This is a genomic window from Micromonospora sp. A3M-1-15 (assembly GCF_024213425.1).
GTDB lineage: Bacteria > Actinomycetota > Actinomycetes > Mycobacteriales > Micromonosporaceae > Micromonospora > Micromonospora chersina.
Genome location: NZ_JANAVK010000004.1, coordinates 111,513 through 168,346, shown reverse-complemented (window position 1 = coordinate 168,346; position 56,834 = coordinate 111,513). Strand labels below are relative to the sequence as shown.

General features: G+C 73.8%; 49 protein-coding genes, 2 tRNA genes and 1 pseudogene (2 of these 52 cut by a window edge). 13 read left to right on the top strand and 39 right to left on the bottom strand.

The window, feature by feature from the left end; translation table 11 throughout:
- Nucleotides 1–154, bottom strand: the beginning of a protein-coding gene (locus tag NLX85_RS21220) for a hypothetical protein (protein WP_254337780.1). Its footprint begins 251 nt before the window's first position; 154 of the gene's 405 nt are visible here — the first part of the coding sequence; it begins with the start codon at nt 152–154; its stop codon lies beyond the left edge, outside the window.
- A gap of 1 nt (nt 155) precedes the next feature.
- Here NLX85_RS21220 and NLX85_RS21215 point away from each other — a divergent pair, with 1 nt between their 5' ends.
- Nucleotides 156–425, top strand: a complete 270-nt coding sequence (locus NLX85_RS21215) for a hypothetical protein (RefSeq protein WP_254337778.1) — start codon at nt 156–158, stop codon at nt 423–425.
- 147 nt (nt 426–572) lie between these two features.
- Here the strand turns inward: NLX85_RS21215 and NLX85_RS21210 are convergent.
- The 4 genes and pseudogenes from NLX85_RS21210 to NLX85_RS21195 all read right to left on the bottom strand — a co-directional run bounded on the left by NLX85_RS21210 (nt 573) and on the right by NLX85_RS21195 (nt 4,376).
- Nucleotides 573–649: transfer RNA gene (locus NLX85_RS21210), tRNA-Ile, on the bottom strand.
- A 133-nt stretch (nt 650–782) separates the two neighbouring features.
- Nucleotides 783–2,019, bottom strand: a pseudogene (locus tag NLX85_RS21205) (FAD-dependent oxidoreductase).
- On the bottom strand, nt 2,009–4,129 hold the full coding sequence (locus NLX85_RS21200) for an MMPL family transporter (RefSeq protein WP_254337776.1): 2,121 nt from the start codon (nt 4,127–4,129) through the stop codon (nt 2,009–2,011). Before NLX85_RS21200 ends, NLX85_RS21205 begins: the two are co-directional and overlap by 11 nt.
- A gap of 174 nt (nt 4,130–4,303) precedes the next feature.
- A tRNA-Asn gene (locus NLX85_RS21195) sits at nt 4,304–4,376 on the bottom strand.
- A gap of 286 nt (nt 4,377–4,662) precedes the next feature.
- Between NLX85_RS21195 and NLX85_RS21190 the strand changes: the two genes are divergently transcribed.
- The 4 genes from NLX85_RS21190 (at nt 4,663) to NLX85_RS21175 (ending at nt 11,101) form a co-directional block, all read left to right on the top strand.
- Nucleotides 4,663–5,052 (top strand): hypothetical protein, encoded by a 390-nt coding sequence (locus tag NLX85_RS21190; RefSeq protein WP_254337774.1) that lies wholly within the window; start codon nt 4,663–4,665, stop codon nt 5,050–5,052.
- Between the two features lie 262 nt (nt 5,053–5,314).
- Entirely contained in the window at nt 5,315–8,653 is a 3,339-nt protein-coding gene (locus NLX85_RS21185) for a ThuA domain-containing protein (RefSeq protein WP_254337772.1), read from the top strand.
- An 84-nt stretch (nt 8,654–8,737) separates the two neighbouring features.
- Nucleotides 8,738–9,808 carry a sugar phosphate isomerase/epimerase gene (locus NLX85_RS21180; protein WP_254337770.1) on the top strand — a complete coding sequence of 357 codons (1,071 nt, stop codon included), beginning with the start codon at nt 8,738–8,740 and terminating at the stop codon, nt 9,806–9,808.
- Between the two features lie 108 nt (nt 9,809–9,916).
- A complete protein-coding gene (locus NLX85_RS21175) occupies nt 9,917–11,101 on the top strand; it encodes an ROK family transcriptional regulator (RefSeq protein ID WP_254337768.1) in 1,185 nt (394 codons plus the stop codon).
- A 103-nt stretch (nt 11,102–11,204) separates the two neighbouring features.
- Here the strand turns inward: NLX85_RS21175 and NLX85_RS21170 are convergent, their stop codons facing one another.
- The 22 genes from NLX85_RS21170 to NLX85_RS21065 all read right to left on the bottom strand — a co-directional run bounded on the left by NLX85_RS21170 (nt 11,205) and on the right by NLX85_RS21065 (nt 37,129).
- Nucleotides 11,205–12,215, bottom strand: coding sequence for a sugar phosphate isomerase/epimerase (locus NLX85_RS21170; protein WP_254337766.1), 1,011 nt, complete (start codon nt 12,213–12,215; stop codon nt 11,205–11,207).
- Between the two features lie 191 nt (nt 12,216–12,406).
- Nucleotides 12,407–12,892: a sensor histidine kinase gene (locus NLX85_RS21165; protein ID WP_254337764.1), complete on the bottom strand. Its 486-nt coding sequence runs from the start codon at nt 12,890–12,892 to the stop codon at nt 12,407–12,409.
- 78 nt (nt 12,893–12,970) lie between these two features.
- Complete coding sequence (locus NLX85_RS21160) at nt 12,971–15,076, bottom strand: ThuA domain-containing protein (RefSeq protein ID WP_254337762.1); 2,106 nt, start codon at nt 15,074–15,076, stop codon at nt 12,971–12,973.
- A 58-nt stretch (nt 15,077–15,134) separates the two neighbouring features.
- A complete protein-coding gene (locus NLX85_RS21155) occupies nt 15,135–17,969 on the bottom strand; it encodes an RICIN domain-containing protein (protein ID WP_254337761.1) in 2,835 nt (944 codons plus the stop codon).
- Nucleotides 17,970–18,254: 285 nt separating this feature from the next.
- Nucleotides 18,255–19,322 carry a polyprenyl synthetase family protein gene (locus NLX85_RS21150; RefSeq protein WP_254337759.1) on the bottom strand — a complete coding sequence of 356 codons (1,068 nt, stop codon included), beginning with the start codon at nt 19,320–19,322 and terminating at the stop codon, nt 18,255–18,257.
- Nucleotides 19,319–20,713, bottom strand: coding sequence for an alkaline phosphatase family protein (locus tag NLX85_RS21145; RefSeq protein ID WP_254337757.1), 1,395 nt, complete (start codon nt 20,711–20,713; stop codon nt 19,319–19,321). Before NLX85_RS21145 ends, NLX85_RS21150 begins: the two co-directional genes overlap by 4 nt.
- Entirely contained in the window at nt 20,710–21,897 is a 1,188-nt protein-coding gene (gene eboE, locus NLX85_RS21140; protein WP_254337755.1) for a metabolite traffic protein EboE, read from the bottom strand. Before eboE ends, NLX85_RS21145 begins: the two co-directional genes overlap by 4 nt.
- Complete coding sequence (locus NLX85_RS21135; RefSeq protein ID WP_254337753.1) at nt 21,897–22,748, bottom strand: TatD family hydrolase; 852 nt, start codon at nt 22,746–22,748, stop codon at nt 21,897–21,899. The genes eboE and NLX85_RS21135 overlap by 1 nt, the downstream gene beginning before the upstream one ends.
- Entirely contained in the window at nt 22,748–23,368 is a 621-nt protein-coding gene (locus NLX85_RS21130; RefSeq protein ID WP_254337751.1) for an EboA domain-containing protein, read from the bottom strand. The genes NLX85_RS21135 and NLX85_RS21130 overlap by 1 nt, the downstream gene beginning before the upstream one ends.
- 33 nt (nt 23,369–23,401) lie before the next feature.
- Nucleotides 23,402–24,538 (bottom strand): sugar phosphate isomerase/epimerase, encoded by a 1,137-nt coding sequence (locus tag NLX85_RS21125; RefSeq protein WP_254337749.1) that lies wholly within the window; start codon nt 24,536–24,538, stop codon nt 23,402–23,404.
- The gene (locus NLX85_RS21120; protein ID WP_254337747.1) at nt 24,535–25,443 is read right to left on the bottom strand and encodes an SCO3242 family prenyltransferase; all 909 of its coding nucleotides are present in this window, start codon (nt 25,441–25,443) and stop codon (nt 24,535–24,537) included. Before NLX85_RS21120 ends, NLX85_RS21125 begins: the two co-directional genes overlap by 4 nt.
- Entirely contained in the window at nt 25,440–26,588 is a 1,149-nt protein-coding gene (locus tag NLX85_RS21115) for an inositol-3-phosphate synthase (protein WP_254337745.1), read from the bottom strand. The genes NLX85_RS21120 and NLX85_RS21115 overlap by 4 nt, the downstream gene beginning before the upstream one ends.
- Nucleotides 26,589–26,845: 257 nt before the next feature.
- Complete coding sequence (locus NLX85_RS21110) at nt 26,846–28,051, bottom strand: Gfo/Idh/MocA family protein (RefSeq protein WP_254337743.1); 1,206 nt, start codon at nt 28,049–28,051, stop codon at nt 26,846–26,848.
- A gap of 20 nt (nt 28,052–28,071) precedes the next feature.
- Entirely contained in the window at nt 28,072–29,115 is a 1,044-nt protein-coding gene (locus NLX85_RS21105) for a substrate-binding domain-containing protein (protein ID WP_254337741.1), read from the bottom strand.
- A gap of 91 nt (nt 29,116–29,206) precedes the next feature.
- Nucleotides 29,207–30,316, bottom strand: coding sequence for an ABC transporter permease (locus NLX85_RS21100; RefSeq protein WP_254337739.1), 1,110 nt, complete (start codon nt 30,314–30,316; stop codon nt 29,207–29,209).
- Nucleotides 30,313–31,875: a sugar ABC transporter ATP-binding protein gene (locus tag NLX85_RS21095; RefSeq protein ID WP_254337737.1), complete on the bottom strand. Its 1,563-nt coding sequence runs from the start codon at nt 31,873–31,875 to the stop codon at nt 30,313–30,315. Before NLX85_RS21095 ends, NLX85_RS21100 begins: the two co-directional genes overlap by 4 nt.
- Before the next feature lie 20 nt (nt 31,876–31,895).
- Entirely contained in the window at nt 31,896–33,074 is a 1,179-nt protein-coding gene (locus tag NLX85_RS21090; RefSeq protein WP_254337735.1) for an ROK family transcriptional regulator, read from the bottom strand.
- A 242-nt stretch (nt 33,075–33,316) separates the two neighbouring features.
- Entirely contained in the window at nt 33,317–34,333 is a 1,017-nt protein-coding gene (locus tag NLX85_RS21085; RefSeq protein WP_254337733.1) for a YihY/virulence factor BrkB family protein, read from the bottom strand.
- Nucleotides 34,334–34,396: 63 nt separating this feature from the next.
- Complete coding sequence (locus NLX85_RS21080) at nt 34,397–35,206, bottom strand: ABC transporter permease (RefSeq protein WP_254337732.1); 810 nt, start codon at nt 35,204–35,206, stop codon at nt 34,397–34,399.
- 12 nt (nt 35,207–35,218) lie between these two features.
- Nucleotides 35,219–36,013, bottom strand: a complete 795-nt coding sequence (locus NLX85_RS21075; RefSeq protein WP_374628311.1) for an ABC transporter permease — start codon at nt 36,011–36,013, stop codon at nt 35,219–35,221.
- Between the two features lie 130 nt (nt 36,014–36,143).
- Nucleotides 36,144–36,335 (bottom strand): DUF397 domain-containing protein, encoded by a 192-nt coding sequence (locus NLX85_RS21070; RefSeq protein ID WP_254337728.1) that lies wholly within the window; start codon nt 36,333–36,335, stop codon nt 36,144–36,146.
- On the bottom strand, nt 36,326–37,129 hold the full coding sequence (locus NLX85_RS21065; RefSeq protein WP_254337726.1) for a helix-turn-helix transcriptional regulator: 804 nt from the start codon (nt 37,127–37,129) through the stop codon (nt 36,326–36,328). The genes NLX85_RS21070 and NLX85_RS21065 overlap by 10 nt, the downstream gene beginning before the upstream one ends.
- A gap of 271 nt (nt 37,130–37,400) precedes the next feature.
- Between NLX85_RS21065 and NLX85_RS21060 the strand changes: the two genes are divergently transcribed.
- Nucleotides 37,401–37,646 carry a flavin reductase gene (locus tag NLX85_RS21060; protein WP_254337724.1) on the top strand — a complete coding sequence of 82 codons (246 nt, stop codon included), beginning with the start codon at nt 37,401–37,403 and terminating at the stop codon, nt 37,644–37,646.
- 135 nt (nt 37,647–37,781) lie between these two features.
- On the opposite strand, the gene NLX85_RS21055 is transcribed toward NLX85_RS21060, so the two are convergent.
- From NLX85_RS21055 to NLX85_RS21045, 3 genes are all read right to left on the bottom strand, one after another.
- Nucleotides 37,782–38,195, bottom strand: coding sequence for a carboxymuconolactone decarboxylase family protein (locus tag NLX85_RS21055; RefSeq protein WP_254337722.1), 414 nt, complete (start codon nt 38,193–38,195; stop codon nt 37,782–37,784).
- Between the two features lie 87 nt (nt 38,196–38,282).
- Complete coding sequence (locus NLX85_RS21050; protein WP_254337720.1) at nt 38,283–38,816, bottom strand: hypothetical protein; 534 nt, start codon at nt 38,814–38,816, stop codon at nt 38,283–38,285.
- A gap of 42 nt (nt 38,817–38,858) precedes the next feature.
- A complete protein-coding gene (locus NLX85_RS21045) occupies nt 38,859–39,791 on the bottom strand; it encodes an ABC transporter ATP-binding protein (RefSeq protein WP_254337719.1) in 933 nt (310 codons plus the stop codon).
- A gap of 421 nt (nt 39,792–40,212) precedes the next feature.
- Between NLX85_RS21045 and NLX85_RS21040 the strand changes: the two genes are divergently transcribed.
- From NLX85_RS21040 to NLX85_RS21020, 5 genes are all read left to right on the top strand, one after another.
- Nucleotides 40,213–42,348 carry a TRAP transporter permease gene (locus NLX85_RS21040; RefSeq protein WP_374628151.1) on the top strand — a complete coding sequence of 712 codons (2,136 nt, stop codon included), beginning with the start codon at nt 40,213–40,215 and terminating at the stop codon, nt 42,346–42,348.
- The gene (locus NLX85_RS21035; protein ID WP_254337717.1) at nt 42,345–43,364 is read left to right on the top strand and encodes a TAXI family TRAP transporter solute-binding subunit; all 1,020 of its coding nucleotides are present in this window, start codon (nt 42,345–42,347) and stop codon (nt 43,362–43,364) included. Before NLX85_RS21040 ends, NLX85_RS21035 begins: the two co-directional genes overlap by 4 nt.
- A 64-nt stretch (nt 43,365–43,428) precedes the next feature.
- Nucleotides 43,429–45,909: a nitrate- and nitrite sensing domain-containing protein gene (locus tag NLX85_RS21030; protein ID WP_254337715.1), complete on the top strand. Its 2,481-nt coding sequence runs from the start codon at nt 43,429–43,431 to the stop codon at nt 45,907–45,909.
- On the top strand, nt 45,906–46,298 hold the full coding sequence (locus NLX85_RS21025; RefSeq protein WP_254337713.1) for a roadblock/LC7 domain-containing protein: 393 nt from the start codon (nt 45,906–45,908) through the stop codon (nt 46,296–46,298). The genes NLX85_RS21030 and NLX85_RS21025 overlap by 4 nt, the downstream gene beginning before the upstream one ends.
- Nucleotides 46,295–47,263, top strand: a complete 969-nt coding sequence (locus NLX85_RS21020) for a TAXI family TRAP transporter solute-binding subunit (RefSeq protein WP_254337711.1) — start codon at nt 46,295–46,297, stop codon at nt 47,261–47,263. The genes NLX85_RS21025 and NLX85_RS21020 overlap by 4 nt, the downstream gene beginning before the upstream one ends.
- Before the next feature lie 4 nt (nt 47,264–47,267).
- Here NLX85_RS21020 and NLX85_RS21015 read toward each other — a convergent pair whose 3' ends face one another.
- Nucleotides 47,268–47,804, bottom strand: a complete 537-nt coding sequence (locus tag NLX85_RS21015; RefSeq protein WP_254337709.1) for a hypothetical protein — start codon at nt 47,802–47,804, stop codon at nt 47,268–47,270.
- A complete protein-coding gene (dnaG, locus tag NLX85_RS21010) occupies nt 47,805–49,697 on the bottom strand; it encodes a DNA primase (protein WP_254337707.1) in 1,893 nt (630 codons plus the stop codon).
- Nucleotides 49,698–49,849: 152 nt separating this feature from the next.
- On the opposite strand from dnaG, the gene NLX85_RS21005 reads away from it, so the two are divergent.
- Entirely contained in the window at nt 49,850–51,019 is a 1,170-nt protein-coding gene (locus tag NLX85_RS21005) for a low temperature requirement protein A (RefSeq protein WP_254337705.1), read from the top strand.
- Nucleotides 51,020–51,045: 26 nt separating this feature from the next.
- On the opposite strand, the gene NLX85_RS21000 is transcribed toward NLX85_RS21005, so the two are convergent.
- Genes NLX85_RS21000 through NLX85_RS20990 form a run of 3 tightly spaced genes read right to left on the bottom strand, consistent with a single transcriptional unit; the run spans nt 51,046 to nt 53,130 of the window.
- A complete protein-coding gene (locus tag NLX85_RS21000) occupies nt 51,046–51,297 on the bottom strand; it encodes a helix-turn-helix transcriptional regulator (protein WP_189194803.1) in 252 nt (83 codons plus the stop codon).
- A 10-nt stretch (nt 51,298–51,307) separates the two neighbouring features.
- Complete coding sequence (locus NLX85_RS20995; protein ID WP_254337703.1) at nt 51,308–52,159, bottom strand: ABC transporter permease; 852 nt, start codon at nt 52,157–52,159, stop codon at nt 51,308–51,310.
- The gene (locus NLX85_RS20990; protein ID WP_254337701.1) at nt 52,156–53,130 is read right to left on the bottom strand and encodes an ABC transporter ATP-binding protein; all 975 of its coding nucleotides are present in this window, start codon (nt 53,128–53,130) and stop codon (nt 52,156–52,158) included. Before NLX85_RS20990 ends, NLX85_RS20995 begins: the two co-directional genes overlap by 4 nt.
- A gap of 83 nt (nt 53,131–53,213) precedes the next feature.
- Here NLX85_RS20990 and NLX85_RS20985 point away from each other — a divergent pair, with 83 nt between their 5' ends.
- Nucleotides 53,214–53,864: a hypothetical protein gene (locus NLX85_RS20985; RefSeq protein WP_254337699.1), complete on the top strand. Its 651-nt coding sequence runs from the start codon at nt 53,214–53,216 to the stop codon at nt 53,862–53,864.
- A gap of 63 nt (nt 53,865–53,927) precedes the next feature.
- Here the strand turns inward: NLX85_RS20985 and NLX85_RS20980 are convergent, their stop codons facing one another.
- The 4 genes from NLX85_RS20980 to ppdK form a co-directional block, all read right to left on the bottom strand.
- Nucleotides 53,928–54,767 (bottom strand): siderophore-interacting protein, encoded by an 840-nt coding sequence (locus NLX85_RS20980; RefSeq protein ID WP_254337697.1) that lies wholly within the window; start codon nt 54,765–54,767, stop codon nt 53,928–53,930.
- A 64-nt stretch (nt 54,768–54,831) separates the two neighbouring features.
- The gene (locus tag NLX85_RS20975; protein WP_254337695.1) at nt 54,832–56,067 is read right to left on the bottom strand and encodes a deoxyguanosinetriphosphate triphosphohydrolase; all 1,236 of its coding nucleotides are present in this window, start codon (nt 56,065–56,067) and stop codon (nt 54,832–54,834) included.
- A 55-nt stretch (nt 56,068–56,122) separates the two neighbouring features.
- On the bottom strand, nt 56,123–56,476 hold the full coding sequence (locus tag NLX85_RS20970; protein ID WP_254337694.1) for a VOC family protein: 354 nt from the start codon (nt 56,474–56,476) through the stop codon (nt 56,123–56,125).
- Nucleotides 56,477–56,602: 126 nt separating this feature from the next.
- Nucleotides 56,603–56,834 carry the final stretch of a pyruvate, phosphate dikinase gene (gene ppdK, locus NLX85_RS20965; protein WP_254337692.1) on the bottom strand. It continues 2,477 nt past the right edge of the window, so 232 of the gene's 2,709 nt are visible here — the last part of the coding sequence; its start codon lies off the right edge, out of view — the gene reads right to left on this strand; the stop codon is at nt 56,603–56,605.

The following is a 56,834-nucleotide window of genomic DNA, read 5'->3' as shown; positions in this document are numbered from 1 at the left end:
GGTCCTCGGCGACCCCCGCGGCGGCGCCCACGACCAGGAAGGCCACGCAAGCGGCCACCACGAGCAACAAGGCGGCCTGCACCGCCGTCAAAGGTCCGCTTGAGAAGGCCATCGCCGGCCTGATCACCTTGGGCGGGGTCGCCGCCAGTGCCACCGTGGAGGCCGAGATCGTCAACGCTCGGGCGGAGGCGATCACCCGGCTGGTCAACCTCGAGGCGGCGGCGAACCGAGTGGCCGCCGAGCAGACCGACCGCACGTTGCGGAGCAACTTCAGGGCGCTCGCCGTGGCCGCCGGCCTGAAGTACACCAAGATCCGCTCGATCGACCCTGCCAATGTGGAAGGGCTCCTGAACGTGGCGAGCGACACCGCCGCCCTGGAGGGCGCGGTCAACAAGCTCGAGCCGGCCTGCGGCAGATACTGGTAGTCCGCCGGCCGCCCCCGCGCGCCCCGGGGACTGGCTGACGGACAACCGACCGACGTTGCTCCGCGGACTCGGTGTGGACTGACGGCGTCGGTCCGGATCTCGGCGCCGCTCGTCCGGGTGCCAGCATGGCTGACCAGGAGTTTTGTGTGGTGGGGCGGGCGGGACTCGAACCCGCGACCGAGGGATTATGAGTCCCCTGCTCTAACCCGCTGAGCTACCGCCCCGCTACCGCGCCGGATCGTAACCCGCTCAACGGATCACCGGCCATCACCCGTCGGGCCGGGTTGATGATCTGCCCGGCACGATGGGCAACGCGAGGATAACAGCGCGCAGCGGACCGGTCGGTCGCGCCGGTGGTCACATCGGGCCTGTGCCGCGCAGCTCCGCGAGCACCGCGCCGGCGGCCCGCCATCCGCTGGCGAGGGCGCCCTGGATGGACGGGCTGTCGCGGTGGTCGCCGGCCACGAAGAACCCTTCGCCGAGCGCGACCGGCTTGCGGAGCCGGCCCTGGGGCGGCGGCGCGGCGGGCAGCGCTTCGGGCACCGACACGGTGGCGAGGTGGGTCCAGTCGGCGGTGGAGCGGCCGTAGAGGCGGTCCAGCTCGCGGCGGATCAGCGGCTCGGGCGGGGCCTGCGGGCCGACGACGGAGGTGGCCACGAGGTGCCTGCCGGCCGGCGCGTACGTGGGTGCCGCGTTGCTGACCACCACCGTGTTGGCGACGAGTTCCCGCCGTTCGCCGTCGAGGAGCAGGATCGGCTCGGCCAGCGGTGGGGTGTCGGTGCTGTGGTAGTAGGTCGTGTAGCTGTGCATGCGTACCGGCTGGAGCCGCGGCAGCAGGGTGGCCGCCCACGGCGACCACGACGGCGCGGCAGGTGAGGTCGCCGGCGGGGGTGCGGACCCGGCCTGGCGCGACCTCGGCGACCGGGGTGTCCAGGTCGATGAGTTCGGCGGGCAGCGGGCCGGCGACGGCGGCGGGCAGCGCCGCCATGCCGCCGGCGGGCAGGCCGATCCGGCCGCGGGCGAACGCGCGCAGGAGGACGGCCAGCACGTGGCTGGAGGTGGCCAGCTCGCGGTCGATCAGGACGCCGGAGAGGAACGGCCGGAGCAGTTCCTCGATGAACGCGGCGGAGAGCCCGGCCCGGCCCAGCGCCGCCTCGGTGGTGGTTTCCGGCGCGTTGAGCAGCCGGCCCACGGGCAGGGTGGCGCAGCCGGCGGCGAGCGCGGCGAAGCGGAGCCGGTCGACCAGCGACCCGACGCTCGCGGTGAGCGTGCCGGGCGCGCCGGCGGGGTCGCGCAGCGGGTTGACGAGGCGGTCCAGCCGGTCGCCGCGGCGGACCAGCACGCCGGACGTGAACCAGCCGAGGTCGAGGGCGCCGAGGTCGACCAGGCCGCCGAGCCGCGGGTAGGCCGTGTTGAGCACCTGGAAGCCGCGGTCGAGCAGGTGACCGTCGACCTCGTCGGTGGCGACGCGGCCACCGAGCCGGTCGGCGGCCTCGACGAGCCGCCAGGGCACGCCGGCCCGGTGGAGCCGGCGGGCGGCGGCGAGGCCGGCCAGGCCGCCGCCGACGATGACCACGTCGGTGTCAGCGGGCATCGGCCACCTCCGCCCCGGCCCGGTCGCCCTCCCGGTTGGTCCGGGACAGCCGGCCGGGCCACCAGACTTTCGGCCCGATGTCGTACGCGAGCGCGGGCACCAGGAGCGAGCGGACCACGATGGTGTCGAGCAGCACGCCGGCGGCGACCGCCACGCCCAGTTCGACGAGTACCACGAGGGGCAGCACGGCGAGCGCGGAGAAGGTGGCAGCGAGCACGATGCCGGCGGAGGTGATCACACCGCCGGTAACCGCCAGGCCGGTGAGCACTCCGGCCCGGGTGCCGCGCCGGACGGATTCCTCGCGGACCCGGCTCATCAGGAAGATGTTGTAGTCGATGCCGAGGGCGACCAGGAAGACGAACGCGAACAGCGGGAACGACTGGTCGACCCCGGGGAAGCCGAGGAGGTACTTGAAGATCAGGGCGCAGAGGCCGAGCGTCGCCAGGAACGACAGCACCACGGTGGCGATCAGCAGCACGGGAGCGAGCAGGGCTCGCAGCAGCACGGCCAGGATGACCGCGATGACCAGCAGCACCACCGGGATGATGACGTTGCGGTCCCGGGTGGAGGCGTCGGCGGTGTCCACGTTGATGGCGGTGAAGCCGCCGACCACCGCGTCCGCGCCGGGCACCCGGTGGACCGCCACGCGCAGCTCGCGGATGGTGCGTTCGGCGCCGTTGCTGTCCGGCGGGTCGGCGAGGGTGGCCTGCAACTGCACCCGCCCGTCGACTACCTCGGGCGGCCCGGCCGGTCCCTGACGGCTGAACGGGCGGACCGAGGACACCCCGCGTACGCCCTGCGCCACCTGGGCGACCTGCTGGGCGGTGGCCTGGTTGGTGAAGATGGTGGCCGGGCTGCCGGTGCCGGCCGGGTAGTGGCGGGCGATCACCTCCTGCCCGGCCACCGAGTCGGTGCGCTGGGTGAACAGGTCGGACTGGCCGAGGGTGGTGGCGCCGAGCTGGGTCACCCCGAGGGCGAGCGCGGCCAGGGCCACCGCCGTGACGATCCAGACGGCGCGGGCGCGGCGGGCCACGAAGCCGGCGATCCGCCCCCAGATGCCGTGTTCGGTCCGCGGGTCGGCGTGGTCGTACCGGGGCCGCCGGGGCCAGAACGCCCACCGGCCGCCGAGCAGCAGCAGGGCGGGGAGGAAGGTGAGCATCACGAGCAGGGTGGCGGCGATGCCGACGGCGCTCACCGGGCCGAGCGCCCGGTTGGAGTTGAGGCTGGACAGCAGCAGGCAGAGCAGGCTGACGATGACGGTGGCGCCGGAGGCGACGATCGCCGGGGCGGCGCCCTTCCAGGCGGTCCGCATGGCGTCCCAGGGCCGCTCGTGCCGGTGCAGTTCCTCCCGGTAGCGGGCGATGAGCAGCAGCGCGTAGTCGGTGCCGGCGCCGAAGACGAGGACGGTGAGGATGCCCTGGGCCTGCCCGTTGAGCTTGATGACGTCGTTCTTCGCGAGGAGGTAGACGAAGAGCGCGGCCAGCGAGTACGACATGCCGGCGGCGAGGAGCGGGAAGACCCAGAGGACCGGGCTGCGGTAGACGATCAGCAGGATGACCAGCACCACGACGAGGGTGACCAGCAGCAGCGGCCCGTCGATGGCGGTGAACACCTCGATGAGGTCGGCGAGCAGGCCGGCCGGGCCGGCCACGTCCACGGTCAGCCCGTCCCGGTCGGCGCCGGCGATCTCCCGCAGCCGGTCGACCACCGCGCCGACCTGTTCGCCCTCGGCTGCGTCGATGGGGACGACCACCTGCACGGCCTGCCGGTCCTGGCTGACGATCGGCGGTGGCAGCGGGCCGACCACGCCCGGCAGCTCCGCGAAGCGGGCCGCGTCGGCCTGGACCCGCTGCTGGTCGGCGGGGGTGATGCCGGAGGTGCGCTCGTACACGACGAGTGCGGGGGTGGTCTCCCGGTCCACGAAGCCGGCGGCGAGGTCCTGCGCGCGGGTGGCCTCGGCGTCGGCGGGCAGGAAGGAGGCGTTGTCGTTGGTGGCGACGTCGCCGAGCTTGCCGGAGTAGGGACCGGCGAGGCCGCCGACGACCAGCCAGCCCAGCACCACGACCACCGCGATCACCGTCGCGGTCCAGCGGCCCCGCCCTCCAGCCATGTCCGTCCACCCTTGAATCGACGCAGTAATCGACGCAGCGGGAGTCTAAGTCGACATCGACCATCCTGCCGGGCGAAGCGGCGTCGCGGGCGGAAACCGGCTGCGGACGGGCGCGGGTCCCGGCAACGCGAAACGCCCGCCGGCCTGGGCCGACGGGCGTCGTGTGGAGCGGAGCTCCCCCGTTTGGACTCGAACCAAAAACCTGCCGGTTAACAGCCGGCTGCTCTGCCAATTGAGCTACGGGGGACCGTAGATCACCCGGCTGCGGATCTCTCCGCGCCGTGCGACGGGGACAAGAGTACAGGACATCGGGGGGTGGTGCGCCAGGGGGTTACCCCGCCTCCCCCACCCGGTGGCGGGCCACGGGACGCAGTGAGAATACCGGACAAATCGCCATCTCGGCACAGGGAGGTATGAGCGGAGAGCAGGATGGGTAGTTAGCCGACGACAGAGGACGCAGGCGCGAGAAGGTCGTTCCCGCCCGGGGCCACCGGGCCGGGATCGGCGGCGCGTCAGGTACGGAAGGAGCCGCCATGCGCGGAAAGATCATGTTTCTTGGCGGGCTGGCTGCGGGATTCGTCCTGGGCGCCCGTGCCGGCCGGGAGAAGTACGAGGAGCTGGTGGTCCGGGGCCGCAAGGTGCTCGACCACCCGACCGTCCAGGAGGCGGCGGGAGTCGCGCAGGCCCAGGCGACCCGGCTCTACTCGGAGGGCAAGGACAAGCTGGGGCAGACCAAGCTCGGCGAGAAGCTGGGCACCGCCACCGGCAACGGAAGCAAGCCGGGGCTGACCGACGCCGACAAGCCGTTCGCCGGCACGCCGGCCGCCGTCGGCGCCAAGTCCGGCTCGACCGGCACGGGCTCGACCAGCACGTCGACCACCGGCACGAGCACCAGGTCGTCCGGCACGAGCAACAACCTCTGACGCCAACCGGGCAGCGGGCCGGTCGCCTTCGGGCGACCGGCCCGCTCTCGTCTGTCCGAACGAGACTCCACTCCCACTTTTGATGATCCTGAACAAAAGTGGGAGTGGTTCATCAAAAACTTTTGGCTTCAACCTCTTCTCTTTGGTCTCGGTCGCAAATATCGTCTCGCGTAGAACCTGGCCAGGCTCTCGTCACCTTCCAGCGACCTCCTCAGCCTCGTCCCGGCGCTGAGGCGGACCCGCCCGACCAGAGCGAGGTTCGATGCGCAGAAGACCGTTCGGCCGCAGGGCCGCCACCCATCTCAGCCTGCTCACTCTCGTCGCCGCGTCGCTCGTCGCGACGGCGGAGCGCGCTCCGACGCCGGCGCAGGCCGCGCCGGTGCTCACCGCACCCGCACCCGTCAGCAACGGCATCCAGTACAAGGTGCTCGTCTTCACCAGGTCGGCCGGCGGCAACAACGCCGCCACGGCGGCCGGCGTGCAGGCCGTCCAGAAACTCGGACAGGAGCGCCGCTTCACCGTCGAGGTCACCAACGACCCCCGCAAGTTCGACCAGCCGCACCTGAAGCAGTTCCGCGCCGTGGTCTTCCTGAACACCGCCGGCGACGTGCTCGACGACGCGCAGCAGGCCGCCTTCGAGGCGTACTACCGCGACGGCGGGGGCTTCGTCGGCGTCCACTCCGCCATCGAGGCCGAGCCGGACTGGTCGTTCCTCACCAACGTGCTCGGCACCCGGGCCACCGGCGCGCCGACCGCCGCGAGCCGGGCGACCGTCACCGTCGCCGACCGGGTCCACCCGGCGTCGGAGACGCTTCCCCAGCGCTGGTCCACCACCGACCGGTGGTACAACTTCGCGGCCAACGTCCGGGGCGTCTCGCACGTGTTGGCCACGGTGGACGAGAAGACCTACGCCGGCGGCAGCATGGGCTTCGACCACCCGGTCACCTGGTGCAAGGACTACCAGGGCGGCCGCTCGTTCTACACCGGACTCGGGGCCACCCCGGAGAGCTACGACAGCGCCGACCTGCGGGCCCACCTCGGCGGGGCGATCCAGTGGGCGGCCGGCGTCACCGACGGCGACTGCGGCGCGACCGTGCTGGCCAACTACCAGATGACGGTGGTCGGGGCGCAGCCCAACGTCAACGAGCCGATCGGCTTCGACGTGCTCCCCGACGGCCGGGTGCTCCAGACCGACCGGCGTGGCGGCGTCCGGCTGCACGACCCGGAGACCAACGAGACGACCGTGCTGGCCCAGATCCCCGTCTACACCAACAGCGAGGACGGGATGTACGGCCCGGCGGTGGACCACGACTTCGCCACCAACAAGTGGGTCTACCTCTACTACGCGCCCCCGCTGGACACCCCGACGGGCAGCGCGCCGACCACCAGCACCGACCCGGCCGCGTGGGACCGGTGGAAGGGTTACTTCCAGCTCTCCCGGTTCAAGTTCGTCGACGGGGAGACCCCGTCGCTGGACGTGAGCACCGAGCAGAAGATCCTCCAGGTGCCGGTGGACCGGGGCGCCTGCTGCCACGTGGCCGGTGACATCGCGTTCGACTCGAAGAACAACCTCTGGCTGGTCACCGGGGACGACACCCCGGCCGGCGGCGGCGGGTCCGGCGGCTTCTCGCCGCACAACGACTCGGTCAGCGCCACCGGCGTCTACCAGGCCCCGTTCGTCGACGCCCGGCGCAGCTCGGCCAACACCAACGACCTGCGCGGCAAGATCCTGCGGATCACCGTGGGCGCGGACGGGTCGTACACCGTTCCGGCGGGGAACCTGTTCCCGGCCGGGACCGACAGGACCCGGCCGGAGGTCTACGCCATGGGCTTCCGGAACCCGTTCCGGATCACCCTCGACAAGAACGACGTCGCCTACATCACCGACTACTCGCCGGACTCCTCGGTCGCCCAGGTGGGCCGCGGTCCCGCCGGCACCGGCCGAATGATGGTCGTCGACAAGCCGGCGAACTACGGCTGGCCGATGTGCGTGCAGCCGAACCTGCCGTACATCGAGATGGACTGGACCACCACTCCGATCTCCCCGGTGGCACCGTTCGACTGCGCGGCCCCGAAGAACACCTCGCGACACAACACCGGCCTGACCGACCTGCCGCAGGTGGAGAAGTCGGAGCTGTGGTACTCGTTCCAGGCCCCGACGCCCTGCCCGGAGTCCTACCTGTCGACTCCCACGCAGACCTGCCCGGTGCTCTTCCCGGAGCTGGGCACGGGCGGCGTCGGCCCGCACGGAGCGGCGAAGTACGACTTCGACCCGGAGCTGAGGTCGGAGACGAAGTTCCCCGAGTACTACGACGGCGCGATCTTCTTCGGTGAGTTCACCCGGGACACCCTCAAGGAGATCCGGCTGGACGACCAGGGCGACATCCTGAAGATCAACAACGTGCTGAACTGCGGGCCGGCGCCCACCACGCCCGCGAAGCCGTTCCTCTGCGACAACCCCATGGACATGCGCTGGGGCGCGGACGGCAACTTCTACCTGTTGACGTACGGCGACGGGTTCTTCAACGTCAACCCGGACGCGGCCATGCTCAAGTTCAGCTACGTCAAGGGCCTGCGGGCGCCGACCGCCGTGCTGAACGCCACCCCGACCAACGGCCGGGCACCCCTGACCGTCGCCTTCTCCAGCGACGGCTCGAAGGACCCGGACCCGGCGGACTCCATCTCGTTCGCCTGGGACTTCGACGGCAACGGCACCACCGACTCGATCGACCCGAACCCGTCGTTCACCTACACCGCCAACGGCGTCTACACCGCCCGGCTCACGGTGACCGACTCCAGCGGCAAGACCGCGTCGGCGAACACCACGATCACGGTCGGCAACACCGCGCCGACGGTCACGGTCACCACCCCGCTCGAAGGCGGCTTCTTCAGCTGGGGCGACGACATCCCGTGGACGGTCACCGTCACCGACCCGGAGGACGGGCCGGTCGACTGCGCCAAGGTCGAGGTGACCTTCGTGCTCGGCCACGACAGCCACGGGCACGGTGAGGCCAACCAGTTCGGCTGCTCGGGCGTGCTGCCCACGGACGCCGACGACGCCTCGCACGGCGGCTACATCTACGGCGTGGTCAGCGCGTCGTACACCGACCAGGGCGCCAACGGCCAACCGGCGCTGACCACGGTGGACCAGCAGATCATCCAGGCCAAGCGCCAGGAGGTCGAGTTCGCCACCGAGGAGTCCGGCACCACGGTGGGCACCAGCGCGGACACCGGGGGTGGGCAGCAGCGCGGCAGCCTCGACCCCGGCGACTGGATCGCGATCAACAACACCGTGAACCTGACGAACATGCAGTCGGTGACGCTGCGCACCTCCGGGGGCAGCGCCGCCACCGCCGGGCAGCCCCGGTTCGGCGTCCAGTTCCGGCTGGACTCCCCCACCGGCCCGCTGCTGGCCACGGCCACGGTCAACGCGACCTCGGGCAACAACGCCTTCACGAGCACCACCGTGCCGGTCACCGACCCCGGCGGGACGCACAAGCTCTACCTGGTCCTGACCACCGTCCCCGGCGGCCCGGCCGGCGGCTTCGGCAACCTCAACTGGGTCGAGTTCACCGGCCAGGGCATCGGCGTCACCCCGTGACGCCCGGGTGGGCCGTCACCCGGGCGGCCCACCCGACCTCCTTTCTCACACACCATCCAGCACCGTCAGAAAGGCAGTCAGGACATGAACGACACAGCGCACGGTATGAGCCGCCGCCGGATGCTCGGCACCATCGCCGGGGCGGCGGGCGCCGTCGCCGTCGGCGCCGCCGGGCTCCCGTCGGCCGCCTTCGCCGGCAACGGACTGCTCGTCCCGACCGGCAAGCGGGGCATCATCCTCTACAGCGTCCGGGACCGGATCGGCGCCGCCGACGACGGCAGCGGGGTGCCCTTCGGGTTCGAGCGGGTCCTCGGCCGGCTCGCCGAGATCGGCTACAAGGAGGTCGAGTTCGCCGGGTACACCCAGCACACCTCGATCCTCGGCCGGCAGATCACCCCGGCGGAGATCCGCAAGATCCTCGACGACAACGGTCTGCGCGCCAACGGCTCGCACGCGTCGATCCCGGGCACGGTCACCCCGGACACGATCGCCGCGTTCGAGCAGACCCTGGACACCGCCGAGATCCTCGGCATGACCCACATCGGCACCGGCAGCGACCCGACCGGCAGCAACTACAAGGCCGACTGGGACGCCGCCGTGGACCGGTGGAACACCTTCGGCGAGATGGCCGCGGCCCGGGGCCTGAAGCTGTACACGCACAACCACGACGCCGCGTACAACTTCCTGCTGGACAGCGGGCCGCTGGACGCGCTGGGGCGGCCGACCCGGTCCTCCGGCGTCCGCAAGCTGGAGTACTTCATCGGGCGGACCAACCCGGAGTGGGTCTGGTTCGAGATGGACATCTACTGGGCGCACGTGGCCCAGCACCGGTTCCGCAGCTACACCGACCCGGACGGGGTGACCCAGACCGACGTCTTCGACCCGCTGGCCGTGGTCGCGGCCCAGCCCATCCGGTTCCCGCTGTTCCACGCCAAGGACGGCACCTACGACCCGGCCACCGCGGCCGGCTACGCCATGGTGCCGCTCGGCCAGGGTGACATCGACTACGGGAACTTCTTCGCCAACATGGGCGCGAAGGGTTACCACAACCCGATGTGGGAGCAGGACAACGCGCCGGGCGGGGCCGCCGACCCGGGCCGGTCGCTGCGCTACGCGGAGATCAGCTACCAGCACATGTCGGGTCTGCGGGGCTGACCGACCCGACCGTTCGACCGCAGGGGGCCGTGCCGGGAAACCGGGGCGGCCCCCTCGCGTCACGCGGCCGTGATGCCGGTGTGGCACATTCGGGGGGAGGTGATCGTGATGACGATGGTCGGACCGGAGAACGCGGACCAGGCGCGGCTGCTGCGCCTGCTGCGCGACGACGGCCCGCGCTCGCGGGTCGAACTGGCCGACGTCCTGGGCCTGCCCCGGGCCCGGTTCACCGCCGAGGCGGACCGGCTGACCGCGCAGGGCCTGGTGGAGACCGCCGGGCCGGCCGCGTCCCGGGGTGGGCGCCGCTCCTCGCTGCTGCGGATCGGTCGGCAGGTGCGCTTCGGCGCGGTGCGGGTCGGCGACGGGCGGCTGGAGGTCGCGCTCACCGACGGCGAGCTGACCCTGCTCGCCCGGCACGGCGAGCCGGTCGACGTCCGGCTCGGCCCGGAGGCGGTGATCGGCCGGGCGGTCGAACTGCTCGGCAAGCTGCGGGCCGAGGCCGGGCTGGCCCGGCTGGCCGGCGTCGGGGTGGCGCTTCCCGCGCCGGTCGCGGTCCGCGACGGCGCCCCGGTCTCCCCGCCCGCGCTGCCCGGCTGGCATCAGTTCCCGGTACGCGACACCATCGCCGCCGAGCTGGGCTGCCCGGTGCAGGTGGACAACGACGCCAACGTGATGGCCCTGGGCGAGCGGCACGCCGGCACGGGCCGGCCGTTCGACGACTTCCTCTACGTGAAGCTGGGCGACGCGGTGGGCTGCGGGCTGGTGCTCGGCGGGGCGCTCTACCGGGGTGCGGCCAGCGGCGCCGGGGACATCGGGCACCTCCAGCTCACCGAGGACGGGCCGCTGTGCACCTGCGGCAACACCGGCTGCGTCGAGGCGTACTGCGGGGATGCCGCCCTGGTGCGGGAGGCGGTGACCGCCGCGCGGGCCGGGCGCTCGACGGCGCTCGCCGACCGGCTGGCCGCCGCCGGCGCGCTCACCGTGGCCGACGTGGCCGCGGCGGCGACCGCCGGCGACCCGGCCGCGCAGACCCTGGTGCGCGACGCCGCCCGCCGGCTCGGGCAGGTGCTGGTGGGCCTGGTCAGCTTCGTCAACCCGGCCATCGTGATCATCGGCGGCGCGGCGCCCGGCATCGGCCCGGTGCTGCTCGCCGAGATCCGCGGCGTCGTCTACCGGCGCTCGACCCCGCTGGCCACCGGCAGCATGCCGATCGTCCTCTCCGACCTCGACGATCGGGCCGGGCTGGTCGGCGCGGCCCGGCTGGTCAGCGACCAGGTCTTCGCCGCCTGCTGACGGCCGCCCCGGTCGGCGCGGCCCGGCCGGTGAGCGACCAGGTTCCGCCGCCTGGTGCGGGCCGCCCCCGGGACCGGCCGTGCCGGCCCCGGGGACCGCGCGGTCAGTCCCGGCTGCTGCTGAACGCCGCGTCGAAGGCGGCGGTCGGGGCGTCGAAGGCGAGCCGGCGGACGAACTGGAGCGCCTCGGGGGCGCCGACCAGGCGGTCCATGCCGGCGTCCTCCCACTCGATCGAGATCGGGCCGGTGTAGCCGATCGCGTTCAACGCGCGGAAGCAGTCCTCCCACGGCACGTCCCCGTGGCCCGTGGAGACGAAGTCCCACCCCCGCCGCAGGTCCGCCCAGGGCAGGTGGGAGGAGAGCCGGCCGCGCCGGCCGTCCCCGGTGCGCACCTTCGCGTCCTTGCAGTCGACGTGGTAGATCCGGTCGGCGAAGTCGAAGATGAAGTTGACCGGGTCCAGCTCCTGCCAGACGAAGTGCGACGGGTCCCAGTTCAGCCCGAACGCGGGGCGGTGGCCGATCGCGTCCAGCGCCCGCTTGGTGGTCCAGTAGTCGTAGGCGATCTCGCTGGGATGCACCTCGTGGGCGAAGCGCACACCCACCTCGTCGAAGACGTCCAGGATCGGGTTCCACCGGTCGGCGAAGTCCTGGTAGCCGCGCTCGATCATGGCCGGCGGGACCGGCGGGAACATGGCCAGGGTGTGCCAGATCGACGAGCCGGTGAAGCCGACCACGGTCTTCACGCCGAGCTTCGCCGCCGCCCGGGCGGTGTCCTTCATCTCCTCGGCGGCGCGCCGGCGGACGCCCTCCGGCTCGCCGTCGCCCCAGATCCGGGCGGGGAGGATGTCCTGGTGCCGCTCGTCGATCGGGTGGTCGCAGACCGCCTGACCGACCAGGTGGTTGGAGATGGCGAAGACCTGGAGGTTGTGCTTGGCGAGGGTGGCCCGCTTGCGGTCCACGTACGCCTCGTCGGCGAGCGCCTTGTCGACCTCGAAGTGGTCGCCCCAGCAGGCGATCTCCAGGCCGTCGTATCCCCACTCGGCGGCGAGCCGGCAGACCTCGTCGAACGGAAGGTCGGCCCACTGGCCGGTGAAGAGCGTGATGGGTCGCGCCATGTGTCCTTCTCCCCTGTCGTGATGGGGGATTCCGTAGCGGACCGGGGCGAGGCGACCGGGTGTGGGCGGCCACGACGGCACCGGTGGACGCGTTCGCGTCGGGGCCCGCCGGGTTGCGCCTCCCGCCGGGTCACCGGCCACCTCGCGGTCGCCGCCCTCACTCTAGGTCGGACCGGACCGGCGCGGAAGGGTCAGGACAGCTCCGCCTCGTCCTCGGGGGCGGGCAGTTCGGCGCGGACCAGCCAGCCGCCCTCCGGGCCCGGCCCGGCGTGGAAGCGGCCGCCGACCGACTCGGCACGCGCCCGCAGGCCGGCGGCCGGGACGGCGGGCCCGTCGCCGCGTATCTCGACGGTGAGGCCGGCGGGGTCGTAGCGCAGCCGCACCGCGGCGGCCGCGCCCGCATCGTGCCGGCACGCGTCGGTCAGCGCCTCCTGGATGATCCGGTACGCGGCCGCGTCGACCGCGCCGGGCAGCGGGCGGGGCTGGCCGCCCACCCGCCAGCGCACCGGCTGACCGGCGGCGAACTCGTCGATGAGCGCGTCCAGCCGGGTGAGGCTGGGCGCAGGCCCGGCCGGCTCCCCGTCGCGGCGCAGCACGCGGAGCAGGGCGGCCCGCAGCGCGCCACCGACCCTCGGGCCCGCCCGGGCGACCCGACGCCACTGCTCCAGGCGTCCCACACGGTCAAGGTACGGCAGCACCCCGGCGGCGGGCCGGGCGGATCCCGCAGGTCGCCCGGTCCGCCGCCGGCCCGCCGATCAGGGCAGGGTCCACCGCTGGTTCGCGGCGCCGGTGCAGGACCAGAGCTGCACCGGGGTGCTGTCGGCGGAGTTGTTGCCCGCCACGTCGAGGCACTTGCCGGACTGCGGGTTGCGCAGCGTGCCGTCGGCCTGCGCCGACCAGTTCTGGGCCCCGGTGCCGTTGCACGTCCAGAGCTGGATCTTCGTGCCGTCGGCGGACCCGCCGCCGGACACGTCGAGGCACTTGCCCAGCGCCTTGACGGTGGAGTTCGGGGTCACCGTCCAGGTCTGCGCGGCGCTGCCGTTGCAGGTGTAGAGCTGGATCTGGGTGCCGTCCGCGGTGGCGCCGCTCCGCACGTCGAGGCACTTTCCGGCGAGGCCCCGGACCGGTCCGGTCCCACCGCTGCCGCCGCCCCGGACCAGGGTGAAGTCGTCGACGTCGAACAGCCCGGAGCCGGTGCCGGTGAAGGTCAGCCAGACGGTCTGGCTGCCGGTCGGCACACCGGTCAGCGCGGTGCTGACGTCGGCGAACGTGGTCCAGCTTCCGGTGTTCGGCACCGCCACCTGACCGAGCACGGTCCCCGTCGGGGAGCCGGTGCGGACCTGGATGGTGCCGCCGGGTCCACCGGAGACCACCCGGGCCCGGAACGAGGTCGCCCCGGTCAGGTCGAGCCCCTGGTACGCGGCCCAGTCGCCCGGGTCGACGTAGCCGAGGGTCTGCCCGCCGTTGGCGCCGGCCTTGGTGAACGGGGTGACGCCGCTGGCCGAGCTGAACGCCTCGGCCTGCACGGTGGTGTTCCCGGTCGGCGGCGTGCCGCCCAGTTCCTTGATCCGGATGTTGCGGAACGAGACGTCGTCGCCGGTGCCGTGGTTCTGGATGCCGACGTGCCCGGCGAGGGACCGGGCGGGGTCCGTGTTGGTGAAGTCGTTGATCCGCACGCCGTTGAGGAAGACCTGGAGCCGCTCGCCCTCGACCAGCAGTTCGTAGGTGTTCCACTCCCCCGCCGGGTTGAGCGCCGCGTCGCGGGCCGCGAGGTCGGCGGACTTGAAGGTGTAGACCGCGCCGGTGGTCCGGTCGGGGCTGTCGGTCGGGTCGATCTGGATCTCGTAGCCGTTGTTCACGGCCGACCAGGGGTCGCTCGACGGCGGGAAGCCGATGAACACGCCGGAGTTGTCGTCGCCGGCCAGCCGCCAGTCCAGCTTCAGCGAGTAGTTGGTGAACTGCTTGGCGCTGTACCAGTACAGGCCCATCCCGCCGACCGAGGTGAGGGTGGCGTCGGCGTTGGTGAAGCTGCCCGGCCCGGCCTGGGACCAGCCGGTGGTGGCGCCGTTGTAGAGCGCCGTGTAGCCGGTCTCCGGGCGGCAGTCGGCCTTGCTGCGGCCGGCCGCGTACCGGATGCCGCCGAGCAGGTGGGCGCGGAACGCGGGCTCGGCGTAGGACGCCTGGGTGTGGCCGCCGCCGGTGTAGAAGGACCGGCCGCCCGCGTACGCCTTGCACCAGGCGTGCGGGTGGTCGCCGCCCATCGAGCCGCCGGAGTAGGACGACTCGTCGAGGGTGGCCAGCACGTGCGCGGTGGACCGGGCGTTGGTGCGGTAGTTGTACCACTCGTCGGTGCGGTTCCAGGTCTGCGGCAGGTGGGCGGTGGCGGCGTGCCCGCGGTCCTCCACCTTCACGTTCGCCGCCTGGATGGCCGGGTGGGAGGCGAACCAGGCGCCCACCAGGTTGCCGTAGAACGGCCAGTCGTACTCGGTGTCGGCGGCGGCGTGCACGCCCACGTAGCCCCCGCCCGCGCCGACGTACGCCTCGAAGGCGGTCTGCTGGGTGGCGTCGAGCACGTCACCGGTGGTGTTGAGGAAGACCACCGCCTCGTACCGGGCCAGGTTGGCGGTGGTGAACTGGGCGGCGTCCTCGGTGGCGGTGACGGTGAAGTTGTTCGCCGCCCCGAGGTCGCGGATGGCCTGGATGCCGGCCGGGATGGCGTCGTGCCGGAAGCCGGCGGTCTTGGAGAAGACCAGCACGTCGTAGGGGGCGTCGGTGGCGGCCGCCGGGGTGGCCGGGGTGGTGCAGGCGAGGGTGGCGAGGACGGCGGTGGCCGCGCCGAGGGCGGTGCGGAGGAGTCTCATGTCGCTCTCCAGGGCCGGACGGGGTGCGGGGCCGGCCACCCGGCCCCGCACCGTCGGATCAGGGCAGGGTCCACTTCTGGTTCGCGGCGCCGGTGCAGGTCCAGAGGTGCACGGGGGTGCTGTCGGCGGAGTTGTTGCCGGAGACGTCGAGGCACTTGCCGGACTGTGGGTTGCGCAGCGTGCCGTCGGCCTGGGCGGACCAGTTCTGCGCGCCGGTGCCGTTGCACGTCCAGAGCTGGATCTTGGTGCCGTCGGCGGTCGCGCCGCCGGAGACGTCGAGGCACTTGCCCAGCGCCTTGACCGTCGAGTTCGGGGTCACCGTCCAGCTCTGCGCGGCGGTGCCGTTGCAGGTGTAGAGCTGGATCTGGGTGCCGTCGGCGGTCGCGGCGTTGCGGACGTCGAGGCACTTGCCGGCCAGCCCCCGGATCGGCCCGGTGCGGACGGCGGAGGTGGTGAGGGTGAACGAGTCCACGTCGTAGAGTGCGCCGGCGCCGCCCGCGAACGTGAGGTAGAGGGTGGTGGTCCCGGCGGGCGGGTTGGCGATCGCGCCGGTCACCGTGGTGAACGTGTCCCACCCGCCGGTCACCGGCACGGTGGCCGAGCCGAGGACGGCGCCGGTCGCCGACCCGGCGCGGACCTGGAGGGTGCCGCCCACCCCGGCCGAGGAGACCCGGGCGCTGAAGCCGGTGACGTTGCCGAGCTGGTACGGCTCGAACGCGATCCAGTCCCCGTTGTGGATGTCACCGACCGTCCTGCCGCCCTCGGCGGTCGCCTTGTCGAAGGTGTTGATCCCGGCGGAGGTCTTGAAGTGCTCGGCCTGCCGGTGGCGGGGCTGGAGGGTCTGCTGGGTGTGCGTGGTCAGGCCGCCGGAGTCGGTGTACTCGGCGTCGAAGATCGCGAAGATGTTCGCCGCGTCGTCGTGCTCGCCGTCGACCGGGATGCTTATCGACCCGGTGCAGCCGGTCGCCGAGGTGATCTGGTGGCCGTGCTGGTCGTGGCCGAGCACGTAGGTCATCTTGACCTTGGCGCAGTCGATGGTGCCGTCCTCCGGGTCGGTGACGGTGATCCGGAACGGCACGGTGTCGCCGAAGGAGAAGAGCTGCCCGTTGCCCGGGCTGTTCACGGTGACCGTCGGCGCGGTGTTGCCCACCGTGATGATCACGCTGGCGGTGCCGGTGGCGCCCTGCGGGTCCCGGACGGTCAGCGTGGCGGTGTAGCGGCCGTTGGCGGTGTAGGTGTGCGACGGGTTCGCCGCCGTCGAGGTGCCGCCGTCACCGAACGCCCAGGCGTACGTGAGCGCCCCGCCCTCCGGGTCGGACGAGCCGGCCGAGGAGAAGGCGACGGCCAGCGGGGCGGCGCCGGAGGTCTTGTCGGCCGCGGCCCGGGCCACCGGCGCGCGGTTGCCGCCGCCGAGGTAGTCGAAGCGGTACAGCGCCGAGTTGGCGTCGCCGTTGAAGTAGCCGGTGCCGTAGTCGAGCACGTAGTAGGCGCCGTCCGGCCCGAACGCGGAGTCCATCACCTGCTTGCCGGTCCATCCGAAGGCGTCGATGGTGCCGGGCGAGCCGTCGGCGTTGAGGTGGATCGGCTTGATCCAGCCCCGGCCGAACTCGGTGGCGAAGAACTGCCCGTCGAAGGACTGCGGGAACTTCGTGGTGGACGGGTTGGCGGCGTCGTACCGGTAGACCGGGCCGGCCATCGGCGACTCGGAGCCGCCGCCGAACTCGGGCGGGCTGCCGGCGTCGCCGGCGTACCGGATCCAGGCCGGCCTGGCGGCCGGCAGGGTGCTCTGGCCGGTGTTGCGGAAGGAGTTGTTCGTGGGGCCGCCCGCGCAGTTGTACTTCGCGCCGGCCGTGCCGGCGGCGAAGTCCCACTCGGCGTACGTCTCGGCCGCCGTGTTGGTGCCGGTGCAGTACGGCCAGCCGTAGTTGCCCGGCGCGGTGACCCGGTCGAACTCGACCTGCCCGGACGGGCCGCGGGCCGAGCTGGTGCCGGCGTCCGGGCCGTAGTCGCCGACGTAGACGGCGCCGGTGGCCTTGTCGACGCTCATGCGGAACGGGTTGCGGAAGCCCATGGCGTAGATCTCCGGCCGGGTCTTCGCGGTGCCGACCGGGAAGAGGTTGCCGGAGGGGATCGAGTACGACCCGTCGGCGTTCACCTTGATCCGCAGGATCTTGCCGCGCAGGTCGTTGGTGTTGCCGGCGCTGCGCTGCGCGTCGTACGCCGGGTTGCGGTCGGTCCGCTCGTCGATCGGCGCGTAGCCGCCGGAGTCGAACGGGTTGGTGTCGTCGCCGGTGGAGAGGTAGAGGTTGCCGGCGGCGTCGAAGTCGATGTCGCCGCCGACGTGGCAGCACATGCCCCGGTCGGCCGGCACGTCCAGCACGTCGACCTTGCTCGCCTGGTTGAGCGTGAAGTCGGCGTTGAGGGTGAACCGGGAGAGCCGGTTGACGCCCCGCCAGGCGGAGAAGTCGCTGCCGGTGGCGGGTGCGTCGCCGGCCGGGGTGGACAGCGGGGGCGCGTAGTAGAGGTAGATCTGCCGGTTGCTCCCGAAGCCGGGGTCGACGCCGACGCCCTGGAGCCCCTCCTCGTCGTGGGTGTAGACGGGCAGGGTCCCGATCACGGTGGTGACGCCCGCGGCGTCGGTGCGCCGCAGCGTGCCGTTGCGGGCGGTGTGCAGGACCGAACGGTCGGGCAGCACCGCGAGGGACATCGGTTCGCCGGTCTCGGCGACGCCGCGGGCGAGTTCCACCTGCTGGAAGTCGGTCGCGGAGATGGGATGCGCGGACGCCGGGACGGGGGTCGCGGCCAGGCCGACCGCGCCGGCGGCCGCCGCGAGCAGCAGCGCCGATCCGGCGGGGAGCCATCGTCGGGTGGGGGTGTGGTGGGGGCTGGACATGCCTCTGCTGTCCCTTCCTGACGCGCGCAGCCAGGATCGGGCGCGCGTCGCGCCGGATGCCGTGCGGGGATGCTGCGCCGGGCCCGCCGGATGAGGCTCGGTGGGCCGTGACCACCGGTGGTTGCGGCCGGCCGGCGGTCACCTCGTCGGGGCTGCCGGTTGGGGCGGTTCACCTCGACGAAACAGCTTCGTGCTTGCGCACGACATTAAGACCTTTCGATTCGACTGTCCATAGCTTCCGTTGGTTCCGGAACGACTTTCGTCAATCTGCGACAAAAGTCGGCGTCAGCGGCGGCGGTCCACGGCCCGGGCCGCCAGGTCGGCCAGCGCCGCCCGGGCCGGCCCGGACAGCGGCAGCCGGTCCAGGGCGGCCAGGGCGGCGTCGGCCCGCGACCGGATCATGCGCTCCACCGCCGCCCGGGCCCCGGACGCCTCGACGATGCCGCGCACCTCGGCGGCGCCCGCCGGACCCAGCGCCGGGTCGCCGACCAGGGCCCGCAGCCGCGCCAGCCCGGCCGGCCCGGCGTGCGCCCGGGCCAGCGCCAGCAGCACGGTCGGCTTGCCCTCCCGCAGGTCGTCCAGGTTGGACTTGCCGGTCACCGCCGGGTCGCCGAAGACGCCGAGCAGGTCGTCGCGGAGCTGGAAGGCGTCCCCGAGCGGGTCGCCGAACCCGGCCAGCGCCGCCACGACCTCCGGGTCCGCCCCGGCCAGGGCGGCGCCCACCTGCACCGGGCGGGTCACCGTGTAGCGGGCCGTCTTCATCCGGACCACCGCGAGGGCGCTGGCCACCGAGCCGTCGCCGGCCGCGGCCACCACGTCGAGGTACTCCCCCGCGATCACCTCGGCCCGCATCCGAGCCAGCACGGCATGGCCCCGGCGCAGCCGCTCGGTGTCCAGCCCGCAGCCGTGGAACATCTGCCCGGACCAGGCGGCGCAGAGGTCGCCGCAGAGCAGGGCCGCCTGCCGGCCGTACGCCTCCGGGTCGCCGCGCCAGCCGGCCCCGGCGTGCTGGTCGGCGAAGACGCGGTGCACGGTGGGTCGGCCGCGCCTGCGGTCGCTGCGGTCCAGGATGTCGTCGTGGATCAGCGCGAAGGCGTGGAACAGCTCCAGCGCCGCCGCGGCCACCACGATGGGGGTCCCGTCGGGGCCGCCGAAGCCCCGCCAGCCCCAGTAGCAGAACAGGGGCCGCAGCCGCTTGCCGCCGGCCAGGACGAACCGGCGGAGCACGGCGTGCACGGCCCCCGTACCGTCGTCCGGCCGACCCGGCCCGCGTTCGCCGAGGAACGCGGCGAGCGCCGCGTCGAAGCGGTCCCGCAGCAGGGCCGGGTCGGTCGGTGCGACGGTCACGGTCATGGGGCCTCCTGGGCCAGTCCGGCGAGTTGGAGCAGCAACGCCTTGACGTCGGTCGCGGCCAGCCGGTCCCGCGCCGCGGCCGGGTCGGAGCAGAGCAGCACCGGCCCGTCGGCCGGGTCGGCGGGGAGCCGGCCGTGCGAGCCGCGGACCGCGCGGGCGCCGGCGTCCAGCCCGACCACGCTCATGAGGTAGCGCATCCCGAGCTTCTTGCGGGCCAGCGCGACCGCGGCCCGGCGTTTCGCGGCGCCCGGCGCCGCCGGGTCGAAGAAGAGTTCGGCCGGGTCGTAGCCGGGCTTGCGGTGGATCTCGACGAGCCGGGCGAAGTCGGGGGCGCGGGCGTCGTCCAGCCAGTAGTAGTAGGTGAACCAGGCGTCCGGCTCGGCCACCAGCACCAGCTCGCCGGAGCGCGGATGGTCCAGCCCGTGCCCGGCCTGGCCGGCGGGGTCCAGCACCTCGGCCACCCCGGGCAGCGCCGCACAGAGCTTCGCCACCGCGGGCACGTCGGCCGGGTCCCGCACGTACACGTGTGCCACCTGGTGGTCGGCGACCGCGAAGGCCCGCGAGGTCCACGGGTCCAGGTACTCCATGCCGGCCTGGGTGTAGACCCGCAGCAGCCCCTCGGCGCGCAGCAACCGGTTGACGTCCACCGGCCGGGAGACGTCGGTGATGCCGTACTCGGAGAGCGCCACCACCGTGGCGTCCCGGTCCCGGGCGGCGTCGAGCAGCGGCGCGAGCACCGCGTCCAGCTCGGCCGCCGCCGCGGCCGCCCGGGGCGAGGACGGGCCGAAGCGTTGCAGGTCGTAGTCGAGGTGCGGGACGTAGACCAGGGTCAGGTCGGGCGCGTGGTCGGCCAGGATCCGCTCGGCGGCGCGGCAGATCCACCGCAACGAGGGCAGCCCGGCGCCCGGCCCCCAGTAGGTGAACAGCGGGAAGGTGCCGAGCGCCTCGGTCAGGGAGTCGTGCAGCTCGGGCGGGTCGGTCCAGCAGTCCGGCTCCTTGCGCCCGTCGGCGTGGTAGACCGGGCGCGGGGTGACCGTCCAGTCCACGTCGGCGCCCATGGCGTACCACCAGCAGACGTTGGCGACCCGGTAGCCGGGCTCGACCCGGCGCGCGGCCTGCCACAGCTTCTCCCCGCCCACCAGGGCGTGGTGCTGCCGCCACAGCAGCACCTCACCGAGGTCGCGGAAGTACCAGCCGTTGCCGACGATGCCGTGCCCGGACGGTGGCTCGCCGGTGAGGAAGGTGGACTGCACCGAGCAGGTCACCGCGGGTAGCACGGTGCCCAGCTCGGCCGCGAAGCCGGCCTCGGCGACCGCGCGCAGCCGGGGCATGTGCGCCAGCAGCCTCGGGGTCAGCCCCACCACGTCGAGCACCACGAGCCGCCGGCTCACCGGGTCACTCCGGCCGTGGTGGCCAGGCCCAGGCCGACCAGCTCGTCGCGGGCGAAGGCTAGCTCGGCGGCGATGCCGGTGGCCAGCTCCGCGTCGGTGCGCGGCCGCCGCGCCGCCGGCAACACCCCCCAGGTGTACGTCTCGACGTCGAGGTGGTCGCAGCCGGCGACCGGGCCGGCGTAGAGCGCGGCGAGAGCGGCCCGCAGCACCGGCACGGTGGAGCGCAGCGGCGGTTCGGGCGGGGCGTGCAGCGGCACGTGGTAGTGCACCCGCCACGCCCCGGGCAGCCGCGCGTCGAGGGCGGCGTCGAGGTCGTCGGCCGCGTACGCCGGGTCGGCCGGGTCGGCGGCACCGGCGCAGCCCGCGGCCCGGGTCTGGTGCAGGAAGCGCGGCTCGACCCAGCGGCGCAGCGCCTCGGCCGAGCCGGCCGGGTCGGGCGCCTCGACGGCAGCGGAGACCTGCACCTTGACCACCGGCAGCCCGGCGTCCCGCAGCCGCGCGAGTGCCTCGACCGGCTCCTCCCAGGCGCAGGCGAGGTGCGCCAGGTCCAGGCAGATCCCGAGCCGGTCGGTATCCATGGCTGACAATACCTCGCGTGCTTGTCCCGTGGACTCCACCAGACAGCCCGGTTCCGGTTCGAAGCCGACCCGCACGCCGCGGCCGGTCTCCCGCTCCACCGCGGCCAGCCCGGCGGCGAGGGCGTCGAGGCGGCGGCGGGCGGCCTCGGCCCGGCCGGTGTCCCACGGCGTGCGCCAGGCCAGCGGCAGGGTGGAGATCGAGCCACGGGCCGCGTCGTCGGGGAGCAGGTCGGCCAGCACCCGGGCCAGGTCCAGGGTGTACGCGAGCCGGTCCGGCGTGGTCCAGTCCGGGTGGTAGACGGCGCCCTTGACCACCGGCGCGTGGAAGGCCGCGTACGGGAAGCCGTTGAGGGTGACCACCTCCAGCCCGCGTACGGTCAGCTCGTGCCGGAGCCGGCGGCGGGCCGCCGGGTCGGCGGCGAGCGCGGCGGCCACCGGGGCGGCCAGCCAGAGCCCCAGCCCCAGCCGGTCGGTGTCGAGCGCCCGGCGGACGGCGACGGCGTGGGTGTCGAGCTGGGCGAGGATCCCGGGCAGGTCCTCGGCGGGGTGGACGTTTGTGCAGTAGCCGAGGTGGACGGTCGTCCCGTCGGCGTGCCGCAGCCGCATCACTCGCCTCCGCGCAGGATGGAGTTGCCGGCGAAGGTGGCGGCGGCGTCCTCCAGGTCGGTGAGGTCCAGCCGGCCGGACTGGCCGTAGAACTCCACGGGGTTGCGCCAGAGCACCCGGTCCACGTCGTCCTCGGTGAACCCGGCGAGCAGCATGGCCTCCGCGGTGGCCCGGGTGAGCAGCGGGTCGGAGCGCCCCCAGTCGGCGGCCGAGTTGACAAGCATCCGCTCGGTCCCGTACGTCCGCAGCAGCTCGACCATCCGCGGCGGCGACATCTTCGTCTCGGGATAGATCGAGAAGCCGAGCCAGCAGCCGGTGTCCCGGACCAGCTTCACGGTGACCTCGTTGAGGTGGTCGACAAGCACCCGCCCGGGGTCGATGCCGGCCTCGGCGACGACGGCGAGGGTGCGCTCGACGCCGCGCGCCTTGTCCCGGTGCGGGGTGTGCACGAGGGCGGGCAGGTCGTGCGCCACGGCCAGGGCGAGCTGGCCGGCGAAGGCGGCGTCCTCGGCCGGGGTCATCGAGTCGTAGCCGATCTCGCCGACCGCCACCACGCCGTCCTTGTCGAGGTAGCGCGGGAGCAGGTCGAGCACCGGGCGGCAGCGCGGGTCGTTGGCCTCCTTCGGGTTGAGCGCCACGGTGGCGTGGTGTCGCACGCCGAACTGGCCGGCCCGGAACGGCTCCCAGCCGATCAGCGAGTCGAAGTAGTCGACGAACGTGTCCACGCTGGTGCGCGGCTGGCCCAGCCAGAACGCCGGCTCCACCACGGCGCGCACCCCGGCGGCGGCCATCCGCTCGTAGTCGTCGGTGGTCCGGGACGTCATGTGGATGTGCGGGTCGAAGATGCGCATCACGCCTCCCTGGCGGTGGTGGGGTGCGAGCCGGCGCCGAGCCGGTCGAGCAGGCCGGTGGCGTCGGCGGGCATGGCGCGGCCGGCGGCGTGCCGCTCGGCCGCGAGCGCGGCCAGCATCGCGGCCAGCTCGCCGTCCGCCCGGCCGTCCAGGTCGTCGACGACGGCCAGCGGCACGCCGGTGAAGACGCACTTGAGCACCGCGTGCCGCCAGGCGGGTTGCTCCAGGTGCCGGGCGTACGGGCCGAGGGCGGCGGCCACCAGCCGGGTGTCGTTGGTGCGGATCGCGTCGTGCAGCAGCGGCACGCACTCCGCGCCGATCGGCAGCAGCGGCAGGGCGCGCAGCACGGCGCGTTTCTCGGCGGCGTGGCCGTGCCGGTAGAGCGCCTCGGCCACCGCGGCGTGGTCGGCGGGGAGCGCGGTGAGCAGCAGCGCCCGCACTGCCTCGTCGACGGTCCAGCCGGGCGGGTCGGGCAGCGGCCCCCGGCCGCACCGCCGGGCGGCGAGGGCGAACAGCCGCGGGATCGCCGCGGGCTCGGTCGTGACGCGGCGCAGGGCCGCGTCCAGCCACTGCGGATCGGGTACGCCCCGCAGCGCGGCGCGCAGTCGGTCGGGTGTCATGCCGTCTCCCCTTTCGAGCCGGGTGGCAGGTGTTCAACCACCGCCTTTGCTCTGCAGCCCCCCACGCAGCACCGGCGATCCGGGGGTGCTGCCTCCGCGGCTGCAGAGCAAAGGGGCCGAGTCGGTGGACCGGTGCCGGTCTGCGCCGGCGGCGGCCGTAGCGGCGGCACCTGTCGCGGCCGGTGCGGCGGCACCTGTCGCGGCCGGTGCGGCGGCCGTGGCGCTGGTGGCACGGGCGGCGGCGCGGAGGAAGTCGAGCGAGCGGGCCGCGACGGCCGGGGCGGCGTGGGAGTGCCGGGGCAGTTCCACGGCCACCAGGCCGCGGTAGCCGGCGGCGGCGAGGGCGCGCAGCACCGGCGGGAAGTCGATCTCGCCCGCGCCGAACTCCAGGTGCTCGTGCACGCCCCGGCGCATGTCGTCGATCTGCACGTTCACCAGGTGCTCGGCGACCGCCGCCACGCAGTCGGGCACCGGTTGTGGCTCCAGGCAGCGGCAGTGTCCGATGTCGAGGGTGATGCCGAAGCCGGGCGGCGCGCCCAGCGCCTCCCGCAGCCGCCACCAGCCGGCGATGTCCTCGACCAGCATGCCCGGCTCGGGTTCGAAGCCGAGCGGCACGCCGGCCGCCTCGGCCTCGGCGCAGACGGCCGCGCAGCCGGCCACCAGGCGCTGCCAGGCGAGCGCCGCCGGCACCTCGGGCGGGCGGACGCCGGCCCAGAACGAGACCGCCTCGGCGCCCAGGTCCGCGCCGATCCGGGCGGCCCGGCGGAGGAACTCGATCCGCGGGGCCGGGTCGTCGTGCAGCAGCGTCGGCGCGTGCTTGTGCCAACGGTCGAGCAGGTAGCGGGCGCCCGTCTCGACCACCACGGCCAGGCCGAGCGCGTCCAGCCGCCGGCGCACGGCGGCCACCCGCCGGGCCAGCCCCGGCGTGAACGGGTCCAGGTGGTCGTGGTCCAGCGTGAGCGCCACGCCCTGGTAGCCGAGGTCGGCCAGGACGGCGAGCGCGTCGCCGAGCCGGTGGTTCGCGAACCCGTTGGTGCCGTACCCGAGGCGCAGCGCGGCCGGGTCGAGCGCCGGCCGATCCGGGCCGGCCGGGCGGTCCGGATCGGCCGGGCGGTCCGGATCGGCCGGGCGGTCCGGATCGGCGGGCGCGCGGGTCGGCGGGGCGGTCATGTCGGTGAGATCAGTCGGGCCAGCCGGCGGCCGAGCGGGGCGGCCGCGGCGACGGCGAGGCCGAGCAGCCGGGCGCCGGCCCGGGCGGTCAGCGCGCCCTGCAACGCGGGCAGGCCGGTGATGCCGGCCCCGACGGCGGCGCGTACCCGGGCCGGCGACGGGTCGGCGAGCACCCGGGCCTGCGCGGCGCCGTACCGGCCGGCGTAGCCGGCGGCCAGCGCCACCGGCACCGGGTCGGGGCGGCCCAACGCGGTGGCGGCGACCAGCGCGGTCCCGGCCAGGGTGGCCCGGGGCAGCCGTCGGTCGGCACCGGAGACCTCGCGGCGGGACAGCGCGGTGACGGTCCAGGTGTGCGCGGCCACGGTCAGCGCGGCCGGCAACGCCCGGACCAGCCCGGAACCGGCCGGCAACGCCCGGACCGGCCCGCGATCGGCCCGTGGCGCCTCCCGCCCGCGGCGCGGCCCGACGCTCGCGCCGAGCAGCACGTCCAGCCCTCGGCAGGCGGCCATCACGGCCGGGCCGGCTGCGGTGTTCTTCGCCAGCAGGTCGTACCCCCAGATGGTGGCGGCCAGGGGGACGGCGACGGCGGTGGCGCGCCGGCCCCCTGCGGCGCCGGCCACGGCGAGCCCGGCGGCGGTCAGGCCGGCCGCGACGCCGAGCGCGGTGGCCGGGCGGACCCGGCCGGAGGGGATCGGCCGCTCGGGACGCTCGACGGCGTCGAGGCGCCGGTCCGCCCAGTCGTTGGCGGCCATCCCGGCCCAGTAGAGCAGCACCGAGGCCCCGGCCAGCGCGGGCGTACGCCGGTCCAGCGTGCCGGCCGCCGCCGCGCCGGACAGGACGTCCCCCGGCACGGAGAGCGCGGCCGGCGCCCGGACCAGCTCGGCGAGGTCGGCCAGGCGGGTCATCGGGCCGCCCCGGCGTGCAGGCCGGCGACGAACTCCCGCAGCAGGGTCCACTGCTCGGCCAGCGCGTGGGTGGGGGCGTCGATCCCGTCCTTGAAAAAGAAGGCCAGCTCGGCCAGCGGCCCGGTCCGGCCGGCGGCGTGCGCGGCGGCGGTGAGCCGGGCCAGGTCGAGCACCAGCGGCGCGGCGAGCGCCGAGTCGCAGCCGTGCCAGGTGAACTCCAGCCGCATGCCGGTGCCCAGGAAGCCGGCGAAGGTGACCAGGTCCCAGGCGGTCTTGAAGTCGCCCAGCTCGGCCACGTGGTCGATCCGAGTGTCGCCCTGCGGGACGTAGCCGAGGGTCTCCCCGAGCACCCGCTGCTTGCTGGCCACCTTGGCCGCGTTGGCGGCCGGTTCGGCGAGCGTGGCGCCGTCGCCGCCGCCGAGCAGGTTCACCCCGGACCAGGAGCGTACGGCCAGGTGCCGCAGCGCGAACATCGGCGCGAGCACCGACTTGACCAGGGTCTCGCCGGTCTTGCCGTCGTGCCCGGCGTACGGCAGGCCGCGTTCCTGCGCGAGTGCCGCCAGGGCCGGCAGCCGGGCGCCGGTGGACGGGGTGAAGTCCACGTACGGGCAGCCGGCCGTGAACGCCGCGTACGCGTACCGCGAGCTGGGCGGCAGCACCTCGGCGGGGCCGGCCAGCGCCGCCCGCAGCGCGGCGAGGTCGTGGTGGGCCGGCTGCGGCTCGGGCACCGGCTCGGTGGCGGAGACGTTGACCACCACCACCCGGTCGAGCGCGTGCCGGCGGCGGAACTCGGACAGGTCGTGCGCCACGGCGGCGACCTGTTCGGCGCCGCTGCCGCCGGTGGGTGCGGGACGCAGCGCCGCCTCCACCTCGGCCAGCTCACCGGCGAGGGCGTCGACCAGCCGGCCAGGCAGCACCCCGGCGGCGGCGAGCGCCTCGGCGCGTTTGGGCAGCGGGGTGTCCACCACGTCGTGTCCGCCGAACACCAGGTCGGCGAAGGACGGCAGGGCGGGCCCGCGCAGCTCGGGTAGCTCGGTGACACAGCCGGTCGGGCCGGTGAGCCCGGCCCGCAGGGCGAGCGCCCCGACGATGCTGGTGGTCGCGACCGAGCCGCGCGCTCCCACCAGCCAGACACCCGTACGCATCGTTCTGCCTCCCCGTCGTTAGGGCCGGTCCGCCGGTGCGGCCGGGGAATCCCGGTCCGGCCGCACCGGACGGCCTGCTGGTTCGTGCCGGCCGAGTTTCCGGCGGCACGCTCCCCGGGGCCGGCCTCGTCCCCGCCGCGGGGCGCAACCGCGGCGGGCCCTCGCCGGCCGGCGCCGGAAAGCCCTTCGGGCGGCGCGCGGGGCGCCGCGTGGACAGCCGAGTCGGGCGGCGCGCGGGGCGCCGCGGGGCGGATCGGTCAGGCGGCAAGCTCGGCCAGCGCGGGCTCCACCTCCGTCCATGCGGCCCGCTCGGCGGAGCGGGTCACGGCGTCGAGCACGAGCTGGACCTGCAACGCGTCGGCGAACGACGGCGCCGGGTCGACGCCGGTGGCGACCGCCTCGACGAAGTCGCGCATCTGGTGGGTGAAGGAGTGCTCGTAGCCGATGATGTGGCCGGGCGGCCACCACGCCGACAGGTACGGGTGCTCCGGCTCGGTCACCAGGATCCGGCTGAAGCCCTGCTCGGCGGCGGGCCGGGTGGCGTCGAGGAACTCCAGTTCGTTGAGGCGTTCCAGGTCGAACACCACGCTGCCCAGCGAGCCGTTGATCTCGACACGCAGGGCGTTCTTGCGGCCGGTCGCGAACCGGGTCGCCTCGTAGGTGGCGAGCGCGCCGCCGTCGAGCCGGGCCACGAAGGCCGCCGCGTCGTCCACGGTGACCCGGCCGGTCGCCCGGCCGTTGCCGTCGGCCTGCGCGGCCAGGCCGCTCGACCCGGCCGGCAACGGCCGTTCCTTGACGAACGTCTCGGTGACCGCGCTGACCCCGGTGATGAGCTGCCCGGTCACGTACTGGGTCAGGTCGATGATGTGCGCGCCGATGTCGCCGAGCGCGCCGGAGCCCGCCCTGTCCTTCTGCAACCGCCAGACCAGCGGGAACTGCGGGTCCACGATCCAGTCCTGGAGGTAGACCGCCCGCACGTGCCGGATCTCGCCGAGCCGCCCGTCGGCGACGAGCCGCCGCATCAGGGCGACCGCGGGCACCCGCCGGTAGTTGAAGCCGCACATGGCGCGTACCCCGGCGGCCCGGGCCCGGGCGGCGGCGGCCGTCATCTGCCGGGCCTCCTCGACGGTGTTGGCCAGCGGCTTCTCGCACAGCACGTGCTTGCCCGCGGCCAGCGCGGCGAGGGCGATCTCGCAGTGGCTGTCCCCCGGTGTGCAGATGTCGACCACGTCGATCTCGTCGGACTCGACGAGCCGCCGCCAGTCCGTGGTGTGCCCGTCCCAGCCGAGCCGGTCGGCGGCCTCGGCCACCTTCGGCTCGTCCCGGCCGCAGACGAGCGCCATCCGCACCCGCGCGGGCAGGTCGTACACGCGGTTCACGGTGCGCCACGCCTGGGAGTGCGCGGCGCCCATGAACGCGTAGCCGACCATGCCGACCCGCAGGACGTTGTCGTGAGTGGACAAGGTGGGTCTCCCCCCGTGTGTCAGAACCCGAGCTTCAGGTAGCTGCTCGCGTTCTCCTTGGTGATCGTCTCGGAGGCGAGGACGATCTCCTTCGGTACCTGGAGTTCGACCAGGTCGGACATGCCCTTGCCCTGGCCGATGAGGCGGGCCAGGGAGATGGCCGACGAGGCCATCGACGGGCTGTAGGTGACGGTGGCCTTGAGCACCGTGTTGTCGGCCGCGATGTCCTCCATGGCCTTCTTCGAGCCGGCGCCGCCGACCATGAAGAACTCCTTGCGGTTGGCCTGGTTGACCGCGGCGAGGACGCCGATGCCCTGGTCGTCGTCGTGGTTCCAGAGCGCGTCGATCTTCGGCAGCGCCTGGAAGAGCCCGGTGGCGGCCTGCTGGCCCGAGTCGGCGGTGAACTCGGCGGGGCGGCGGTTGGCCACCTTGAGGCCGAGCGAGGCCAGCGTGTCGGCGAAGCCCTTGGAGCGTTCCTGGGTCAGCTCCAGCGAGTCGATGCCGGGGATCTCGCCGATGACCGGGTTGCTGACGCCCTTGGCCTTGAGCTGCTCGGCGATGTAGGTGGCGGCGGCCACCCCCATGCCGTAGTTGTCGCCCTTGATCTGGAGCCGGTAGGCCCGCGCGTCGGGGAACGCCCGGTCCAGGTTGACCACCGGGATGCCGGCCTTCATGGCCTCCAGGCCGAACGCGTTGAGCTCCTTGCCGTCGTGCGGCAGCAGCACGATCACGTCGGGCTTCTGGGAGATCAGGGTGGACAGCGCCGCGCGCTGGGCCGCCGCGTCCGCGCCGGCCTCCACGCTCTTCAGCTCCACGTCCGAGTACGCGCCGGCCTGCGCCTTGGCGTTGTTGGTGATGGCGGCGATCCAGCCGTGGTCGGCGGCCGGGGCGGAGAAGCCGATGGTCACCTTCTTGCCCGGCTCGCTGTTGGCGCCGGTCGCCGCGGCCTTGGTCTGGGCCTGGGTGGGGGTCTGCTCGTTGCTGGTGCAGCCGGCGAGCAGCACGCCGGCGGAGAGCGCGGCCCCGCCGAAGAGCAGCCGGCGGCGTGACAGGTCACTTGTCATGACGGCCTCCTGAATGAGGTGGTGGGGTGTTTTCGGGTGCGGTGGGCCGGACCACCGTCGGTGCGACGGCGGCCTGGCGGGCGCGGTGGGATCAGGTGGTGGTGGCGCGGTTGCGTGCGAGGAACTGGGAGAGGCTGCGGAACTGCACCTGCTGGACCAGGACGGCCGCGACCATGATGCCGCCCTTGACCATGTTCTGGGCCTCGGTGGAGAGGCCGTTGATGGCGAAGAGGTTGGTGATCGTGGAGAAAATGATCACGCCGAGCAGGGAGCCGATGATGGTGCCCCGCCCGCCGCTGAGCAGCGTGCCGCCGATGATCGCGGCGGCGATCGCGTCCAGCTCGTAGAGGTTGGCCATCGCCGCCTGGGCGGAGGTGGCCTGCGCGGTCAGCATGATCGCGGCGATGCCGCAGCAGAGGCCGGAGAGCGCGTAGAGCAGCACGGTGTGCCGGCGGACGTTGATGCCGGCGAGCCGCGCCGCCTCGGGGTTACCGCCCACGGCCACCGTGCGGCGGCCGAAGGTGGTCCGGTTGAGCAGCACCCAGCCGGCCGCCACCACGGCGGCGAGGATGTAGACCAGCAGCGGGATGCCGAGCAGCTTCACGGTGGCGATGCCGTTGATGAAGCTGTCGTTGGAGACCTGGGTCTGCTTGTCGGAGATCTCGGCGGCCAGGCCGCGGGCGGCGACCATCATGGCCAGCGTGGCGATGAACGGCACCAGCCGCCCGTACGAGATGAGCAGCCCGTTGACCACGCCGACGGCCAGCCCGACGGTGAGCGCGCTGAAGATCATGCCGCCGGCGCCGTAGCTCTGGGTGGCGACCGTGGTGCACCAGACCCCGGCGAGCGCGACGATCGCGCCGACCGAGAGGTCGATGCCGCCGCCGATGATCACGAAGGTCATCCCGACCGTGACCACGCCGACCACCGAGGCGAGCTTGAGGATGGTGAGCGTGTTGCCCCACACCCAGCTCGCGTCGCCGTAGAGGTCGGGCCGGGTCAGGATGCCGATGACCACGAGCACCACCAGGGTGGCCAGCAGGCCGAGGTTGCGCTTGGCGCCCTCCCCGCCGTCGCCGCGCCACCAGGAGAGCCGGGCCGACGCGTCGGCCTTCGCGGTCTCGGCCGGGTCGACCGGCGGCGACTGGGCCGGCAGGTCGGCCGCCCGCTCCGGCGCCGCAATGGGTGTCGTGTCGCTCATGCTGGCGCGCCTTCCATGAGGGACCCCGCCATGACGAGGTCGAGCACGGTGTTCTCGTCGAGTTCGCCGGCCGGGGCCTCGTGGACCACCCGGCCCTCCCGCATCACCAGCACCCGGTCGGCCAGGCCGAGCACCTCGGGCACCTCGCTGGAGACCAGCAGCACCCCGACGCCCCGCGCGGCGAGTTCCCGGATCACCTGATACAGCTCGGCCCGGGCGCCCACGTCCACGCCCCGGGTCGGCTCGTCGAGCAGCAGCAGCCGGGTGTCCCCGAGCAGCCACCGGCCGACCACCACCTTCTGCTGGTTGCCGCCGGAGAGGGTGCGCACCGGCCGGCGGACGTCCCGGGGACGCAGCTCCAGCGAGGCGGCGATCCGGTCCGCGGCGGCCCGTTCCCGGCCGGCGTCGGTGAAGCCGAGACGGGCGTACCGGCCGAAGGTGGCCAGCGTGACGTTGCGGTAGATGGGTTCGCCGAGCAGCAGCGCCTGGCTCTTGCGCTCCTCGGGGGCCATCCCCATGCCGGCCTTCACCGCCGCGCCGACGCTGCCCGGCCGCAGCGTCCGCCCACCCATCCGGACCGTGCCGGCCTGCGCCCGGCGGGCGCCGTAGATCGTCTCCAGCAGCTCCGAGCGGCCGGAGCCGACCAGGCCGGCGATGCCGACGATCTCCCCGGCCCGTACGCCGAGCGAGACGTCGGCGAACTCGCCGTGCCGGGTCAGCCCCTCCACCCGCAGCAGTTCCTCGCCGGCGGGGTCGTCGGCGGGGCGGTCCGGGAAGACGTACTCGATGGTCCGGCCGGTCATCCGGGAGACCAGGTCGCGGGTCGGCGTCTCGCGGGCCGGCAGGTTCGCCGCGGTGGTCCGGCCGTCCTTGAGTACGGTCACCCGGTCGCCGATCTCGCGGATCTCCTCCAGCCGGTGGGAGATGTAGATGACCGCGATGCCCTGCGCGGTGAGTTCCCGGATGATCCGGAACAGGTTGCCCACCTCGTCGTGGGCGAGCACGGCGCTCGGTTCGTCCATGATGATGAGTCGGGCCTCGTGGGAGAGCGCCCGGGCCATGCTGACGATCTGCTTGCCGGCCGCCGGCAGGTGCCGGACCAGCCGCCCGGGCGGGATCTCCGGGTGGCCGAGCCGGGCCAGGATCTGCCGGGTGCGCCGCGCCATGTGCCCGCGCCGGACGAAGCCGAGGCGGCGCGGCTCGTGGCCGAGGAAGGCGTTCTCCGCCACCGACAGGTCCTCGACCAGGTCGAGTTCCTGGTAGATGGTGGCGATCCCGGCCCGCATGGCCGCCTGCGGGTTGGCGAAGGCGGCGGGCTCGCCGCGCCACACCACCTCGCCGGAGTCCGGCCGGTGCACCCCGGCCAGCACCTTGATGAGGGTGGACTTGCCGGCGCCGTTCTGCCCGAGCAGGCAGTGCACCTCGCCGGCCCGCACCTCCAGCTGGACCCCGTCCAGCGCGCGTACGCCGGGGAAGGTCTTGACCACGTCGGTGAGGCGCAGCACCACCTCGCCCGCGACGGTGTCGGCGGGCGCCTCGACCAGCGGTTCGTTCGTCACCTCGGCCTCCTCGCTGTGAGTCATGCGGCTTCGCCGAAGGCGAGGTCGCTGGCGAGCACCGCGGCGCCGGCGACGCCGGCGCGGGGACCCAGCTCGGAGAGGACGACCGGCAGGTTGCCGGTGGCCAGCGGCAGCGAGCGGCGGTAGACCACGCTGCGGATCTCGGCGAGCAGGATGTGGCCGAGCTGCGCGAGCCCGCCACCGATCACGATCATCGACGGGTTGGTGAAGCTGACCAGGCCGGCCAGCACGCTGCCGACCCGCCGGCCGCCGTCGCGGATGAGCTGGATGCAGGTGACGTCCCCCTCGACCGCCCCCTGCGCCACGTCCAGCGCGGTCACCACGCCCCGGGCGGCGAGCCGCTCGGCGAGCGCGGGCGACACCTCGGCGCGGGCCGCGGCGGTGGCCGCCCGGGCCAGCGCGGCCCCGCTGAACACCGCCTCCAGGCAGCCGAGGTTGCCGCAGGAGCACATCGGACCGTTCGGGTCGACCTGGATGTGGCCGATGTCGCCGGCACATCCGTCGGTGCCCCGGTAGACCTCGCCGTTGAGGTAGATGCCGCAGCCGATGCCGGTGCCGATCTTGATGAAGAGGAAGTCGTCCACCGAGTGGGCGACGCCGCCGTGCCGCTCGCCGATCGCCATGATGTTGACGTCGTTGTCGACCACCGCCGGGCAGCCGTGCTCGCGGGTGAGCAGCTCACGGACCGGGAAGCGGTCCCAGCCCGGCATGATCGGCGGGGAGACCGGGACGCCGTCCCGGAAGCTGACCGGGCCGGGAACGCCGATGCCGATGGCGTCGAGCCGCTCGTACGCGCCGTCCACCCTGGCCTTGTGCAGCAGCTCGTTGACCCGCTGGAGGGTCACCTTCGGGCCGGACCGGATGTCGGCGGGCTCGGTGTAGGCGGCCACCGGCTCCAGCCGGCCGTTCACCACCTCGACGTCGATCGAGCTGGCGCCCAGGTCGACGGCGGCGAAGCGCAGGTGCGGGCTCAGCTCGACCAGGGTGGAGCGGCGCCCGCCCCGGGAGGCGGCCAGGCCGGCCTCGGCCACGTAACCGAGGTTGACCAGGCGTTCCAGCTCGGCGAGGAGGCGCGGGCGGGGCATCTGGAGCCGGTCGCCGAGCTCGGCCCGGGAGACGGCTCCCTCGTCCCGGAGCGTTCGCAGGAGCTGTACGTGCAGGGGGTCGACCGTCCGCACCGGGACTCACCTCCGCATCGGAGTCGTTCACATCGACGCAACGGCGATGTGTCGTGTCCGACACAGTAGGAGCCTTCCGGGTCACGTGTCCATAGCTTCGGCACATCCGGGCCAAACTTTTGTCCATCTGAGCAAAAGCAAGTATTGGATCATGGAAACTCGGCCGAGGTGAGCGGTCCGGAACACGCCGCCGCCCCGGGCGCGGACAGCGCGACGGGGGCGGCGGGGGTGGAACGAGGCGGTCAGCGGCGGGTGGCCGCGTTGCGCTTCTTCTTCAGCTTGCGGTCGTCGCGCAGCTCGACGTACGGCTCCTCGTCGGCCGGGTGCCCGGCCGCGATGGCGCGGCTGCGCTCCAGCTCGGCGTCGAACTCCGCGCCCAGCAGGATGGCGATGTTGCTGAGCCAGAGCCAGACCAGGAAGACGATCACACCGGCCACGGCGCCGTAGGTCTTGTTGTACGAGCCGAAGTTGCTGACGTACAGGGCGAAGAGGCCGGAGACCACCAGCCAGATGACCACCGCCAGGATCCCGCCGGGGCTGACCCAGCGGAAGCCGCCGTGCCGGGCGTTCGGCGAGGCCCAGTAGAGGATCGCGAACATCAGGCTGACCAGCACCAGCAGCACCGGCCACTTAACGATGTTCCAGACCGTGACGGCGGTCGAGCCGAGCCCGATGGCGTTGCCCGCCTGCTCGGCGAGGCCACCGGTGAAGACCACGATCACCGCACTGATCAACAGCATCACGCCGATCACCGCGGTCACGCCGAGCCGGATCGGCAGGGTCTTCCAGATCGGCCGGCCCTCCGGCACGTCGTAGATGCTGTTCGAGGCGCGCATGAAGGCGGCGATGTAGCCCGACGCCGACCAGAACGCCGCCAGCAGACCGATGATCGCCGCGATGCTGGCCAGCCCGCCCGAGGTGCCGGCCTGGTCGATGGCATCCTCGATAATCTTCTGGATGTTGCCCTCCGGCACCGCCTGACCCACGGTGTCCTTGACCCCTTCGGTGGCCTTCTCACCGAGCAGGCCGAGCACGGAGATCAGCACCAGCAGGCCGGGGAAGATCGACAGCACCCCGTAGTAGGTGAGGGCGGCCGCCCAGTCGGTCAGGCTGTCGTCCTGGAACTCGCGGACCGTGCGCTTGAGCGTCGCCACCCAACCAGTGCCCGGCAGGTCGGTGGGGCTGTCCGGCCCCTCGTTGGGGCCGACCGGCCCGGTCCGGTCGCGCCCGTGCCGGGCGGAAGACTCGTCGGCGGCCATCGCCCCTCCCTCGTCGTCGGTGTCGTCCCACGACATGCCCCGGCGGGAGGGCCGGTTAACCACCTACTTGTACAACAACCTGCTCATCCGCCGGGAGGCCAGCGCGAGCATCACGACGGTCAGCGCCACGAGGTAGGCCACGTCGAGCAGCCCGGACCAGCCGGACCCGCCCACGCAGATGCCCCGGATCAGGTGCACCGACCGGTAGAGCGGGGTCACCTCGACCACCCAGCGCAGCACCGCCGGATATGCCTCGGCCGGGACGAACGTGCCGGAGAAGAGGAAGAGGGTGAACTGGGCCGACCCCATCAGGTCGAAATCCTGCCAGCTGCGCATCAGCGTGGAGACCGTCATGCCGAGCGCGCCGAACGCGAAGCCGACGAGCACCGCCGCCGGGAACGCGGCGAGGGCCCGGCCCGCGCTGGTCAGGTCCATCGTCACCATCAGCACCAGGAACGCGGCCGAGTAGAGAGCGCCCCGGATCATCGCCCAGCCCAGCTCGCCGAGGGCGATCTCGAACGGCTGCACCGGGGTCGCGATGACCCCGTCGTACAGCTTCATGTACTTCATCTTCCCGAAGAAGTTGAAGGTGGTCTCGGCCAGCGCCCCGCTCATGGCCGACGACGCGAGCATGGCCGGGGCCACGAACGCCGCGTAGGACACCACCTGACCGCCGGGCAGGGGCAGGTCGCCGACCAGCGTGCCCACCCCGACGCCGATCGAGAAGAGGTAGAGCACCGGCTCCAGGAAACCGGAAAGCAGCACCAGCCAGTACGCGCTGCGCAGCGCCGTGAGGTTGCGCTCGGCCACCGAGGCCGAGCGGCGCGGCGCGCCCTCGAAGCTGACCAGCCGGGGCAGGACGAGATTGACCACGACACCCCTCCCCTAGACGACGAGCTGACGGTGGAACACGCGCCGGGCCAGCCACCAGCCGACGCCGGCCCAGACGGCGAGGTAGAGCAGGTGACCGGTGACCGACCACTCCGGAGCGACACCCAGGGTGGCGGCCCGGCACAGGTCCACCCCGTGCCAGAGCGGGGTGGCGTAGGCGAACTGGCGCAGGCCGTCGGGCAGCGAACCGACCGGGAAGAACACCCCCGCGAAGAGGGTCATCGGGATCACCGCGAACCGGAACAGCAGGGCCAGGTAGCTGTCGCCCGGCACCGCCGCGGCGAACGCGAAGACCGGCGCGGCCACCGCCAGCCCCAGCAGCAGGCTCACCGGCAGGACGGTCAGCGCCCAGGGCGAGCGCAGCGCCCCGAACAGCGCCGTCACCAGCAGGAACGCCGCCGTGCTGGTGAGCACCCGGAACAGCACGAAGGCGAGGTGGCCGCCGAGGATGTCGCCGATCCGCAGCGGCGCCGCGACCTGTGCGTGGTAGGTGCGGATCCACCGGAAGTTGCTGAGCACCGGCCAGGTCGACTCGCCGACGGCGACCTGGAAGGCGGTGGAGGCGATGAGGCCGGGCACCAGCCAGTCCAGGTAGGTCACCCCGCCCACGCCCTGGTCCACGTAAGCGCCGACCCCGACGCCGAAGCCGAGCACGGTGAGCGTCGGCAGCAGGAAGGACGAGAAGACGCCCGCCCGCCAGGTCCGGCGGTAGCCGACCAGGTGGTGGGAGAGCACCGCCAACGCCGGCACGCGGGGCAGCCCCGGACCCGCCCGTTCCGCCACGGTCACCTGGACCACCCCCGTCCTCCGCCCACGTCGCCCTTCCTACCGCTCGGGTACGTCAGGCCGCCGGTCACCCTACGACGGGCGACGGACGGTGTCGCCGGGGTTTCCGCGGCTCGTGGGCTGGGCCGGGCCGCTACGGCCGGCCGGCGACCCGCGTGACGAACGCGCGCCACGCCTCCGGCGCGAACGCCAGCACCGGGCCGGTCGGGTCCTTGGAATCGCGTACGGCGACCACGCCGGAAAGGTTCCCGGCCACCTCCACACAGGCGCCGCCGCTGCCGTTGCTGCGGGTGCTCTTGCGCCACTCGGCGCCGGTCAGGTCCATGTCTCCGCCACTTCCGAGATCAACTCCAGGGACTGCTGGTGCGACAGTGCCTCGCCGCGGATCGACTCCCACACCTCGACCATCTGCTGCACGAACTCGGCGCGGTCCACCACCTGGCCGTGGCGCTGTCCCTCCAGGTAGACGACATCCTCCCGGCCGGGTGAGGTGGCGATCACGAAGGGGCCGTCGAGCCCAGCGTAGGCCCCGGCGGAGAGCGGCACGACCTGGATTCGGACCCGCGTCAGCGCGCGACCGAGCTTGACCAGGTGGGCCAACTGCTCGCGCATCACCTCCGGGCCGCCGACCCGGCGGCGCAGCACGTACTCGTCGAGGACGGCGGTGAGCAACGGTGGCCGGTCGCGGGTGAGGACGCTCTGACGGTCGAGCCGCGCGGTCACCTGCTGGTCGATCTCGTTCGCCGCGAACAGCCCGGCCCCGGCCAGCACGGCGCGGGCATAGCCCTCCGTCTGCAACAGGCCCGGCACGTAGAGCGGCTCGAACCACCGCAGCGCCGTGGCCTCCAGCTCGATGCCCGCCCAGTCGCGGAACCACGGCACCACCGTCTCCTGGCTGATCCGCCGCTGGATCCGTTCGAACCGCCCGTCCGTGCCGAACACCGTGTCGCACCGGCGGGCGAAGTCGAGGCCCGGCCGGCGCTCGCAGGTCTCCACCTTGGCCACCAGCGCGCCCGAGTAGCTCAGGGCCTCGGCCAGCGCGCTCTGGGACAGGCCACCGGCGGCCCGGGCGAGCCGCAGCTCCTCGGCGAAGTGGTCCAGCATGGACGAACGGTCCACGGACAGCCTCCGTACATCCTCGTACCGCTCCGGGCCGGCCGCCGTACGCCCTGGTCGTCGGCGCGGGGGATCTCCCACCGTAGTCGTCCGGTCACCAGACTGTCACGCAGCGGAACCGCTCACGGGCACTCCGACGGCGGGCGGAACCAGGCCGGGGGTGCCCGCGCACGACGAGGTGCGCGGGCACCCCCTTCCCACGACGGAGGCCCCATCTCATGCGACCCACGTTCTGGCGTCCGAGGCCGCGCGGCGGCGAGGAGGGCGGGCGCTGATGCCCCGCTACCGCCCGCACGTCGCGGCGCGACCCTCCTGGCGCTGCCGGGCCTGCGGGGCCCCGTGGCCGTGCTCGCCGGCGCGGCTGGCGCTGCTCGGGGAGTATCGCGAGGACCGGATCGCGCTGCTCGTGCACCTCGGCACGCTGCTGTGCGAGGCGACGGCGGACCTCACCGACGCGCACGGGCGGCACACGCCACAACGGCTGGCCGACCGCTTCATCACCTGGGCGCGGGCGCGATGACGACCAGCCCTCGACCCCTGGTGTTGACCAAGAGGTCTGCGTCGGGATTCGCGTGGAGGGCGACGCGAACCTCTTGATCGACGGGGTGCCGTCGGCTGCTGGTCGTCGGCGCTGCCGGGTTCTCCCTCGGCCGGGTCAGTCGGCCGGGGTGGGGCGGACGGGGAGCAGGTTGCGTTCGGCGAAGACCTTCTTGGCGACGAGGGTGGCGTTGACCGCCCGCGGGACGCCGCAGTAGACCACCGCCTGCAACAGCGCCTCGACGATCTCGGAGGGTGTCAGGCCGGCGTTGAGCGCGCCGTTGACGTGCACCTCGAGCTGGGCCCCGGTGTCGCCCAGGGCGGTGAGCACGCCGAGGCACATCAGCTCGCGGTCGCGGCGCGCCAGTTCGGGGCGGACGTAGAGGTCGCCGTAGGACCAGGCGACGGACCGGTAGCTGAGCTCGGGCGAGACGTCGGCGAGGGCCTCCAGGAGCTTCTGCCCGGCGCCGCTGTCGGCCTGCCGCAGCGCTTCGAGACCTCGCTCGTACTGTTCGTCTCCGGTCACGGTCATGCCCTGTCCCTGAGCGGTCGTCCTGTCGGCTGGGCCGCGGTTACCCGCGCCGCGGCCGGACAAACGGCTCACCGTGCGGCGGGTCGGTCAGGCGATCCGGCGCGCGCGGAACAGGCCGAGCACCGCGTAGGCCAGCAGCAGGGCGCCGGTGCCGGTGCCGACCACCAGGCCGGCCGGGACCGCCGAGCCGAGGTCGACCACCAGGCCCGCGAGCGCGACAAGCGTGACGGCCACCCCGAGCGGCACCAGCAACCGGTCGTTCAGCACCGGGGCCAGCGGCACGAAGTGGACGCCGACGACGGCGCAGATCAGCACGGGGAGGTAGCCGGTGAGCCCGGCGGCGGCCAGGAGCAGGGCGCCGACCACTGCGACGGCGAACTCCGCGGCGACGACGAGCCCGTAGCGACGGTCGGTCGCCCGGTCGCGCCCGCCGGCCGGCCGGCGCCCGGCCCGGATCACGAGCACGGCACCGACGGCCGCGGCGAGCAGCGCGCCGACGCTGCCCACCACGAGCAGCGACCGCAGCGGCGGATCGGCCTTCGGGACGCTGAACCAGATCGCCGCGAACACGCCCAGATAGAGCGCCGTGAGCCCGGCCTGACGCCGCGGCAGATCCGTCATCGCCGAACACCCCCGCAACCATCCACGCTGGACGCCGCCACCCTAGTCGATCAAGGTGCGGCCGGTGAGGTGGAGGAAGACGTCCTCCAGGCTGCTGCGCCGGACCAGGACGCCGGCCGGGACGAGGCCGCGCGCGGTCACCTCGGCCACCGCGGCGTCGCCGTCGGCCACGTAGAGCAGGATGCGGTCCGGCAGCACCTCGACCCGCTCCCCCAGCCCGCCCAGCTTGCCGGCGAACGGCTCCTGGGACTCGGCGGCGAAGCGCAGCTCGACCACCTCGCGGGTGGAGTGCTGCTCGATCAGCGAGCGGGGCGAGCCCTCGGCGACGATCCGGCCGCCGTCCATCACCACGAGCCGGTCGCAGAGCTGCTCCGCCTCGTCCATGTAGTGCGTGGTGAGGACCAGCGTGACGCCCTGCTGCTTGAGCCGGAACAGCCGCTCCCAGACCAGGTGCCGGGCCTGCGGGTCGAGGCCGGTGGTGGGCTCGTCGAGCAGCACGATCTCGGGGTTGTTGACCAGCGCGCGGGCGATGGTCAACCGCCGCTTCATGCCGCCGGAGAGCGGCTCCACCTTGCTCTCGGCCCGCTCGGTGAGCTGGACGAAGTCGAGCAGCTCGGCGGCCCGCTCACGGGCCACCCGGCGCGGGATGCCGAAGTAGCGCGCGTAGGTGGTGAGGTTCTCCCGGACGGTCAGCTCCGGGTCGAGGCTGTCGAGCTGCGGGCAGACCCCCAGCCGCGCCCGGATCGCCGGGCCGTCGCGGACCGGGTCCATGCCGAGGATGCGCAGCTCCCCGCCGGAGGGTGGCGAGATGCAGCCGATCATGCGCATGGTGGAGGACTTGCCGGCGCCGTTGGGGCCGAGAAAGCCGAACGCCTCGCCGGGGCGCACCTCGACGTCGATGCCGTCGACGGCGGTGAAGTCGCCGAACCGCTTCACCAGCCCCCGCGCCTGGATGAGTGGTTGCGTGCTGGTCACCGGCCGACCCTAACCGCCCGGTCCGACAGGCTCGACCGGTTAACGCGAGGGCGCAGCCGTCCGGACACGGAGGGTGACGCCCGCTACGGAAGGTGATCATCGGAGAAGCCGGCGGCGCTGGCGATGAACCGGACCTAACTCACCATAGTGGACGGATGTCCGCCGGCTGCGGGCGAATGCCGGAAAATTGTTGCCGCTTTTCGCGCAACAATTGTGAAGACAGCTCGGAATCAGCGTGCGGTGAGTGATTGGCCGTTCATTCCGGTCACTCAATGCAATCATGCCGGGCAATGTTCCCATGATGTAGACGATTCGCGTATCGTGCCCCCTCGTGCCGCCCGTTCGCCCTTCCGACGCGACTCCCCCGCCGCCCCGCTCCGCCGGGGCGCGAACCGCGGCGTCCGATCTGGACACCTCTGCGGTGCCGCTCCCGCCCGACGAGGGCGCCACCGCCGACCCGGTCCGGGCCGACGACGGGCCGGTCGAAGCGCACCACGACACCCGGGAACTGGCGGCCCGGTTCGAGGACGAGAAACCGGGCCGGGTGCTGTCCGGACCGGTCGGACTGCTGTTCACCGGCGGCACGGTCGCGGTCGCCCTGCTCGCCCTTTGGCAGGTGTTCTTCCCGCTTCCGCAGGGCAGCAAGTACTACCTCATCTTTTTCCTCGCCGGCGTGCTGCCGATGGTTTTCCTGGCGTACCCCTCGGGGGTGCGGCTGCGCCGGCGGCCGAAGGACCGGCCCGCGGACGACGGGCCGGCGGAGCGGCGCGGCCCCAGCCCGGTCGACTGGCTGCTCGCCGTCACCGCGCTGCTCGCCTGCCTCTACCCCGTGCTGCCGGTGACCGTCGGCACGGGCGGCGGCGGCTACGACGCGTTCCTCGACCGGCAGGGCCTGCTGGAGCCGCTGGACGTGGCACTGGGCACCGTGCTGCTGCTCCTGCTGCTGGAGGCGTGCCGGCGCACCACGGGCTGGATCCTCCCCGCCGTCTGCCTGCTCTTCCTGGCCTACGGCTACTACGGCGGGCTGCTGCCGCAGTCCTGGCCGGTGGCCCACGCCGGGCTCGACTTCGCGCAGCTGGTCGACGCCTTCTACAACTCCGACAGCGGCTTCTACGGCACCCCGCTCGACGTGGCCGCCTCGTACATCGTGCTGTTCACCATCTACGGCGCGGTGCTGGACCTCTCCGGGGCGGGCCGGTTCTTCGTCGAACTCTCCGCCGCCGCCTTCCGCCGCTCGCGCACCGCGGCCGGGCGGACCGCCGTCGCCTCCGGTTTCCTGCTCGGCACCGTCTCCGGCTCGGGCGCGGCCACCACGGTCAGCATCGGGGCGGTGACCTGGCCGATCCTGCGCCGCGCCGGCTACCCGGCCGAGCGGGCCGGCGGCATGCTGGCCGCCGCGGGCGTCGGCGCGATCCTCTCCCCGCCCACGCTGGGCGCCGCGGCCTTCATCATCGCCGAGTACCTGGGCGTGTCCTACCTCCAGGTGCTCGGCTGGGCGACCGTGCCGACGATCCTCTACTACCTGGGCATCCTGCTCTCCGTCGAGATCGACGCCCGGCGCTCCGGGGTCCGCCCGGTCGTCATCGACACCGGCTCGGCCGGGCGCCTGCTGGCCCGCTTCGGCTACCACTTCCTCTCGCTCATCGTGATCATCGTGGTGCTCGCCACCGGCGCCTCGGCGACCCGGGCCGTGGTGATCGCCACCGTGCTGGCCGCCGCGCTCTCCTTCCTGGACCGCCGGCACCGGCTCACCCCCGCCCGGCTGGTCGAGGCGCTCAGCGGCGGCGTACGCGGAGTGCTCGCGGTGAGCGCGGTCTGCGCCGCGGCCGGCATCATCACGGCCACCACCACCAAGACCGGCCTCGGCCCGCAGGCCGCCGCGCTGCTGGTCGGCGGGGCGCAGGCGGTCAGCTCCGAGCCGGCCGTGGTGCTCGCCCTCACCGCGCTGCTCGCGGCCGTCGCGCTCAGCCTGCTCGGGCTGGCCGTGCCGGTGACCGCGTCCTTCGTGATCGGCTGGGTGATCATCGGCCCGGCGCTGCTGCACCTCGGCGTCGCCGCCCCGGCCGCGGCCATGTTCGTCTTCTACTTCGCGGTGCTGTCCGAGGTCTCCCCGCCGACCGCGCTCGCCGCGGTGGCCGCCGCCGCGGTCACCGGCGGCCGGCTGGTGCCGACCATGTGGCAGACCCTCCGGTACGCGCTGCCCGCGTACCTCATCCCGATCGCCTTCGTGATCACGCCGGCCGGCCTCGGCCTGCTCGGCATCGGCGGGGTGGGCCGCATCGCGGTGGCCGGCGTGGTCTCCGCGCTGGGTGTCACCGTGCTGGCCGTGGCGGCCGGCGGCTGGCTGCCCGGCGTCGGGCCGGCCGGCCCGCCGGAGCGGATCCTCGGCGCGGTCGCCGGGCTGGTGCTGCTCTGGCTCGAACCCCTGCCCGTCGCGGTCGGCGCGGTGCTCGCCGCGCTGGCCGTCGCGGGCGTGCTCGTCCGACGTGGATCCGCCGGCCGCGCCGGCGGCCCGTCGGTCCCTGAATTGGTGGACCACCGGGAGGAGAAATTGTGAGACGGATCGACGTGCGGATCGCCGCGGGCGTCGGGGCGCTGGCCCTGGTCGCGGCCGGCGCCGCCGGATGCGGGGGCCGTCAGGACGGCGCGGCGAAGGACGACGCCGCCCGCGAGATCACCTGCAAGGTCACCAAGGACACCCGGGTCGGCATCGCCACCGGCAACGCCACCGGGGTCTACTACGTGGTCGGCAACGCGCTGGCCGGCCAGCTCTCCGCGACCACCGGGGGCAAGCTCACCGGCACGGCCGCCGAGACCGGCGCTTCGGTGCAGAACGTCGAGCAACTCGTCGCCGGGCAGTACGACGTGGCGTTCTCCCTCTTCGACACGGCGGTCAACGCCGTGCAGGGCAAGGGCAGCTTCAGCTCCCCGCAGCCGGTCAAGGCGCTGGCCCGGATCTACGACAACTACACCCAGGTGGTCGTCCGGGCCGACTCGGGGATCACCTCGGTCGCCGGCATGAAGGGCAAGAAGATCTCCACGGGGTCACCCAAGTCCGGCACCGAGGTCATCGCCAACCGGCTGCTCACCGCCGCCGGGCTGGACCCGGCCAAGGACATCCAGGCGCAGCGGCTCGACCTGACCAAGACCGTCGACGGGATGAAGGACGGCAGCATCGACGGCTTCTTCTGGTCCGGCGGCGTGCCCACCGGCGGGGTGACCGACCTGTTCACCACGGCCGGCGACAAGGTGAAGTTCATCGACATCAGCCCGCTGCTGCCGAAGATGGCCGAGCTGAACCCGGCGTACCAGGCCGGCACCATCGGCAAGGACAGCTACAAGACCCCCGCCGACGTGCCCACCATCGTGGTGCCGAACGTGCTGCTGGTCCGGGACAACCTCGACGCCGACGTGGCCTGCGTGATCACGAAGACGGTCTTCGAGAAGAAGGACACGCTCGCCCAGGCCAACCCGGCCGCCAAGGGCATCGACCTCGCCAACGCCCGTAAGACCGACCCCGTCGGGCTGCACCGCGGGGCGGACCGGGCGCTCAAGGACCTCGGCGCGAGCTGACCCGACGAGCCGGGCCCGGAACGACCGTCCGGGCCCGGCCCTCGACACCGACCGGGAGACCCCCGTGCCGCTGCCCCACCCCGCCCGCGTACGCCGGCACCACCGGCCCGCGGACCGCGCCGGGCACCTCCGCTCGGTGCGTGTGCAACTGCTCGCGCCCATCCTGGTGGCCACGGTCGGCCTCGTGGTGCTCGGCGCCGCCCAGACCGACGCCGCGCTCGACGCCTCCGCCGACGCCGACCGGGCCCGCGTGCTCGCCGGCACCGCCACCGCCACCGTGCGGCTGGTGCACGAGCTGGAACGGGAACTGGGCGAGACGGCGGCGCTGCGCCAGCGCGGCGGCACCGCCGGCCGGCCGCTTGTCGACGCGCAGCGGCGCCGGGTGGACGCGGCGGCCGCCCGCTACCGCGCGGCCAGCGGCGACGCCCGGCGGGCCGCCCCGGACCTGACCCCGGTGCTCAACGACGCGGACGGTCGGCTGGGCCAGCTCGCGCCCACCCGGGACCTGGCGCTCGGCGGGGACAGCGGCGACCCGGCGTACGGGACGCTTGTCGAGTCGCTGCTCGCCGTCGCCGACGCGCTGCCCGCCCAACTGCGCGACGCCGACCTGGCCAACGAGGCGCGGGAGGTGGCCGCCGTGGCCGCCCAGGAACACCTCTCGGCGCTGGAACGCGACCTGCTGCGCGGGGTGTTCGTCCGCGGCGCGCTGGTCCGGGGCGAGCTGGCCCGGCTGGGCCGGCTCCGGGGCGCCCGCGAGCAGCGCCAGGCCGAGTTCCTCCGGATCGCCGCCGGCCCGGCCAGCTCCGCCTGGTACCGGCTGGTCGACGGCGCCGACGTGGAGACGTCGCGGCGGATGCGCGACGCCGTGCTGGACACCGACGGCGCGCCGGAGTCGCTGAAGACCGACGGCGACGCCTGGTACGTGGCGCAGAGCGGCGCCATCCGCCGCTACAACCTGCTCGGCCGGGAACTCTCCGACGGGCTGGACCGGGACGCCGCCGCGCTGGCCCGGATCGCCCGGCAGCGGGCCCTGCTCACCGCCGGCGCGACCAGCACGGTGGCGCTCGGCTCGCTGCTCACCGCCGTACTGCTGGCGGTCCGGACCAGCCGGCGGCTGCGCCGGCTGCGGGTCGCGGCGCTCACCATGGCGAACCGGGAGCTGCCGGAGCGGATCACCGCGATCGCCGCGGGCGAGGGCGCGCCGGTCGAGGGCCCGGCCACCCGGCTGACCGACGGGATCCGCCGGGACCGGGACGAGGTGGCCCAGGTGGCCGAGGCGTTCGACACGGTCAACAAGGCCGCGCTGCGGCTCGCCGGCGAGCAGGCCGAGCTGCGGCTGGACGTGACCCGGATGGCCGAGGCGCTGGCCCGGCGCATCCGCACGCTGATCACCCGCCAGCTCCGCCTGCTCGACGAGTTCGAACGCGAGGAGACCGACCCGGACGCGCTGGCCCGGCTCTTCGCCCTGGACCACCTCGCCGCCCGGCTGCGGCGCAACGGGGAGAACCTGCTGGTCCTCGCCGGTGGCGAGCCCGGCCGGGGGCACGAGGGCGCGCTGCTCCTCGACGACGTGGTCCGGGCGGCCGCCTCCGAGATCGAGGACTACCCGCGGGTGGAGATCGACGTACCGACCGCCGCCGTGCACGGCGCGACGGCCGGCAACCTGGTGCACCTGCTGGCCGAGCTGCTGGAGAACGCCACCGTCTACTCCCCACCGGACGCCCGCGTGCTGGTCGACGGGCGGCGCACCGTGGACGGGCTCACCCTGCGGGTGCACGACCAGGGCATCGGCATCAGCGAGACCCGGCTGGCCACCATCAACGAGCGGCTCGCCGCGCCGGCCACCCTGTCCAGCGCCGCGGCCGGCAGCATGGGCCTGCACGTGGTGGCGCACCTGGCCGCCCGGCACGGGATCCGGGTGCAGCTGCACCGCACCGGCGACGGCACGGTCGCCCAGGTGGAGGTGCCCGAGGCGGTGCTGACCCGGGTCGAGTCGGTGACCCGGCGGCCGGCCGTCGACGCCCGCCCGGCGGCGGGCCGCGGCGCCCCCTGGTTCCGGCCCAGGGCCACCGGCCCGGCGTCACGGCGGCCGGCCACCGGCGCCCGGCACCTCGTCGCGACCGCCCCCGAGCCGGCGGCCCCGGGGTTCCGGCCGGCGCCCGGCCCGCAGCGCGGGACGGCGGCCGAGGCCGGCGAACGCGCGCTCGCCGGGCCCGTGGCCGGCGGACCGCCGCCGCCCGCCGCCGTCCGGGGCGTCGCCGCGGTACGCCCACCGGGCGCCGCCCTGGTGGCGCCGAGCGCCGCCCGGATCCGGCCGGCCAGCGGCCCGCCCGCGCCGCCGCAGACCACCGGCGCCGGACTGCCGCGCCGCACCCGCGGCGGGCAGCTTCCCGCGCCGCTGCCCGCCACCGCGCCGCCACCGCGGCCCTCGGACGACCTGCTCGACCCCGAGGTGGTACGCGCCCGCCTGTCCGCCCTCGCCGAGGGGGTGGCCAGCGCGATGCGCCGTGCCCCGAACACCACACCCACCGGGAGAAATCCATGACCTCACCCGTGACCGCCGGACTCGACTGGCTGCTGGCGAACTTCGCCGAGCAGGTGCCGGACGTGTCGCACGCCCTCGCGGTGTCCGAGGACGGCCTGCGGCTCGCCGCGTCCCCCGACCTCGCGCCCGACCAGGTCGACCAGCTCGCCGCGGTGATCAGCGGACTGGCCAGCCTGACCGTCGGCGCGGCCCGGCTGATGTCCGCCGGCCGGGTACGCCAGCAGATCGTCGACATGGACGGCGGGGTGATGCTGGTGATGGCGGTCGGCGAGCGGGCGCTGCTCGGGGTGCTCGCCGCGCCGGGCTGCGACCTGGGCCAGATCGGCTTCGAGACGGCGACGCTGGTGCAGCGGGTGGCGGAGGCGCTGGAACCGGCGGCCCGCCGGTGACCCGCCGCCCGCTGCGGCTGGTCGCCGCGCTCCTGCTGGCCGCCCTGCTGGCGGGCTGCGGCGGGGCCGACACCGGGCCGCGGGCCTGGCACGACGGGCGGATCTTCCTGGCCACCGGCAACACCACAGGCGTCTACTACCAGCTCGGCGGCGGCTACGCCGACCTCATCAGCCGGCACCTGCCCGGCTACGAGGCGCGGGCCGAGCCGACCGGCGCCTCGGTGGAGAACATCACCCGGCTGGCCGGCGGCGACATGGAGATCGCCTTCAGCCTCGCCGACACGGCCGCGGACGCGGTCAGCGGCCGGGGCGCGTTCGACGGCCAGCCGCAGCCGGTACGGGCACTGGCCCGGGTCTACAGCAACTACACCCACGTCATCGTCCGGTCCGGCGAAAAGATCGACAGCTTCGCCGACCTGCGCGGCAAGCGGATCTCCACCGGCTCGCCCCGGTCCGGCACGGACATCATCGCCGGGCGGCTGCTCACCGCCGGCGGGATCGACCCGGACAAGGACATCCAGCGGCTCAACCTGTCGCTGCCGGAGACCGTGCAGCGGATGCGGGCGGGCAGCCTGGACGGGATGTTCTTCTCCGGCGGCCTGCCCACCCCGGGCATCAAGGACCTGCTCGCCAGCGCGCCCGGGGCGTTCCGGCTGCTCCCGCTCACCGAACTGGCCGAGCCGCTGGCCGCCCGCTACGGCACGGTCTACACGACGGCCGTGCTGCCCAAGGAGGTCTACGGCACACCGGCGCCCACCCCGACCATCACGGTGGCGAACGTGATCCTGGTGGCCGCGGACATGCCGGACCAGCTCGCGTACGACCTGACCCGGGTGCTCTTCACCTGGCAGGGCGAGCTGATCAAGGTGCACCCGGAGGCGGCGAACTTCACCCGGGAGAGCGCCGCCGCCACCCAGCCGATCCCGCTGCACCCGGGCGCCGTGCGCTACTACCGCAACGGCTGACGGCTCAGAGGTTCGCGGGGGCGGTGGCGGCCCGGGCGGCGGCGACGAGCCGGTCCGTCTCGGCGGTCACCGCCTCGTCGTCGGCGGGCGTGCCCGGGTCGTACCGCACCGTCCAGGTCAGACCGTCCGCGCCGGGCACCCGGCGGGCGACGATCCGGCCGGCGCCGCCGGGCACCGGGTGGTGCGCCGTGTACGCGACCGAGCGGGTGACCCGGGCCCGCACCTGGTGCGGCAACTCCCCCGGGTCGAGCAGCAGGTAGGTCTCGGCCGGGCAGTCGGCGACCACCAGGTAGCCGTCGCGTTCGGCGACCCGGTCGGCGGGGGTGACGGTCAGCTCGCGGCCGGACCAGACCGCCTTGAGGACGTCGTGCCAGCCGATCCGCTCGCCCCGACCGGGCAGCCAGAGCCCCAGGTTGCTGGCCACCACCACGCCGTCGCCCTCGCCGTTGCCGACGGCGGCCCAGGCGAGCACCCGCTCGTCGGCGCGCAGCGGCGGCCGGTCGGCCGGCGGCAGCTTCGGCTTGCGGCTGAACAATCCCATCTAGAGCCCTCCGGCGGCCTGCTCGCGCAACGCCCGCGCGTGCTGCTCCAGCGAGAGCAGTTCCCCGAACAGGGCGAAGTACTCGTCCTTGTTGCTCACCGGGTTGATCCGCTGGATCTTCGACTTGAGGTCCTTGATCCGCCCGGTCACCGAGCCCCACTGGAGGTGGGCCATGGTGACCGAGACGTACCGGGGGTCGGGCTCGCCGTCGATGCGCAGCGGCTCCACGGCCAGCTCGCCGACGAGCGCCTGGCCGGCCAGGTCCTCGCAGGCGTCGCGGACCTGCTCGATCCAGACCGCGCCGCCGGCGGCCGACGCCGCCCCGCCGGCCGCCGCGATGGCCGCGCGGACCGCGACGTGCACGGGGTGCCGGTATTCGGCCGCCTCGACCGCGTCGAACATCGGGCCGGCCAGCACCGGCTCCTGGAGGGCGAGCTTCAGCGCCTCGCGCTCGACCATCGACCGTGGACTGTCCACACTGGGCGCGACCGGAGCGGGCCGGGCCGGCGCGGTGGACCCACCGGCCGGCTGGCCGTTCGCCGCGGCGAGCACCGCGCGCTGCACCGGCTCGATCTCCATGCCAAGGTCGCCGGCGAGCTTGCGGACGTACTCGGGGCGCTTCTCCCGGTCCTTGATCTTGGCGACGAGCGGGGCGGCCCGGCGCATCGCCTCCACCCGGCCGTCGACGGTGTCCAGGTCGTACCGGTTGATCATGTGACGGAGCGCGAAGTCGACGAGCGGCTCGCGGCGGGCGACCAGGTCGCGGACCGCCAGGTCGCCCTTGGCCAGGCGCAGCTCGCACGGGTCCATGTTGTCGGGGCTGACCGCGATGAACGTGCGACCGACGAAGCGCTGGTCGTCCTCGAAGGCGCGCAGGGCGGCCTTCTGGCCGGCCGCGTCGCCGTCGAAGGTGAAGATGATCTCGCCGGCCACCGCGTCGGTGTCCATGAGCAGCCGGCGCAGCACCCCGATGTGGTCGGCGCCGAACGCGGTGCCGCAGGTCGCCACGGCGGTGGGCACGCCGGCCAGGTGGCAGGCCATCACGTCGGTGTAGCCCTCGACCACCACCACCTTGCCCTGCTTGGCGATCTCGCGCTTGGCCTGGTCGATGCCGTAGAGGACGTGCGACTTCTTGTAGATCGGCGTCTCGGGGGTGTTCAGGTATTTCGGGCCGTCGTCGTCGTCGAAGAGCTTCCGCGCGCCGAAGCCGATCACGTCGCCCGTGAGGTCGCGGATCGGCCAGAGCAGCCGGCGCCGGAACCGGTCGATCAGGCTGCCCGAACGGGACGGGCGGGACAGCCCCGCGGTGACCAGCTCGTCGTGGGTGAAGCCCTGCTGGCGCAGGTGCTTGGTGAGCAGGTCCCAGGCGTCGGGAGCGAAGCCGCAGCCGTAGCGCTCGGCGGCGGCCCGGTCGAAGCCCCGCTCGGCGAGGAACTCCCGGGCCCGCCGGGCGCCGGCCGTGCTGAGCTGGGCGCGGTAGAAGTCGACCGCGGCGGCGTGCGCGGCCACCAGGCGCTGCCGCTGCCCCTGCTGCGGGCGGGGGCGCGGGGCCGAGCGGTCGTCCTCGACGTAGCGGAGCTGGATGCCGGCGCGGGCGGCGAGCCGCTCGACGGACTCGACGAAGCTCAGGTGCTCGGCGTCCATCAGGAACTTGATCGCGTCACCGCCGGCCCCGCAGCCGAAGCAGTACCAGACGTTGCGGGCCGGCGAGACGTTGAACGAGGGGCTCTTCTCGTCGTGGAACGGGCAGAGGCCCTTGAGGTTGCCGCCGCCGGCCGACTTGAGCGTCACCGTGTCCGAGATGACCTCGGCGATGGAGGTGCGCTCGCGGACCAGCGCGATGTCCTCGTCCCGGATCCGCCCCGCCATCTCCGCCACCTCCTCGGCGTACATCCTGCCCTGCCGGACCGACGATCCGCGCCCGGGGGCACGCCGGGTGAGCCGGATCGCGACCAGCTCGGCCGTTTTCGCCCCCGCTGCCGCGCCGGTGCGGCGATCATGAGCAGATGCGGGGGCGACAGGGCCGCGGAGCATGGTGGGACCGGTTGGCCAGCAGGCTGGGCGTACGTCGGCCGGTGACGGTCGCCGACGAGGCCGGCCACCGGCACGCGACCTGGTTCGAGCTCTTCTTCGACGTGATCTTCGTCTTCGCCCTGGCGGCCGTGGTGGACCGGCTCGGCGAGGACCCGAGCCCTCGGCCGCGCAGCGTGCTCGCCGCGTTCGGGCTCTTCCTCGTGGTGCAGTGGGCCTGGGTGGGCCACGCCTACTACGCCACCCGGTACGAGGCGGACGACCTGCCACACCGGTTGCTGATGCTGCTCTCGCTGCTCGGCGCCGGGGCGATCACCCTCGGGGTGGACGAGGTGCCCCGCGGCCCGATGCTGCCGATCGGCTACCTGATCGTCCGTGGCGTGCTGCTCCTGCTCTACTTCCGGGGCCGCCCGCTCCCCGGAGTGGCCCGAGCGGGCACCCTCGTCTACCTGATCGGATTCGGGTTCGGCTGGCTGATCTGGCTGACCTCACTGGCCGTCCCCGCGCACCTGCGGCCGGTGTTCTGGATCACCGGGACGGTGGTCGAGCTCGCCACGCCCTGGGTCGGCTACCGCTGGCTGAGCCGGTGGCCGGTGGACGTCCGGCACCTGCCGGAGCGGGTCGGCCAGTTCGTCATCATCGTGCTCGGCAGCATCGTGGCCAATCTTCTCGCCACGGTGCCGGACTACCCGGACCGGACGATGGTCATCACCGCGGCGGTGGCCTCCGTCGTGCCGGCGGCGATCTGGTGGATCTACGCCAGCTACATCGGCGGGGGCATCCCGATCCACCGGCTACGCGGCGGTCAGCCCTACACCTACCTGCACTACCTGCTCAGCGGCGGCCTGCTGCTGCTCGGGTGGGCGCTCGGGCAGACGGTCCGGGCGGTCCACGGCGACATAGTCCTGACCAAGGAGGTACGCCTGCTGCTGGCCGGTTCGGCCACCCTCTGGCTCGTCTGCGGGCTGGGCCTGTACTGGCTGGCGATCCGGGTCTCGCGGCCAGCCGCGCTGGGCGCCGGGTACGGCATCGCCTCGGTCTGGGCGATCGCATTGGCCGTCTCCTCGCCGTTCCTGGTGCTGGTGTTGCTGAGCGCGGCGATCGCCACGTACGCAGTGCTGTTCACCGCAGTGCTGGGCAGGGAACGGCCGGACCAGGGGATGGCGCTCACCACTCCCGACTGAGCGGGCGGCATCCGGCGCGCCGCTGGTCACGCCGAGCGGCCGGCCCCGGTGGCGGCGTCCCCGATCCGGGGGAACGGCTCGATGGAGAAGACCACCTCGACCGGCACCTCGAAGTACGCGGCGATCCGCAGCGCCAGGTGCAGGCTGGGCCGGAACTCGCCCCGCTCCAGGTAACCGACCGTCTGGTAGTGCACGCCCAGCGCGTCGGCGAGCTGCCGCCGGGAGATCCCCCGTTCGGCGCGCAGCACGGCGATCCGGTTGTGCACGGTCTCGCTCATCGGCGCCCTCTCATCCGACCCGCTGCATGGCCCGTTCGCGCCGGGCCGCCACCCGCGAGCCGGACTCCCGCCGGGCCATCCGGCGCAGCACCACCGGGGCCAGCACCAGCCCGAGCACCGCCCACGCCCCGAGCACGCCGAGGGTCTCCAGGTGGCGCCAGGAGCCGCCGAGCTCGACCGCGGCCATGCCGTCGGGCAGCAGCGCCGACCGCATGCCCAACCCTAGCCAGTAGATCGGGAAGACCTGGGCGACGCCCTGCAGCCACCCCGGGTAGCCGTTGATCGGGTAGAAGATGCCGGACAGTGCGATCAGGCCCATGTTGGGCAGCATGACCAGGCCGAGGTTGCGCGGGTTCTCGATCAGCGAGCCGAAGACCGCGCCCAGCGGCAGGGTGGCGACCAAGCCGAGCAGCGCCACCCAGAGCAGGGTGAACCAGGCCGACACGCTGCCCAGCCGGAGCCCGTCCAGGAAGAACAGCGCCGGGACGAGCTGGAGGAGCATGCTCAGCAGCGCCACCGTCGACATCAGGGTGACCTTGCCGATCAGGTAGCCGAGCATCCCGTTCGGGGTGGCCTTGGCGCGCAGCAGGGTGCCGTCCTCGCGCTCCATGACCAGCTGCGAGGCGAGCACCAGCATGCCGCCGAACGCCAGGCCCATGCCGAGCGCGCTGGGCAGCGTGCGGGCGCCGAGCGAGAACGAGGTCCCGGGCACGGTCGAGCCGCGCATGAAGAACATCGTGACCAGGAGCGCCGCTGTCGGGAAGAAGTAGTTCCACAGGTCCTGGCCGTTGCTGAAGGTGTTGCGCAGCTCGATCCCGCCGCGCCGGAGACCGGCCCGGACGGCCGCCATCGTCGGGTTCATCGGTCGCTCCCCTGCTGCCACACCCGGTCGGCCCGGCCGGTCCGGACCCCGGATTCCTCCTCGTAGACCAGAGCCATGTACGCGTCCTCCAGGCTGGCCCGGCGGACCTCCAGCTCCTGCACCCGGTCGCCGTGCTCGCGGAGCAGGTCGCGCAGGAAGCCGGTCGCGTCGGCCGTGGCGTGCACGAACCGCTCGCCGTCCCGGGTCCAGCGGATCTCCGCGTCACCGGCGACCCGGCGGGACAGCTCGTCCGGCGAACCGTCGGCGATGATCCGGCCGCCGCCCAGGATGAGGATCCGGTCGGCCAGCTTCTCCGCCTCGTCCAGGTCGTGCGTGGTGAGCAGGATGGTGGTCTCGTCGTCGTCGGCCAGGCGGTGCACCAGCTCGTGGAACTCCCGCCGGGCGGCCGGGTCGAAGCCGACCGTGGGCTCGTCCAGGAACAGCAGCTCCGGGCGGCCCACGATGCCGACCGCCACGTCGAGCCGGCGGCGCTGGCCGCCGGAGAGCCGGGCCACCCGCTGGTCCGCCTGTGCGGTGAGGCCGACGGTGTCCAGCAGGTCGTCGACGGGCCACGGCCGGGCGATCCGGTCGGTGGCGTACGGCGCGTAGAAGTCGCCGAGGTGGGCGAGCAGGTCGCGGACCCGCCACTTGCCGTGGTCGCGCCAGGACTGGAGCACCACGCCCAGCCGGGCGCGCCAGCGCTCGTCGCCCCGGCCCGGGTCGACGCCGAGCACCCGGACCGACCCGGCCGAACGCAGCCGGAAGCCCTCCAGGATCTCGATGGTGGTGGTCTTGCCGGCGCCGTTGGGGCCCAGCAGGGCGAGCACCTCGCCGCGCCGGGCGGTGAGGTCGACCCCGTGCAGCACGTCGACGGTGCCGTACCGCATGCGCAGGTCGCGTACGTCGAGGACCAGGTCCTCGTCGGGCGGGTGGGGGGCGGTGGCTGCCCCCGGCAGTTCGACCGCAGTCATACCGTGAAATGTAGCACCTCTACTACAAACCGAGGTACACCCGCATCGCCGCGCATTGCGGATCTTGGATACGGTGGGACCCGATGACCGAGGACACCGATCTGACCGTCGCGCTCGCCGAGTACGAGCACCTGCGCGAGCTGAGCCGCGCCGTGCACGACCAGTCCGCCGCCCGGTTCACGTTCTTCCTGGCGGTGGCTTCCGCCGCGACCGCCGTGTCGGCGGGGCTGATCAGCACCGGCCCGCCGGGCGGCCGGGTGGCTCCCGCCGTGCTGGCCGGGCTGGGCCTGCTGGTACTGCTGCTCGGCATCTCGGTCTTCGCCCGGCAGGTCGAGCTGAACGACCGGGGCCGCCGGTACGCCGTCGCCGCGACCGTGCTGCGCACGTACCTGGCCCGTCGGGCACCCGACCTGGCGCCCTACCTGGTCATGCCGACGCTTGACGACCCGGGGCCGTTCGCGCCCGAGCCGTTCCGCCGGCACTGGTTCCGCGACCTGGTCAGCCAGGCCGGCATGATCGCGCTGATGAACAGCGCGCTGGTCGGCCTGGCCGCCGCGCTGGCCGTCCTCACGGTCGCCCCGCCCTGGCTCGCGACCACCGCCGCCGCGCTGGTAGTGCCGACCGCGATCGCCGCGCACCTACGGCTGATCCGCCACCGGATCGCGGCCTCCGCCGCCCGGGTGGGCACGGTCCTGACCACCCGCACCCTCACCCCCGACGCCGAGCCCCGTTGATCATGAAGTTGTTGCCACGACACGCCGGCCGCGAGGGCAACAACTTCATGATCACCGGAGGCGTCAGGCGGCGGTGACCGTCGACTCCTCGGCCTCGACCTGCGCGTTCCAGGCCGCCTTGGTGGACCGCCAGCCCTCGTCGTCCATGCCCCGCCGCCAGTAACCCGAGATGGACAGGTCGCCCCGCGGCACACCGCGCTCGACCCGCAGCAGCCGGCGCAGCTCCTTCACCGCGGTGGCCTCGCCGTGCACGAAGGCGTGCACCCGGCCGGCCGGGAACTCCAGAGCCCGGAGCGCCTCGACCAGCGGCTCGCCCACCGGGCGGCCGGCGCGGTGCAGCCAGCGCAGCTCGACCGCGCCCGCGCTGGCCAGCGGCAGCTCGTCGGCCGGGCCGCCCACCTCGACGTACACCTTGGCGGGCGCGCCGGCGGGCAGCCGCTCCAGCGCGGCGGCGATCGCCGGCAGCGCGCTCTCGTCCCCGGCCAGCAGGTGCCAGTCGGCCGTCGGGTCCGGGGCGTACGCGCCGCCGGGCCCGGTGAACAGCACCTGGTCGCCGGGGCGCAGCCCGGCCGCCCACGGCCCGGCCAGCCCCTCGTCGCCGTGGTGCACGACGTCCACGGTCAGCTCGCCGGCCGCCGCGTCCCAGGCCCGCACCGTGTACGCCCGCAGCCGCGGCCACTGCTGCGCCGGGAACTCGCGCTTGATGCTGGCCAGGTCGGTCGGGTGCGGGTAGCGCACCCCGGCCGGCGGGAAGACGAACTTCACGTAGTGGTCGGTGTAGGCGCCCACCGGCAGGCCGGTCAGCTCCGCACCGCCGAGCACGAGGCGGATCAGGTGCGGGGTGGGCCGCTCGGTCCGGACGACCGTGGCGGCGGTGAGCTTCTTCGGGCGCTGCTCCGTCATGCGTCTTAGGCTAGCCTAAGTCGCCGATCGCCCCCACCGGGCTGTCCGACCGCGGACCCGCAGGTCAGCGACCCGCCACCAGGCGGCCGTGCCAGGCCAGGGCGGCCGGGTCGGTGAGCGAGGCCACCTGGTCGACCACCACCCGCAGCCGGGCCGCGTCGTCCGGTGCGGCCCGCCACAGGGGCGCGAACACCGGATCGAGCGCCTCCGGGGCCCGGTCGAGCAGGGCGGCGACCAGGTCGGCGAGGATCTCCTGCTGCTGCGCGTACCGGGGGCCGGCCCCGGGGCGGCGCATCACGTAGCGCAGGGCGATGCCCTTGAGCAGCGCGCACTGGGCCCGGATCCGGCGCGGCACCACGAGGTCGGCGGCGTACCGGCGGTGCGGGCCGGGGCCGTGCCGCTCCTGGGTGGCGGCCACCACGGTCGACACGAAGCGGCCGGTGAGCACGCTGGTGGTGGTCTTCAGCGCCACGAGGGCACGGTGGCTGCCGTCGTACGCGGCGAGCGGGGCGAGCACCGGCTCGGCGAGCAGTTCGGCCAGCACCTCGCCCAGGTCCTCGGGGGCCTCCCCGGAGTACGCGGCCGCCACGTCGGCGCACAGCGCCCGCCGCTCGTCGGCGTCCTCCAGCAGCGGGCGCAGGCTGACGTAGCCGCCGTGGATGCCGTCCTCGACGTCGTGCACCGAGTACGCCACGTCGTCGGCCCAGTCCATCACCTGCGCCTCCAGGCAGCGCCGGTCCCCCGGCGGGGCACCCTCGCGCAGCCAGGCGAAGACCGGGCGGTCGTCGGCGTACACCCCGAACTTGCGCCGGCCGGGCCGGCGCTCCCACGGGTACTTGCCGACCGCGTCGAGCGACGCCCGGGTCAGGTTCAGCCCGGCGGAGCGGCCGTCCGGGGCGAGCACCTTGGCCTCCAGGCGGGTGAGCACCCGCAGCGTCTGCGCGTTGCCCTCGAAGCCGCCGCAGTCCTCGGCGAGCGCGTCCAGGGCCTCCTCGCCGTTGTGCCCGAAGGGCGGGTGGCCGAGGTCGTGCGCCAAGCCTGCGGTGTCCACCACGTCCGGGTCGCAGCCCAGCCGGGCGCCCATCTCGCGGGCGATCTGCGCCACCTCCAGCGAGTGGGTGAGCCGGGTGCGCAGGAAGTCGTCGGTGCCGGCGGTGTGCACCTGGGTCTTCGCGGCGAGCCGGCGGAACGCCGCCGAGTGCAGCACCCGGGCCCGGTCCCGCTCGTACGGCGACCGCCCGTACCCGGTGTCCTTGGGCGCCTCGGTGACCGGGCGCGCCGCGTCGTCAGCGCCGGTCAATATCGTTCCGCTGCTCTACCGCGTTGTTCGCGACTGCGGGGCTCGCAAACCCGGCTCACTCCTCGCGCTCACGCAGAACGCAGAACTCGTTGCCCTCCGGGTCGGACAGCACGGTCCACTCCACCTCGCCCTGCCCGATGTCGACGTGCCGGGCACCCATGTCGACAAGGCGCTCCACCTCGGCCTCAAGGTCGGTCGGGCGCAGGTCGATGTGCAGCCGGTTCTTGCCCTCCTTGGGGCCGCTGACCGGGACGAAGACGATGCCGGGCAGCGAGTCGGGCGTGCGGCGGATCTCCACCTCGTCCGGCTTGTCGCTGATCACCTGGTAGCCGAGCGCCTCCGCCCACCAGTGGGCGAGCCGGGACGGGTCCTGGGCGTCGACCGTCAGGTTCTCCCAGACGCTGGTCATGCGGCCACCCTTCCTGATCGACACGTACGCGGGAGCCCAGGTTACGCCCGGCGGGCCGGAATGGCGCGCCTGGACGCGAGCGGGGCCACCGACCTCAGCGCCGGTGGCCCCGGTTGCGTCACGCGGTCAGCGGGAGTCGGAGCCGGTGGTGGTGATGGCCGCGCGGCCGGCCTCCAGCCGGGCGACCGGCACGCGGAACGGCGAGCAGGAGACGTAGTCGAGGCCGACCTCGTGGAAGAAGTGCACCGAGTCGGGGTCGCCGCCGTGCTCGCCGCAGACGCCGAGCTTCAGCCCCGGCCGGGCCGCCCGGCCCTCCTCGGCGGCGATCCGGACCAGCCGGCCGACGCCCTCCCGGTCG

Excerpts from the sequence above, each read along its gene's own strand:
- NLX85_RS21150 (WP_254337759.1), bottom strand. The coding sequence starts at position 19,322 with ATGACCGTGACCGTCGCACCGACCGACCCGGCCCTGCTGCGGGACCGC.
- NLX85_RS21000 (WP_189194803.1), bottom strand. The coding sequence starts at position 51,297 with ATGAGCGAGACCGTGCACAACCGGATCGCCGTGCTGCGCGCCGAACGG.
- NLX85_RS20995 (WP_254337703.1), bottom strand. The coding sequence starts at position 52,159 with ATGAACCCGACGATGGCGGCCGTCCGGGCCGGTCTCCGGCGCGGCGGG.
- NLX85_RS21085 (WP_254337733.1), bottom strand. The coding sequence starts at position 34,333 with ATGGCCGCCGACGAGTCTTCCGCCCGGCACGGGCGCGACCGGACCGGG.
- NLX85_RS21180 (WP_254337770.1), top strand. The coding sequence starts at position 8,738 with ATGAACGACACAGCGCACGGTATGAGCCGCCGCCGGATGCTCGGCACC.
- NLX85_RS21185 (WP_254337772.1), top strand. The coding sequence starts at position 5,315 with ATGCGCAGAAGACCGTTCGGCCGCAGGGCCGCCACCCATCTCAGCCTG.
- NLX85_RS21050 (WP_254337720.1), bottom strand. The coding sequence starts at position 38,816 with ATGACGGATCTGCCGCGGCGTCAGGCCGGGCTCACGGCGCTCTATCTG.
- NLX85_RS21175 (WP_254337768.1), top strand. The coding sequence starts at position 9,917 with ATGACGATGGTCGGACCGGAGAACGCGGACCAGGCGCGGCTGCTGCGC.
- NLX85_RS20985 (WP_254337699.1), top strand. The coding sequence starts at position 53,214 with ATGACCGAGGACACCGATCTGACCGTCGCGCTCGCCGAGTACGAGCAC.
- NLX85_RS20980 (WP_254337697.1), bottom strand. The coding sequence starts at position 54,767 with ATGACGGAGCAGCGCCCGAAGAAGCTCACCGCCGCCACGGTCGTCCGG.
- NLX85_RS21015 (WP_254337709.1), bottom strand. The coding sequence starts at position 47,804 with ATGGGATTGTTCAGCCGCAAGCCGAAGCTGCCGCCGGCCGACCGGCCG.
- NLX85_RS21125 (WP_254337749.1), bottom strand. The coding sequence starts at position 24,538 with ATGACCGCCCCGCCGACCCGCGCGCCCGCCGATCCGGACCGCCCGGCC.
- NLX85_RS21190 (WP_254337774.1), top strand. The coding sequence starts at position 4,663 with ATGCGCGGAAAGATCATGTTTCTTGGCGGGCTGGCTGCGGGATTCGTC.
- NLX85_RS21115 (WP_254337745.1), bottom strand. The coding sequence starts at position 26,588 with ATGCGTACGGGTGTCTGGCTGGTGGGAGCGCGCGGCTCGGTCGCGACC.
- NLX85_RS21120 (WP_254337747.1), bottom strand. The coding sequence starts at position 25,443 with ATGACCCGCCTGGCCGACCTCGCCGAGCTGGTCCGGGCGCCGGCCGCG.
- NLX85_RS21060 (WP_254337724.1), top strand. The coding sequence starts at position 37,401 with ATGCCCCGCTACCGCCCGCACGTCGCGGCGCGACCCTCCTGGCGCTGC.
- NLX85_RS20970 (WP_254337694.1), bottom strand. The coding sequence starts at position 56,476 with ATGACCAGCGTCTGGGAGAACCTGACGGTCGACGCCCAGGACCCGTCC.
- NLX85_RS21055 (WP_254337722.1), bottom strand. The coding sequence starts at position 38,195 with ATGACCGTGACCGGAGACGAACAGTACGAGCGAGGTCTCGAAGCGCTG.
- dnaG (WP_254337707.1), bottom strand. The coding sequence starts at position 49,697 with ATGTACGCCGAGGAGGTGGCGGAGATGGCGGGGCGGATCCGGGACGAG.
- NLX85_RS20990 (WP_254337701.1), bottom strand. The coding sequence starts at position 53,130 with ATGACTGCGGTCGAACTGCCGGGGGCAGCCACCGCCCCCCACCCGCCC.
- NLX85_RS21155 (WP_254337761.1), bottom strand. The coding sequence starts at position 17,969 with ATGTCCAGCCCCCACCACACCCCCACCCGACGATGGCTCCCCGCCGGA.
- NLX85_RS21200 (WP_254337776.1), bottom strand. The coding sequence starts at position 4,129 with ATGGCTGGAGGGCGGGGCCGCTGGACCGCGACGGTGATCGCGGTGGTC.
- NLX85_RS21105 (WP_254337741.1), bottom strand. The coding sequence starts at position 29,115 with ATGACAAGTGACCTGTCACGCCGCCGGCTGCTCTTCGGCGGGGCCGCG.
- NLX85_RS21025 (WP_254337713.1), top strand. The coding sequence starts at position 45,906 with ATGACCTCACCCGTGACCGCCGGACTCGACTGGCTGCTGGCGAACTTC.
- NLX85_RS21100 (WP_254337739.1), bottom strand. The coding sequence starts at position 30,316 with ATGAGCGACACGACACCCATTGCGGCGCCGGAGCGGGCGGCCGACCTG.
- NLX85_RS21170 (WP_254337766.1), bottom strand. The coding sequence starts at position 12,215 with ATGGCGCGACCCATCACGCTCTTCACCGGCCAGTGGGCCGACCTTCCG.
- NLX85_RS21160 (WP_254337762.1), bottom strand. The coding sequence starts at position 15,076 with ATGAGACTCCTCCGCACCGCCCTCGGCGCGGCCACCGCCGTCCTCGCC.
- NLX85_RS21135 (WP_254337753.1), bottom strand. The coding sequence starts at position 22,748 with ATGCGCATCTTCGACCCGCACATCCACATGACGTCCCGGACCACCGAC.
- eboE (WP_254337755.1), bottom strand. The coding sequence starts at position 21,897 with ATGCGGCTGCGGCACGCCGACGGGACGACCGTCCACCTCGGCTACTGC.
- NLX85_RS21130 (WP_254337751.1), bottom strand. The coding sequence starts at position 23,368 with ATGACACCCGACCGACTGCGCGCCGCGCTGCGGGGCGTACCCGATCCG.
- NLX85_RS21070 (WP_254337728.1), bottom strand. The coding sequence starts at position 36,335 with ATGGACCTGACCGGCGCCGAGTGGCGCAAGAGCACCCGCAGCAACGGC.